We start from the raw sequence: 52,107 nt of genomic DNA, 5'->3' as shown, positions 1-52,107 counted from the left end.
TTCCCTCTTTATATAGATGGATATAGTTAGCCAATTCTGCTGGTGAATGTTTTCTATTTGAACGCATAAAAACTCCCCCTAAAGTAGTTTACTTTTTTTAGTGTCTACTTTAGGGGGAGCATACCAGATGCGGCTTCGTTTTTTCTTAAACTTATAGGAGCCCAGCCAATTCTGGTAACCAGAGTGAGATGGCGGGGACATAGGTGACGAGGAGGAGGCCAGCGAGAATGGCCCCATAGTAGCTGAGCATGTAAGGCATAACATCTGCCAGGGTCGACTTGCCGACGCGGATGGCGACGAAGAGGGTGTTGCCAACGGGTGGGGTGATATTCCCGATACAGAGGTTATAGACCATGATAATCCCGAAATGAACCGGAGACATGCCAAAGGAAGTGGCAATCGGTAAGAAGATGGGCGTGAAGATCAGGATAGCTGGGGTCACGTCCATAAAGGTCCCTGAGATCAAGAGGATGATGTTAATGATCAGCATGATGGCTAGAGGGTTCTCGGTGATGCTGAGGAGGGCACCGGCAATGGCTTGGGGAATGCCAGTGAAGGCCATTACCCAGCTGAGAATGTTCGATACCCCGATCAGGAAGACCACCATCCCGCTAGTTTCAGCACTGTCGACTAGGATCTTGTAGAGGTCTTTTAAGCCGATGGACCGGTAAACCACTACAGAAATAAAGAGGGCATAGATCACGGCAATGGCAGAGCCTTCTGTGGCGGTGAAGACGCCGGCAATGATCCCACCGATAACCACGATAATGAGGGAGAGGGGGAGGAGGGCATCTAAAGTTGCCTTGCCGAGCCGTTTCCAGTCAAAGGGGCGTTGGTCGCCAAGATAGCCTTTTTTGCGGGCCATGATGAAGGCAACGACCATACAGGCCAGGGTCCAGATCAAACCAGGCAGGTAGCCGGCCATGAAGAGGGCAGCAACTGAGGTTCCCCCAGAAACGAGGGAGTAGGTGATCAGGGCATTGGATGGGGGAATCAAGAGGCCGCTAGGAGCAGAAGCCCCGTTAGTCGCTGCAGCAAGGTTCATGTCGTAGCCTTGCTCGCGTTCGCCGTCCTGGACCATCCCGCCAACTGCCGCTGCTGCTGCTGCCGCTGAACCGGAGATAGCACCGAAGAGGGCATTGGCCCCGACATTGGTCAGGAGCAGGGAGCCTGGGATCTTACCCACGATGGCTTCCACGAAGTTTACCAGACGTTTGGCAATCCCGCCTTGGTTCATAATATTCCCTGCTAGAACGAAGAATGGAATCGCGACCAGGGTGAAGGTTGAGGTCCCCGAGAAGATCCGCTGGGCCGCTGTAATAACGGTGGTTTCTAGGGACATGGTAGGTAGGATTGCGCCAATCGCCGAAATCCCAATAGCGATGGCGATAGGGATCCCCAAGACCAAGAGGATGGCCAAGAGGGCGATCATAATAAGTAATGATTGAATAGCCATTAGTTGTCTTCCTCCTTCTTAGCAGAATCAAAAGCAGCGAGGGGCTTTTGGTAGATGTCATACATGTTAAGCACACTGTAGAGGGCAATGAAGATGCCACTCAAAGGGATCACCGCATAGAAATACCCCATCGGCAAGGGGAGGGAAGATGACATCTGCCCCATGGTGAGGGAAGTAATTTCAATTCCGCCATAGATTAAGACCACGATAGCGAAGACAAAGATCAAGGCTTCGCTGAAGAGGTTGAGGGCTTTTTGGGTCTTGGCTGAGAAACGTTCTAAGATAACCGGGATATTCATGTGTTCCCGCTTGCCGAAGACATAAGCAGCCCCGAACATGGTCACCCAGGCGAACATATAAGAGGCGAGCTCTTCGGACCAGGTCGAAGGGGCATGGAGGAGGTAGCGGGTGAAGACCTGCCAGACGGTTAAGAGGGTCATTAAACCCAAAGTTAGGGCATTGAAGACCCGCATGATCTGGTCGAGGGTGTGTCTAATTTGTTGCATCAGCTTCTGCCTCCTTATCTTCTGCTTTAACCGCCTTGGCCTTGTCTTCGATTTGTTTGTAGATTTTCTCTAGGGAAGGATTGGCCTTGAGGACTTCGTCGTGGAGGGGCATGACCGCTTCACGGAAGGGGGCAGTGTCTGGATAATTGAACTTAACGCCCATGTCTTTTTCGGCTTTTTCCTTGGCTTCTTTCACCTTTTCTTGCCAGGCCTTGTGCTGGGTATCCTGCATAATTTGGAAGCCTTGGTCGAAGATTTGCTTGTCTTCAGCTGGTAGTTCGTCAAGGAAGCGGCTGTTCACAATCACTTCATCTGGGATCATTTGGTGGAGGGTATAGGAATAATTCTTCACAATGTCGCCGTGACCGTTCTCAGTCAAAGCGAGCTCGTTATTCTCTGCTCCGTCAATAACCCCCGACTGGATCGCGGTATAGACATCCCCAAAGCCCATCGGCGTTGCCGACCCACCGAGGAGTTCCATCATGCGCACATTGGTAGGGGACTGTTGAACCCGGATCTTGAGCCCTGAGAGGTCAGACGGCTTCTCGATCGGTCCCTTGGTCACATAGAAGTTCCGTGTCCCTGCGTCTAACCAGGCCTTGGTGATGAAGCCGGATTCTTCAGTCCCATTGAAGATCGGCCCCACAATTTCGGGATCGTTCATCACGGCATGGTAGATCTCTGGGGTTTCGAAGAGATAGGGCAGGTTGAAGATCTGGAACTGTTGGTTGAAGGTCTCCAAGATCGAGTTGGAAGCCACTGTAATCTCAATAGCCCCGGTTTGGGTGAGCTGGACCATATTGGTTTGGGTACCCAGGAGCTCACTAGGGTAGATCTGGACATCATACTTGTCGCCCAACTCCTGCTCAATATATTTCTCAAAAGCTTCCATCCCAATATGGGTGGGGTGGTTGGATGACTGGTTATGGGCAATGCGGATAATCCGCTGTTTCTGTTCAGCCTGTACGTGTTCAGGCAAAACAACCATGACAAGGACGCTTAAAATACTCACAATAATAGCAAATTGGCTCAGTAAACGTCGCTTTCTCATGTCTAATCACACTCCTTCATAATAAATAGAGTCACCAGACTAGAAGCTGGTGACGCTTACAAGTTATTATACAATAAATCCCTGGTCAGGTGTTAATCGTTTTCATTAATTATTTCTAAGATTATGAGAGTTGGGGGTGATATCAACTATAAGGGGTCTTGGCTGAAATGGAAGGGGGGAGTATGGGCTTCCACTCAAAAGTAGCTGGCAATCGAAAGCTTCTTTAATGACTAGTTACCAACAGGAAAGTATGGAGGAATCTAAAAATCGAGAGGCTAGAACAAAATATCCTGCCTCTCGATGAAAACACCTATTAAAAAATAATTTTAGGACCTATCGTCTGTGCGTCCTCATACTAGTTGGGTTCGGTCTGGCAGCTTTCCTGTCACTTCACAAGTCTCCGCCGCAGTCTTGCAGACTGCTTTGGTGGCTTGCTCCAGTGAAGGAAAGCTGAGCGCCAGCCCTCACACCCTTAAGTCTTGGCAGAGGGCTTGGCAGAAGTCGGTGGTGCTGGCTTGGCCGCCTAGGTCGGGGGTGAAGTTTTCGGTGTGGCTGAGGACTCGGTCTAGGCTCTGGCGGATGTTTTGCGCGCAGTCGTCTTGGCCGATGTAGTCGAGGAGGAGGCAGGCGCTGAGGATCATGGCCGTGGGGTTGGCCCGTCCCTGGCCTGCGATGTCTGGGGCTGAGCCATGGACAGCTTCAAAGATGGCCAGGTCTTTTCCAATATTAGCCCCGGGAACCAAGCCTAGGCCTCCAATCAAGCCGGCCATGAGATCAGATAGGATGTCGCCATAGAGGTTTTCCGTGACAATGACATCGAATTGTTTAGGGTTGATGACTAATTGCATGGCCATATTGTCTACTAGGACTTCTTTGAGCGGAATGTCAGGATAGTCTTTGGCAACTTGACGGGCGGTGTCTAGGAAGAGGCCATCGCTGAGCTTCATGATATTGGCCTTGGTAACCACCGTGACATGTTGGCGCTGGTGGTTTTGGGCATAGTCGAAGGCCTGGCGGATGATTCGTTCCGAGGCTTGGCGGGTGATGATCTTAATGCTGTGCATGACATCATCGGACACCTTCTCTTCGACCCCGGCATAGAGGTCTTCGGTATTTTCCCGGAATAGGACTAAGTCGAGGTCGGGGAAGAGGGCGGGAACCTGACCCAGTGACCGAATCGGACGCAGGTTAGCATAGAGGTCATATTTCTTTCTTAAGGCCACATTAGCACTGCGGAAGCCTGTCCCGATGGGGGTGGTCATGGGGCCTTTCAGGGCGAGACCGTTCTTCTCGATACTCTGGTAGACCGCCTCTGGGATAAGCTCACCGCTTGCTTCATAAACCGCTTGGCCAGCACGTTGGACTTCCCAGTCAATGTCTGCACCAGCGGCCTCTAGGACTTGGACCGTAGCATCCGCAATCTCGGGTCCGATGCCATCGCCAGGAATTAAGCTTACGCGTGTCATATGGAATCGCTCCTTTGCTTTATTTTTAACTTTATTATGCCAGAAGCAAGAAGTGATTGCGAGCGCTTTCTTAACTTGCCCGACTGCTGGGGAGGTGATAAAATGAAGGCAATGCAATTGTTTATAAAGGGTGAGAGGATGCGCGGTTAGCTTCCTTTCACTGGAACAAGTCACCAGAGCAGTCTCACAGACTGCGGCGGAGACTTGTGAAGTGACAAGGAAGCTGCGCAACCGAACCCGACTAAAGGGTGAGAGGCTTGGCGGTTAGAAAGGGTTGACTGGAAGAAAAGCGGATAAGAACGGCTTTAGCCGGTCGTTCCACTTTTCTGAAGTCACACCCTTTCTGCCAAGCCGAACCCGACTAAAAAGGGTGAGAAAGCTAGCGGTAGAAGTAGACCTCTGGAGCAAAAGAACAGAGAAGGCTGCAAGCCTTCGACGGGCTTTTGTGAAGAGGAGCGATTTCTACTAGCTTGAACCCGACTAATTTGGAGGATATCAAATGAAAATCAAAGCAATCGAGCGGATGGTTCTCAAATTTTTACTCTTGACGGCCTTGCTCGTTTTAATTATTGTCAATTGGCAGAGTACCCTATCCATCTTTGCTACCTTGCGTGGGGTCGCCTACCCGCTAATCTTGGGTTGTGCCATCGCCTATGTGGTTAACATCCTGATGACTAAATATGAGCAATGGCTCTTCCCTAATACCGAGAAGGCTTGGTTGGATGGCTTGCGCCGGGGGCTAGCGATGGTCTTAGCCTTCTTAACCATCATCTTAGTGGTGATCTCTGTCCTGATGTTGGTGGTGCCCCAAGCGGTGAATGCAGTGACGACCTTCATCTATGCCGTTCCGTCCTTGATCCGTGATGTGGAGCGTTTCTTCTTCGACTTAGCCGACCGCTTCCCGCAAGTCCTCACCATGATCAACCGGATTGATTTCGATATTCAAAACATTACCCAGCGCGTCGGCCAGGCAGCGACGAGCTTCGCCCAATCGACCCTCCAGTCCCTGCTCGCAATGGCAGCTACTTCAGCTTCAGCAGTCATGAACTGGGTCCTCGGTCTGATGTTCTCGGTCTACTTGCTCTCGTCTAAGGAGAAGCTGGGCCGGCAGTTCCGCCACCTGGTGACGAATTATTGTACGCCCCGCCACAGTAACTTTATCTTGAATGTGGTCGGCTTGGCTCACCATAGTTTCTCCAACTTTATTGCGGGGGAAACCGTTGAAGCAGCCATTCTTGGGAGCCTGGTAGCCGCTGGTATGTGGGTGCTTCAACTGCCCTATGCAGGAATGATTGGGGCCCTAACAGCTGTCCTCGCCTTCATCCCTATCTTGGGGGCCTATGTGTCAGCTGGGATTGGCGCCTTGCTCCTCCTCACTAATTCTTTCTCCCAGATGGTGATTTTCTTAATCTTTATCGTGGTGATCCAACAGTTGGAAGGAAACCTGATCTATCCCTTCGTGGTTGGGAATTCCATCGGTTTACCGGGCCTCTGGGTCCTAGTTGCCGTGACCATCGGTGGGGGCGTAGCCGGCGTTCTCGGCATGATTCTGGGGGTTCCCCTGGCTTCCATGTTCTACCTCATGGTCCAAAAAGATATGCGCTATCGCGACCGCTTGCAGGGAACAGGAGCCAGCCAAGACAAGGCCAAGATTCCTTTCCTCGAATCACTCTATCAACCTGACTACCTGGACCAATTAGAGGATTAGTAAGTTGCTTAGCAAGTTTAACCGCTCTACTCGGAGAGCGGTTTTTATTTAAAGATAAAACTTTCTCTCAAGTGCTGGTTCTACTATTCTATCGCCTAGACTTGAAGTCAAAACAAAAGTAAATCTCCCCTCGGACCAACTTGGCTCGAGGGGAGATTCTTTTTAAGCTCTTCTTTTTTACTATTGGTGCTTAGCCAGAGACCCCATTGGATCCCATGGGGCGAGGTGGATAGGCTCTTGGTCATACTTGCCTTGCCAGTCGCTTGGTAGGTAGCGGCTAGGCAGGGTGATTTGATAGTTGTATTCATCGAACCACTTGTCGGACATGCTGAAGATGCCGTCGTCACCGACTTTCTTACCCCAGCTGTTCTCTACCTTCCAGTTGAGGGCTTGGCCGTCTGCATCCAGGTCCACGCCGACGAGGACCATGGCGTGGGTGAGGACGCTGACCCCGTAGTCTAGGCGGTCTTCCTTGCTGAGCTGGAGGCTTTCGCCGAGGGTCGCTTCATAATCGTAGAGTTCCGTGTCCATGATTCCCCACTTGTTGTAGCTGGCCTTGCCGACATCGCAACCGAACCAGACAGGGACGCCATCCTTAATCGCTGCGATGGCTGCTTCTTTGAGGACCTCGATAGGGGCATTGAGGTACTTGATCGGTTTTTCTTCGGCAATGGTTCCCAGATAGTCGACGGTGAAGGTCTTGCCGTAGGGTTTGTCCTGGGTAGGGGCATTGATCAGACTGACCATATCTTCGGTTTCGATGCCGCCATATTCTTGGAAGAAGTCTTGAGGAGTGAGGCCTTGGAGCTTATGGTAGTTGCCGTCCTTGTCGCGGTAGCTATAGTCGAAGACTTCAGGTACAGCCCCTAAGGCCTTGACGAGTAATTGGTAGACGAAGTAGAGCTGTTCATCCCGTTTAGCAGATAGGTCGTCTTGGCTTTGGCCAGCTTTAGCGGCTTGACGGAGCTCATAGGCGAATTCCCGAAGCTTATTATTGAGGCTTTCGTTGAGTTGGCGGGTGTTGGAGGAGTGGAAGGTTTCGGGCATAATTTCTTTGGGCACACTGCCGTATTTATTGAGGATGCCTGCAAACATTTCCCATTGGCCACCATCTTCTTGTGGGGCTTGGAGGAGGTGCCAGATCAAGCGGTCATTGAGCTCGCGGTCAGCGGTTTCGATGATGCTGTTGAGGAAGTAATTCGCCTTCTCTAGCTTGTCCCAGAAGAGGGTATAGTTTTGGGAGAATTCGAAGCTTTCCAGGTTGAGTTTCTCCATGACATGGACCCGGGCTGTGTTGAGGGCAGAGAACATCCAGCAGCGGCCGCTAGCTTTTTGGTCGGTAATTTTCCCCCGTTTGGTTTCGTCGGAGAAGGCGAAGGGGTGCTGGCGGCGAACTACCGCATTCAGGCTGGCTTCTTGGATGCCGACCTGGCGGATCGCATGTTGGCTGGCCCGATTGCTTGGGTCTTTGGCATATTTTTCTTTAAAAACTTGTCTCAGTTCTTGGTTAATCATTCGAATCGCTCCTTTAATTAAGATAGATCACATCTTTTATTCTAACAAAGACAGGGGCACTTGACAATTAGGCTTCCCTAAAACAAAGGAAAGCTTAACAAAATAGCGAATGCAAGTTCGCCTCATTTTTGCTAGAATAGAAGCAGACTTTTTTGCGGATGGGGGAAGTGGGATGCAAGTTATTTTTTCCTTGATATTATTACTGAGCCTAGGCTTCATGTTCTATTATTGGCAGCGGAGCCTGACTAAGCGGCGGATTACGGCCTTCACGGCACTGAATGGGGTCTTGGGACTGATTGCGACCAATGATCTCAAGGCTGCTCTAGCGACTTTTGCCGTGCTAAGTGCTATTTTCTCGGCTTTGAATATTCGACGAAACAAGCGTTGGCGGAATTTGGCGGTCATGTTGGCAGTGGTGTCGACGGTTATGCTCTTGGTCGTCTCTGCGGCTCCGACTAGTCAAAGTCTGCCAGATCGAGAGGCCCCAACTGCCTCTTCTAGGGTCCAAAGCTCGGGCCAATCAGGGGCTACAAACAAGGGGGCTTCTCGGTCAGAGTCTGGGGACGACCGCCTCCACTATCCCGAACTGCCTGCCCAAACAGAGGGAGAAAGTGGTGACCTGCCAGGCAAAGACCGGACAGCACCACCGGCTCCCCATGATCCGGAAGCTGAAGCAGGGGGTGTGGTGCCCCAGGTTCCGGCAGACCAGGCCTATGTGGCAGTCAACAGCAACATTCCTCACTTCAGCAACGAAGACATCTCTTCCACCCAGGCCTATGAGGACTATGGGCAACTGGATACTTACGGCCGGGTTACAGCGGCCAATGCCGTCCTCGGCCAGGAACTGATGCCAGATGAGGACCGGGGCGATATTTCTGCCATCCGGCCCACAGGTTGGAAGCAGGCCAAGTATCCGACCGTTGATGGGGGCTGGCTCTACAACCGCAGCCACCTGATTGGCTACCAGTTAACCGGCGAGAATGCCAATATTCGCAACCTCATGACGGGGACGCGCTATTTCAATGTGGAAGGCATGCTGCCCTTCGAGAACTATGTGGCTAATTATATTGAAGAGACGGGCAACCATGTCCGCTATCGGGTGACCCCGGTCTTCGAGGGCGAGAACATGCTGGCCTCAGGCGTTTATATGGAAGCCTTCTCGATTGAAGATAATGGGGCGGGTATTAAGTTTAATGTTTTCGTGCCCAACCGCCAACCCCAAGTCGCTATTGATTATCGTACCGGGGCCAGCCGCGGCCAGGAAGGGCCCTTAGAGACGGATGACTTGCCCTCACTTCCTAAAGAATAAAAGATTTATCAGCCATTTAAAAATCCAGATGCCATACAGAAGGGCATCTGGATTTTTTGTTAGGCGGGCTGATGAGTAGGCCTTGCTTCCTGGCTATCACCCGGATTCAGATTAGATTTTTTATGAGCCTTGCTATTTGCGCGCAATGCTTTTGAATTCAAAGTCTCACCGTCTATCTGCAGACAGGGCTTTTGAGTACAAATAAGTAACTTAAAAGCATCTAATAGCTAGCCTTCACACCCTAGTTGGGTTCGGTCTGGCAGCTTTCCTGTCACTTCACAAGTCTCCGCCGCAGTCTGGGAGACTGCTCTGGTGACTTGCTCCAGTGAAGGAAAGCTAACCGCCAGCCCTCACACCCTTATAGTCGGGTTCGCAAAGGCAGAAGCTTCTCCACTTCACACGAACGAAACGAGCAAGCAGAGCTTGCCCTTTTTCGTTCGTGCTCCAGTGGTAAGCTTCTAACCGCCAAGTCTCACACCCTTAGTTATTAATCGTTGGCTTTTGGCTATCGATTGGGATTTCTTGCTGGGTTCCTTCTTGACTAGCTCCTTCTGTTGGACTAGAGGATGCTCCAGAGGCGGATTCTGAGCTTGAAGCCCCATCGGCATTGTCTTCGACGATGGGTTGGGTTTGGCCTGATTTGACTTCTTGGCTTTCTTGGCTAGCTGCTGGCTCTTCTTCACGGCTTACCTTATTGCAGGCAACTAGGCTGACGAGGGAGAGGAGGCAGAGCCCTAATTTCAATCGATTCTTCATATCTTTAACTCCTAATTTCTTCTTTGTTTGACAGCTTCAAGCTTAGTCTATCACAGTTTTTTTCTTAAGGGGAGGGGGGAGCATATGATTTTCGGTTTTTCATACAATGATTTGTAAATCTTCAGTAAAAGAAATATCCATAAAAGAATTATTTTGCTTGTTATTTTCACTCTACTGCGGCTAATTGGGGCTGGACTTTCCTTAAACTGGTCGAAGCTAAGTTTGTTAACTTTTTTTCTTATCTCTAACTAGCGATAAGATTTACATACCGTTAGGAAAGTTAAAATAGACGCCTTAGCGGGGTTTGGCGGGCTTGGATAAAGGATGAGCTGTCCAGATGAGGCAAGCTAGCCAAGCTTAAGCGGGGGAAGTTTACACAGGGCCTTTCTGGGCATTTGAAGACTTGAAAAAGATTTCTTATACTGGAGGCGCAATGAGCTCTTGGAGGCGTGCTAGCTTGAGATCCGCTGGACAGACTGATTGTAGCCTTTCTTACAAGAAGTAAGATGTTTGCTTTTGAACTTGTCATAAAGATGATAGAATAAGAGTTAAGAACATTGAATGACATCTTGTAATCTAGAGAAGGGTGGTAAGTGCATGTTGAAGATTTACAACACCTTAACCAATCAAAAAGAAGAATTTAAAGCCATTGAAGACGGCAAAATTTCCATGTATGTCTGTGGACCAACTGTCTATAACTACATTCATATTGGCAATGCCCGCAGTGTCGTTGCCTTTGATACCATTCGTCGCTATTTCTTATACCGCGGCTATGAGGTTAACTTTGTATCCAATTTTACCGACGTTGACGATAAGATCATCAACCGGGCCAATGAAGAAGGAATCAGCGCTAAAGAGGTGGCGGATAAGTATATTGAGGCTTATTATGCCGATACCGATGCCCTAAATGTGATGCGGGCCAGCCGGAATACCCGGGTGGTAGAGACCATGGATGATATTGTTGCCTTCGTGGAGGACCTGATCGCTAAGGGCTTCGCCTATGAATTAGATGGCGACGTCTATTACCGGGCCCGACGCTTTGATCATTATGGCCGTCTCTCCGACCAGTCCATCGATGACTTGCGTGAAGGCGCCAGCGAGCGGGTGGGCATCGACTCCCAGGCCAAGAAGGAAGATAGTGTCGACTTTGCCTTGTGGAAGGCAGCTAAGCCAGGGGAACCTTCCTGGGAATCGCCTTGGGGACAGGGCCGGCCAGGCTGGCACATTGAATGCTCAGTGATGGCAACCAAGTACTTGGCAGATACCATTGATATCCACGGCGGGGGCCATGATTTGATCTTCCCCCACCATGAGAATGAGATTGCCCAGTCGGAAGCTAAGACTGGCCAGCCTTTTGCCCATTATTGGATGCACAATGGCTTTGTGACGATTGGTGATGATGGTGAGAAGATGAGTAAATCCCTAGGGAACTTCGTCTTGGCGCATGATTTAATTCAAGAAGTTGATCCTCAAGTGATCCGCTTCTTCTTATCGAGCGCCCATTACCGCAGTCCCCTTAAATTCAGCGAGTCAAGCCTTGACGATGCACGGAAGAATTTAGAACGTCTCCGGATTGCTTATCAGAATATAAACTACCGCCTCGAGGATGCGGTTGACCAGCTAGCCGATGATGATGCAGCCTTGGCCAAGCGCGACCAGTTCCAGGCGGACTTTATCCAAGCCATGGACGATGATATCAACGCCCCTAATGGCTTGACGGTGATCTATCAGTTGATGCGGGAGATCAACCTTTACTTAGAAGAGGACCAAGTTTCTAAAGTAGTTCTCGAAGCTTACCGTGACCTCTACCTTGAACTCTTGAGTATCTTCGGAGTGACTTTTGCGGAGGAGAAGGAACTCTTAGATGATGACATCCAAGCCTTGATTGAGGAACGCGACCAGGCCCGGGCCAACAAGGACTATGCCCGCAGTGATGCCATCCGTGACCAATTGAAGGCAGAAGGCATTATCTTGGACGATACGCCTCAAGGCACTCGTTGGAGAAGAAGTGAGTAGATGAAAGACCAAGCGATTAAACAACTGAGCGGCCTGCCCCTGGCCTATATGGGAGATGCGGCTTGGGAGATCTGTGTCCGCCAGATGCTTCTAGAGACCGGCTTGACCCGGCCCAAAGACCTCCACCAAGCAGCCACCCATTATGTGAGTGCGCGCGGCCAGGCTCTGGCTATGGAGGTCCTGCTAGCAGACGACCGCCTAAGCGAAGAAGAAGTCAGCATCTACAAGCGGGGGCGGAATGCTTCACCCCATACTTCTGCCAAGAATGCCAGCAAGCAGGACTACCGGGTGGCGACAGGCTTTGAAGCCTTGATGGGCTACCTGTATCTCAGCCAGTCCCAAGGCCGTTTTGAAGATTTGAGCCAGCAGTGCCTGGCCATTATAGAGGAGCGAATTGACCATGAAAGCAAGTAAAAGCCCCGACCAAGATTTTGTCATCGGCTTCCACAGCGGCATGGAGGTCCTGGAACATTCGGACCGGGATGTCAACAAGGTCTTTATCCAAAAAGGCCTCCAAGACAAGCGCCGCCAACAGATTGTCCGAGCCTGCAAGAAAGGCAAGTTGACCTTCCAAGAGGTGCCCAAGGCCAAGCTCGACCAACTGAGTGCGGGGGGCAACCACCAAGGCCTCGTTGTCGCCGTAGCGGCCTACCAATATGCCAGCTTGGATGAGCTCTTCCAGCGGGCCCAGGACTGTGGGGAGGATCCTTTCTTCCTCTTATTGGACGGGATTGAAGACCCCCATAATCTAGGCTCCATCTTGCGAACAGCGGATGCGGTCGGCTGCCACGGCGTCATTATTCCCGAACGCCGGGCAGTGGGCTTGACCCAGACCGTGGCCAAAACCTCGACGGGGGCAATCGAACACGTCCCCGTTGCTCGAGTGACCAACCTGTCCCAGTGCATCCGCCAGTTGAAGGAAGCGGGCGTCTGGGTCTTTGGGACCGATATGAAGGGCCAGAATTACTGGCAGATGGATGCCACCCTGCCCCTGGCCCTGGTCATTGGCAATGAGGGCAAGGGGATCTCACCCGGCCTGAAGAAGCACCTAGACGGGACCCTGACCATTCCTATGCGGGGCCATGTCCAGAGCCTCAATGCCAGTGTGGCTGCCGCTCTTCTCATGTACCAAGTCTACGCCAAACGTTCTTAGCCGGATAAGGAGGTCAGTGATGAAACGCAACCGATTAATTGTCGATGGCTATAATATGATTGGTTCCTGGCCTCCGCTCAAACGGCTCAAGGACCAAGACCAGATTGAGGAGGCGCGGGACCTCTTGCTCGAGCTCCTGTCGAATTATGCTGCCTACCATAATTTTGAAACTTGGGTTGTCTTCGATGCCATGTTCGTCCCTGGTCTCTCCCAGACCTATGACCAGTACAAGCTCCATGTGGTCTACACGGCTGAGAAGGAGACTGCAGATGCTTATATTGAAGCTATGATGGATGAAATGGTTGGGGTCTTGCGCAATGTGACCGTTGCGACCAGTGACTTAGCAGAACAGCGCATGGTCTTCCAGAAGGGTGCCCTGCGCAAGTCCGCTAATGAGCTCTGGCGCGACATCCAGAAGACCCAGCTGGATATTAGCCAGGGAGATGAGAACTATGACCCCAATGCCTACCAGCGGATGGTCCCCTGGTCCTACCAGCAGATGCGTGACCTGAAGTCTCTTCTAGAGGATCTCTCTAAATAACTTCTTCTGATAAGTAATCCTGCCTAAACTAGGGAGGATACGATGACTATTTGGAAGAACCGTGCCACTACCGACCATAAACTTTGCCAAGCCGCTAGCCAGGGCCAGGAGGAAGCCTTCAGCGAACTCTACTGGCACTACCGCCCCTTGATGGGTCACTTTTACCCCAAGGTGCGGGGCTATATGGATTATGATGACTTTCTCCAGGAGGCAGGGAGCCAGCTCTATGAGTGTGTCAACCGCTACCAGGCGGGTGAAGCCGGCCAAGCCAGCTTCTATACTTTTTACGCCAATTGCCTCAAGTATTTGATCTGTAATATTTACCGCCACTACCAAAGTGAGAAGCGGACCCTGCCTAAGCGCTCGGTGTCGCTGAACTGCCCCGTCTCCCACTTGGAAGACCAGCTGGCGGCCTATGCCCACATTGACCATGACCCCCAGGCCTTTTGTCTCTTTAAGGATTATCTCCAGAGCTACCAAGACTGCTTATCCCCCATGGAGCAGGCGGTTATGGGCGCTTATCTGGAAGGCTTGGACTGGGCGGCCACGAGTGACCGGCTAGGCGTCAGTGCCAAGACCTGTCGCAATGCCTTCTACCGGGCCAAGTCCAAGTTGGTCCAACTGGTCCAGGAGGGCAAAGAGCGATAGCTGACTAATCAGGTTTGACAAAAGCTGTAAAAATCGTTACTATAACCAGGTATATGAATTTAGATAGAAATGGGGCAGCAGCATGGCAACCAAAAAAATTATTCTCGCATGCTCAAAGTGTGGCGCCCGTAATTATACAGTGAAGAGCAATCCCGCCAACCGGACAGAACGACTCGAAGTCAAAAAATTCTGCCGCCACTGCAAGGGCCATACTTTGCACCAACAAACCAAGTAAGATAAGAGAGGAAGCAGAAGATGAGTTTTATCAAAGGAGTCTTTCATGAAATGCGCATGGTTGAATGGCCATCCGGCAAGCAACTCATGCGCGACACAGGAATTGTCTTAATCACCATCCTCATCGCCGCCATCTACCTCGGCGTCGTGGACGAACTAGTCACCATGCTCTTTGGCTGGTTCATTCAATTGTAATAAGGGTGAGAATAAGACCGCTATTCATAATGACGTTTCCAATAGACGTCGACCACCAGCACACCGTCAACCGGTAGGCTGGTGTTTTTATTTAGAATAAATTTTAATAGCCAAACCTAAAAGCAGAATGAAGGCTTATCGAGACGGTATGTTCAGGGCTTAGTTAAAGTGGAATAATTTGGTAAAGAAAAGAGCACATTATACTGCTTACCAATATAATGTGCTCTTAAGCATTCGAAATTTTCTAAGCGAAATGACTTTAAGTCTGATCAGAATTGTTGGATGCTTGTTCTTTAGCTTCTTGGATATCTTTTGCCCAAGCTTTATGTGAAATAAAACCTAAAAATCCACCTAAAAGCGTTGAGCCTAAAACACCTAGCGTGTCTTTAAAGCCTAAAGTAACTAATAAAATCATTGGCATAACAATGCCCATGGTTCTAGAAATTTGTTTCTTTTTCATAATTATACCTTTTAAACTGGCGATATATCTACAGGTGCATAGTGGAATTCTGTAACTCCTGGACCATGCTGGATTTTTTGAAAAGTAATATTATAATCAGAATTTACATCTAAACCACCTAGCATACTTTCTAGGGCGCCAAGAGTCGCACCTAAAGCAGCATGACCACCAGGAATTTTAGTGCTTAGGAAACCTCCTAACGCACCAATACCAATATTTTTTGCAGTATTGATTAAATTCTTATTTACTCTAACGGTGAATGTTTCTGCGGCACTTCTAAATCCACTGGCTGTATCATAAATTATATCCAGCGAATTGATAGCGTTAGGATTATAATCCTGTTGATTAGTTATATTTGAAGTGTCATATCCATTTTGGTTTAAGTAATTTACATACTCTTCTGTAGTAAATTCTATTTTTTGGGAATTGTTATTCGTCGTCATTATTTCGTCAGCATACGCTTGATTATTAAAAAGTGTAAAGGAAGCTACTGATGTCGATGTTAGCGCTAAAACTGAAGTGGCGATAATTAGTTTTTTCTTGAAATCCATATTATTCCCTCCTAATTTTAATACGACATTCCTATTTACAAATTTATGTTAACATACAGGTAAAGCGATTTCAAATAATAACCGGTAGCTATTATATCTTAAGCATATTTTGATGAAATAATTTTAGAATAGGGGAAATATGGATGGCTATTTACGGGCTGCTTGCCTTTTATTTATTGGAAGCTTTTGTCCTATATAATCAGTTTAGAACCATCAAACGGATTAGAATCAAAGAAAAATATAGCCGACCTGTAAAGCTGACTTACTATATAATCGGCCTTTGCTTTTTATTTTTCGGCCTATCGATCAGTCAATCTCTTAGTCACTTGGGCCTATTTCTTGGACTTGGACTTATCTTCTTCCTGGCGCCGCAAACGACAGGGCTGGGGGACTATGCTTATTACTATCGAGTAAAACTTGGGGGCTTTGCGGGGCTAACGGCAAAAAAGCAGTCTTATGCAGAAGTGCTGAACTATCGACTGACAAGGAAAGAGGGCTCCCTGGTGTTAGTCCTTAGCCACAAGTTCCATCGTAATGAATTGACCTTCTCGTTAGAAGACCAGGAAGCTGTTGAGAGATTGCTATTGTAACCTATAGTAAGCAAATAAAAACCATGTGCATTAAAAACTACACATGGTAGAAAATAATTGTTTAGCTAACTGAACTAGTTATAATTTTCTATAGAGGTGTGATTGTTTCTTATTTTAAACATTAAATAAACTTCTTAGCAATAAGCCTATAATTAAGCCTACGATAAAAATTAAAATGTATTGAACCATTTTATTATCTTTCATCTCATTTCACCCCATCTCAATTTTTTCACTACTAACTACAGGTTTATCTTTAACTTACCAAAAAAACAATATCTTTCAAGAGATATAGCTTTACACCTCGATAAAAAAGTTACTTTTGTTACGGTAATTTTTCAAAAATCAGAACTCAAGTCTTATATATTAAATTGTTTGCCCTAATTTGACAATTCCGAGATTATGATGTAAATATATATGTCCGTGATAACTTATGATCGGAATGTAGGTTAATTAAAGGGGGCATTTATAGAATGATAGATATTTACATTTGTATGAGTGATTCACCCGAGCTCAAACAATTCAAACATTGCATATTAGATTATATAATGATCAATAATTATGACATGCAAGTCAGTTTAGCAACAGATAACTATTCTAGACTCTTATGCCATCAAGAAGAAAATAAAAATAAGCTAACTTTATTTTTCCTAGATATTCACTCTTGCAGTCAGCATAATGGAATTGAAGTTGCTGCAAAAATAAAAGAGACCAATCCATTAGCCTCAGTAGTATTTATTAGTAGACGTAGCGACATGATGTCTATGACTTTCTTATACTCAATAGAAGCCCTAGATTTCATAGTGTATGGATCAAATTTAAATGTAGAAGAGCGAATCAGAAATGCTTTAGATTCAGTGCATAAAAAGTATAGCAATTTGAATGATAGAGTAGGGACGTATTCAATTTCTATAGACAATAAGGTTAAAGTATTTGATATTAATGAAATTATATATTTTGAAAGTTCCTCAAAAGTACATCGAATTATTTTGCACTATCAAGGTGGAAGTGTTGAATATTATGATCAATTAAAAAATATTGAACATGTAAACACCTTATTTTTTAGGTGCCATCAATCATTTATCGTGAATATCAATCAAATTAAGGAAATTGATAAGAAAAGAAAAATTATCGTATTAAATAATGGAGAAACATGTCCTGTGTCTAGTCGAAAGTTAAATGATTTATTAGCTTTATTTAAATAGTTTTACCTAATATCGAACGGAAATTACTTTTATATTATTTTTGAGCTACGATTATTACCTCTAAAACAATGAATTGTACTAGCCTCCACTATAAACTATATTTTTATTATAGAATTGTAGTTGTGATGAAACGATTTTTTGGAGGAGGACACATAATGAAAAAAAGCTTAGTAAAAAAAGCGACAGTTGGTTTATCTTTAGCTTCTATCCTACTGGCTGGTAATCTGTTGTTAGACCATACCGTTAAAGCTCAAGAAATGACAACAAATTATATTAATTATGAATTACAACAAGGGGACTATCTTTATAAAATTGGTAAGAAGTTCGGTGTCTCTGTAGATGAATTAATGCAATGGAATAACTTAAAAGCCGGTTATATGCTCCACCCTGGAGATGTTTTACGAGTTGAAACTTCTAGCGTCAGTCAACCAAATTCAACTTATACCGTCCAACAAGGAGACTATCTTTATAAGATAGCCAAAAAATTTGGGGTGACTGTTAATGATTTAAAACAATGGAATAATCTAGGGCGTATCTATATGCTCCATCCTGGGGACCAATTGCTGATCAAAGCGACACAAAGTAATAACACTTCGTCAAATTCAACATCAGGATCTTATATTCCTGAACCTCAGATGATTCCAACACATATGTCAGCCTACAGTGTGAGACCAGGTGATTCGCTTTGGGGGATTTCGAGACGCTTCGGGGTGACGCTGAATAATTTGATGCAATGGAACAATTTGTCGTCTGGTGTGATGCTTCATCCAAATGATACCCTGATGGTCAAAGTCGATGAATTGTCTTGGACGACAAATAGTGACAATACGGAAGAACTCATCTCCGTTGCCTTCAATAAGATTCAGGCGCAAAACGGCGGAAAATTTACAGCACCTAATTATACCTACACAGGGGACCGCATTGATGACAATACAGTAGAAGTTAAGATTTATGACAACCATGCGGAACGAATGACTCTAAATTCGGTCTACCAGTATAATAAGGCCACTAATCGTGTGGAGAAACAAATGCCTTAAAGCCAATAATCTTAGAGATAGATCATCTAAGCTATCCTTGTCAGGGACTTGTCGAGTAGTAGGGATAAAGTCTGATTCAGCCAGCAAAACTCTTTCACTAGATGTTTGCTGGCTTTTTTGCTATAAAATTTCACCCAATTCCTCCCCTAACTATTGTGCATTACAAGCTAGCGTGCTATACTTTACTTGTAAGCTAGTGTGCTATGCAAGATAGTGAGGTGGGATGATGAACAGCCAATTAAAGAAGGGGGTTTTGGAGATGATGGTCCTCCACCAATTGGCCCAACGCGACTGTTATGGCTATGAATTGGTCCAGGAGATTTCCAAGCATATTCAGATGAGTGAAGGGACGGTCTATCCCTTGCTTCGACGTCTGAAGAAGGAGGGGCTCTTGACGACTTATATGCAGGCGTCGGAGTCTGGTCCGGCCCGTAAGTATTATGAACTGACTGAGGCGGGAGCCCAGGCCCTCCAAGCCCAGCGTTTGGAATGGGAGACCTTTGCGGCAGAGGTTACTGCCTTTTTAGGAGGGGAGTTAAGATGAGACAAGATGAATTTTTGGACCTATTGACCTATTATTTGAGGCGGCTACCGGATTCGGTGATTGCTGACATCCGCCAAGACTATTTGGAACACTATGAGATGGGCCTGGCCCAGGGGAAGTCGGAAGAAGAAATCAGCCAAGAACTGGGTTCACCCCGGGAGATTGCTGAGGATTATCTGGATAATGAGCGGGTCTTTATTGATGAGGAAGGGGCCTTGGCCCTTCATGAGGAGAAGCAGCCGCGAAAGCTGCACTGGTTCTGGAAACTTGTCTTATTCCTCGTTGCCCTCCCCTTTATCCTGGCCTTCCTATCTGTTGTTTTCTCTCTGTTTGTGAGTGTGGTCAGTGTCTGGTTAGGGCTTATCTTGACGGCCGCTGTCTTTGGCGCTTCGGTCCTGGTCAGCGTCTTTCGTCCGGATCTCTTCAACAACGGTCCTGTCAATATTGGCTTAGTTAACGACCTGAGCCTTGTGACCAAGCTCTGTTTAGCCATTGTCTTAATCTGTCTGACCCTGCTGTTGATTTATTCCTTGTATGCAGCCATTCGTTGGGGTATCCGGGGGCTGATGAACGCCTGGTATGCCTTCCAATGGCGCCGTAAGAGAGGTGCTTACTAATGAAGAAGAGAATCTTATGGGGGATCGCCTTAACGGGTCTTATCGCCTTAGTGATTGGCACGCTGTCTTTCTTTATCAGTGACTATGACCATGTAGCTGCTGAGCTCACGCGCTTCTACCAGGAGGAGCTGACCGATAACCGCCAGACCATCTACGATGAGGACTTAAGAGAAAGCGTCAAAAGCTTGGCCGTAGAGAGCCAATCGGAAGTTAGTATCCATATCCAGCCGGCAGAAGACTACCGGGTCCAAGTTCAAGACCTGCCAGGTGCTGATGCGGCCAAGGTCAACTACGAAGGGGGTCAGTTAATCGTCCAATCCCCTACTAAGGACCGTAACTATCCGCTAGAGATTACCCTTTATGGGCCGGACTTTGCCCAGACTAAGTTGGATCTCAAGGCAGCCTATCTTGACTTAGATAGCCAGGCTAGCCTCGAGCAGTTAGCCCTGGAAGCGGACCATGCCGAAGTCGACTTGAAGGGTGACCATTCCTACCCCATGCAATTACAAGCGGGATATATTTATGGGAACTTCGATTTTGACCAGACGGATCTGGCTTTCGCTGTCCTGGAGGGTCAATTAGGGCTCAGTCTAAATGCTGGTGAGATGCACTATCTCCCAGCAGGCCAACAAGGGGAAATCCTCTATAAGTTGGGCAAGGGCGACCAGGAAGTCCAGCTTAAGGTGGATTACTCGGCTATTGATGTGACTACGGAAGATTAAGGAGGGGATCCCCCATGAAGAAGAGCATTCGACTTGCTATTTTAGGGGTGCTGACACTGGCTTTAGGCCTCTACGCTTGCCAGACTATCCAGCTCCTCCCGGTACGGCCTAGTCCTAGTCGGTCTTCTTATATTAAGATCGAGCGCGGGCCAGCAGGGCAATGGGGCCCCCGCTTCCAGATCCAGGTCTACCTGTCTAGCTTGTCAAATTCTTTTGAATTGGCGCCTTAGCTATGCTACAATAAAGGCGTTGAAAAGTTCGTCAAAAAACCTTCTCCTAGGGGGAGGTTTTTTATTCAGGTAAAATTTAGAAAAAGGAGCGCGAAATAATGGTAGAAACAGTTGAAAGTGCCAAGCAATGGTATGTCCTCCATACCTATTCAGGCTATGAGAACAAGGTAAGAGAAGACTTGGAAATGCGGATTACCTCCATGGGGATGGAAGACTATATCTTCCGCGCTGTGGTGCCAGAAACTGAGCATGTGGAAGAGACCAAGACCGGCAAGCAGAAGGTCGTTAAGGACAAGATCTTCCCAGGCTATGTCTTTGTCGAAATGATCATGTCAGATGAGGCCTGGTTCGTGGTTCGGAACACGCCGAATGTAACGGGCTTCCTGGGTTCGCACGGCCAAGGGTCTAAACCAACCCCTCTCTTAGATGACGAAGTCCACCGCCTGCTCCGTTCCCAAGGCGAAGTGGTTAAGCGGGACATCCACTTTGAAGTGGGCGAGATGGTCCGTGTGATCGACGGGGCCTTCGATGGTTTAGAAGGTCGGATTGAATCGATTGCAGAAGACCAAGAGAAGCTCAAGGTAGTGGTTGAAATGTTTGGCCGCGAAACCGTAGCTGAAGTTGAATTCGACCAAGTGGATAAATTGTAAAATGATAACAACAAAAATTGCTAGACGCTAATCAGCTATAGCGAGTAATATGCTCCCTTAGAGTAAATATATAAGCCATGTTCAATTTGTTCATGGCTTTTTCTTTTAAGCTAAATTGCATCTATGAGCATCCGTTACGCTTTGATTGTGGTCGTTAAATGTTTAGGGGATCAACACGGCTGAAGCCGTCTTGTACTTTATCCGTAAGTCGCTAAAGCTCCAACGGCTAAAGCATAGCACCGGCTCGAGCCAAGGTCTCTCGCCTAGCGAGCTTCAAAGGGCTAGTACGGCTAGCGGCCTACTATCCCTAATTCACATCGCTTGCTTGTTCATGGCTAACGACCACAATCAAAGCTTCACTCCTGCTCATATTCATGAATAGCACTTAGCTATAGAACTTGAATTAATAATAAAGAAACTATTAAATTACTTGGAAAACTTTGATCCTGTATCGACTTTATAACCTTTGATATTATCATTTTCAATATTTGCTTGAAACATCAATCTCTTAAGTGAAATCTCAAAAACACTGATATAAGTACACCTTTCTTCCTAAAAGTAGACATAATGTGCAATATTAGAAGACATAAAAATACCCCCTCAAAGTAAATTTTTCTATTTACTCTAAGGGAGCATCAAGATAGACGCTAGGAATGATTTTTGTTACACTCCCCTTCCTTGCTTAAGTGTGGAGAGGGCCTTTCTTTGCTTTTGGCAAGGGAAAATGCTATAAAGAAGAGAAAAAGGAGGTGCTATCGTGGCCCAAATGGAGCGGAAATCTTATGAGATGGAGCCACAAACTGAAGAGGACATTGTCGTCAAGCTTGGCCCACTTCGTCTTTACTTCCAGAATGTCTATACAATCATTTCACTACTCAATGATATTTTTACCGGGAGCTTGTATTTCATTGGGAGTATCTGTAATTTTTTCGGAGCGCCGGCGATTTATGGGAACACGCTTTTCTTAATTGGGGGCTTCTCCTTTGTCATGCGTCCGATTATTAAGCTCATTCATAATATCCATATCTACAACCAAGATCCCAGCAAGCGGCGGCGTGATGAAGCCAATCTCGATAAGAAGAAATTATTCCAAGTTAAGTACAGTCAAAAAGGCGACCAACAAGATGGGGACTACCTGGGGGACGCCTACAACCATGAATATTACGAAGCGGACGACCGTTAGCAGGACTAAGGTCGCTTCGTCGCTTTTAAGCAGTCAGTCACTTTTATGTGGCTGGCTGCTTTTTTATCCGGAGGTTAAATCGAAATATTTACGATTTATCTTGACAAGGGATATTTTTGCCGGTATATTTTATATCGTAATCGTTACGATTTGTATAAAAACTACGACAAAAATGACAGAGGAGGAGTTCGTGCATGTATCGAAAACGATGGGCAAGCCGTGTCTGGCTTGGCCTCTTAGCGCTTATTTTACTATTTGTCAGCGGCTGTCAGAAGCCGGCAGAAACTAAGACAGGCCAGGGGCTGCAAGTGGTGACCAGCTTTTACCCCATTTATGCTTTGACCAAGGAAGTGAGTGGGGACCTCAATGATGTCCGCATGATCCAGTCTGGAGCAGGCATCCATTCTTTTGAACCATCGGCCAATGACCTGGCAGCCATTGAAAGATCGGACCTATTTATCTACCATTCCTCGACTTTGGAGGGCTGGGCTAAGAATATCCAGGGCAAGGATGTGGTTGAGGCTTCAGCTGGCCTGGACTTACAGAAGGTGCCCGGCTTAGAAGATATGCCGACAGGTGACGGGGTGGATGAGGCCAAGCTCTACGATCCCCATTCCTGGCTCGATCCCATTCTGGCGGGCCAGGAAGCCCAAAATATTGCCAAGGCCCTGTCTGAAAGGGACCCAGCCAATCAGGCGACCTACCAGGCCAATGCCGACAAGTTCCAGGCGGAGGCGGAAGACCTAGTCAAGGCATACCAACCCAAGTTTAAGGCGGCTAAGCAGAAAACTTTTGTCACCCAGCACACGGCTTTTTCCTATTTGGCCCAACGTTTTGGCCTCAAGCAATTAGGGATTGCGGGTATTTCACCCGATGCGGAGCCGAGTCCTCAACAATTGTCGGAAATTAAGGAATTCATCGACCGCTACCAGGTAAAAACGATTTTTACGGAGGAGAAGGCCTCGCCCAAGTTGGCCCAGGTCTTGGCAGAAGAGACGGGGGCTGAGATTAAGACCCTGCGTCCCTTAGAAGCTGACCCGGAGAATGACTTGAGCTTCTTGGAGAACTTAGAAGCTGACCTGAAGACACTCTTGGAAGAATTAGAATAAGGAGATTATGAATGGAGAAACGAACACTTAAACAAGTTATCCTCGGCGCTACGACCTCTGCCCTCCTCCTTGGGGGCGCCTATTACTGGGGCTACAGCCAGGGCAACCAGACTGAAGCCAAGGATTCCAACATTGCCTATATCGATGGCCAAGCTGCCAAGACGGCGGACCACCAGGAGAAGACCCCTGACCAGGTATCGGCGGAAGAAGGGATCGATGCCGAACAAATTGTTGTGAAGATTACCGATGACGGCTATGTGACCTCCCACGGTGACCATTACCACTACTACAATGGCAAGGTCCCCTTCGATGCCATCATTAGCGAAGACTTGGTCATGAAGGATCCCAACTACCGCTTAAACAAAAAGGACATCATTAACGAGGTCAAGGATGGCTATATTATCAAGGTCGACGGCAAGTACTACCTCTACCTCAAGGACCCTAAGAAGGCGGTCAACGTCCGGACTAAGGAAGAGATTGCGGAACAGAAGAAGCTTCACCATGTCAAAGAAGACGGGGCTCAGCCGATGAGCCAGTCCACCAAGCAAGCACTAGCCCAGGCCAAGGCCCAGGGGCGCTATACCACCGATGATGGTTATGTCTTTACTGTAGGGTCGATTGTGAGCGATACAGGGGATGCCTATATCTGTGCCCATGGCGACCACTTCCACTATGTTCCCAAGGCCGACCTCTCGCCGGCTGAGCGGGCAGCAGCTGCGGCTTATCTTTCAGGGCGGCCTGCAGGTGGGCCTAGCGGCAATCAGCAAACCCAGCCTCACTTCAATGGGACTGGACCAGTCCAAGTTCAAACCATCAAGCAGATCCAGCAAGGACCAGTGTCTAGCGGCCAAGGCAGCGGCCAAGCCGGGAGCTTACAAGCGATGCTCGACCAGCTCTATGCCCAGCCTAAGAGCCAGCGCCATGTGGAAGCGGATGGTTTGATTTTTGACCCAGCCAAGGTGACCAAGAAGAATAGTTTTGGCTATGTCATGCCCCATGGTGACCACTACCATATTATCCCAGCCGACCAGCTCTCTGACTTAGAGCGCCGGGCAGCGGATGCTTATTTGAAGGCGCCAGACTTTAAGTATCAGGCGGGATCCAAGCAGCCAGCCCAGCCAAAAGAAAGTGTGGCCAAGCCGGTAGCTCCTGGCCGGGCCCTGCTTCCTAAGAAAGCAGCGCCAAGTCCTAAGCCAGCTGACCAAGCCTATACCACCGATGACGGCTATGTCTTTAAGGCCAGTGATATTATTGCTGATGAGGGCGATGTCTATGTAGTGCCCCACGGTGATCACTTCCACGCCATTCCTAAGGCCGACTTATCAGCTAAAGAATTAGCTGCGGCTAAGCGTTATTGGCAGAGTCAAGGCCAGTCGCAGCCCGTCAGTCCGGTTAAACCAGCCGAGCGTCCGCAACAGAAGCCGGATCGTCGTCCCCAAGCTCCAGCTAAGGACTTGCCAGGTTTGACGGAAGCTAAGCGACCAAGCCTGCCCACAGTAGAATCCAAGCCCCAAGCTTCCCAAGACAAACTGGAAGATCTCAGTCTCAAGGAGCTTTTGGATAAGTTGTATGTCCAACCTCAGAGCCAACGCCATGTGGAAGCGGACGGCTTAGTCTTTGATCCCGCTAAGCTGACCAAGAAGAATAGCTTTGGCTATGTCATGCCCCACGGCGACCACTACCATATTATCCCAGCTGACCAACTCTCTGATCTCGAACGGCTAGCTGCTGACCGCTACCTAGCCGAGCAAAAGGGAGCTGCTAAAGAAGAGAGCCAGCAGATCGCTCCAGCTAAAAAAGATAATCAGGAAGATGCGGCTGAGAAAGAAAGCGAACATAAAGACCCTGTAAGGGGTAAGGAGTTACCGGATTGGTGCTTGCCGCTCAGCGAGTTCAAGGGCAACCTCCAGTATGCTGACAAGGAGATTGAACCGGGCCGCTTCCGGATTCCTCACCATGACCACTACCATTATGCCGACCGCGCCTTCTTGAATGTCTGGTTTGACAATGACCAGGACAAGGTGGACTTAGCCATTAAGACCGTTCGCTTCCTGATTGCCCACCCCGAATACCGTCCAGCTGAAAAAGATGGCTGGGGGGCAGATGTCGAAGGCCAACAAGCAGCAGCCAAAGCAGACCAAGAAAAGACGGTCCGCTTCAATGGCCAAGACTACCAGGCTTTTGGCAAGGGACTCGATGGCAAGCCTTACACCACAGATGACGGCTATACCTTCTCAGCAGCTTCCATTACAGAAGTAACCAAGGATAGTGTGATTGCTAAGCACGGTGACCACTTCCATGTCTTTGAATTCGGGGAACTGGAACAGGATGAACTCCGCCAGGTGGAAGCTTGGATGAAAGAACATGGCCTTAAAGTAGAAGAAACAGCAAAAGAAAGTCCTGGCAAGTCAGATGAGACAGCCAGTGATGAGGAATTGGAAGAAGACCCACTAGCGGGTTACCACTTCCATGCCGAAGATGTGAGCTCCCGCTTTGGCCAGGGCTATATCTTCACGATCCAAGGGCAGAATGTCTATATGACCAAATATAATCCAACATCCGGCCGGCCTAAGAAGTCTTCGGAGTTGACGGCGGACCAAGTGGCGGCGGTAGAAGCTGTCCTCAGCCAGCGTCAAGCAGAAAATCAAAAGGCCTCTGCAGATAAGCCAGCAGCAGAGACAGACCAGAGACCGGACGGCCAAGACGCGGTGGATCAACAAGCAAAAGCCGGTCAAGCACCTAAGCTAGATCTCGCTGCTTCAGCTGACCAAGGCCAAGCGGAAGTGTCTCCAGCAAGTGATGAAGGGGCTGGTGCTGTCCAAGCGAGCCCGGCAGACCAAGGCAAACCGGCGCTACAAGAAGAGGGCGCAGTGCCTGCCGGTCAAGAAAATTAAATTCGCCCTTGCTTTTTGAATCGAACTATGGTTTAATATGGTATTGTGTGCAAACACAATAAGTGGGAGGAGAAATCTAACTACAACTCCATTAAACCACTCGCGAACAGAACAAGGAGGAATGTTTCGTGGCTAAGAATGTAGAAACTGTTGTTAAATTACAAATTGAAGCTGGTCAAGCAAGTCCAGCTCCTCCAGTAGGTCCTGCTTTAGGGCAAGCTGGTATTAATATCATGGGCTTCTGTAAAGAGTTCAATGCACGTACTGCCGATCAAGCAGGCTATGTTATCCCTGTTGTGATCACTGTTTACGAAGATCGCTCATTTGACTTTATTACTAAGACCCCACCTGCAGCTGTCTTACTTAAGAAAGCCGCTGGCGTGGAAAAAGGTTCTGGTGAACCTAACAAGAATAAAGTAGCAAGTGTCACTCGCGATCAAGTACGTGAAATTGCAGAAACCAAGACACCAGACTTAAATGCTGCTGATGTTGAAGCTGCTATGCGTATGGTTGAGGGTACTGCACGTTCAATGGGGATCACTGTCGAAGACTAGTCGACCCGCTGGACGAACAGAATCAATAATCAAACGCCACAACATGAAGATGTTGTGCGTGGGAGGAATATCCGTTAAAACCACATAGGAGGAAAGATAATGGCTAAAAAATCAAAAAATCAAATCGCAGCTTACGAAAAAGTTGACAAGAACAAAAAATACACTGCTGAAGAAGCAATTGAATTATTAAAAGAAGTTGACTACACCAAATTCGACGGTTCAATCGAAGTGGCTTACCGTTTAGGTATCGACACTAAGAAGAATGACCAACAAATCCGTGGCGCTATGGTATTGCCTAAGGGAACTGGTCAAACACAAACCGTTTTAGTCTTTGCCCAAGGTGAAAATGCTCGTATCGCAGAAGAAGCCGGCGCAGACTATGTTGGTGACGATGAATACATCGAAAAAATCAACGATGGTTGGTTAGACTTTGACGTCGTTGTGGCAACCCCAGATATGATGGGTAAGATTGGCCGCTTGGGTCGTGTCTTAGGGCCTAAAGGTTTAATGCCTAACCCTAAAACAGGTACCGTGACACAAGATGTTGCCAAAGCTGTTAGCGACATCAAATCAGGTCAAATCGAATACCGTGCAGATAGCGCAGGTAACGTTCACGCCTTAATCGGTAAAGTTTCATTCAACACTGAAGACTTAATTGAAAACTTCCGTGCTATCCATGAAACCATCCTACGTGAAAAACCTGCAGCAGCTAAAGGGACTTATGTGAAGAACCTTGCTGTAACATCTACTATGGGACCTGGTATCAAAGTTGATCCATCATCATTATAATCAAACTAATGATTAATGGGAGCGCTAAGTAGGGATTAACTTGCTTAGCGCTTTTTTTGTGTATAATAGAGGAGAGCTAGGGAATGGAAGAAAGAAGCCAGATCTGGGGCCTGGGCCTGGATGGGCAGGGCCGCTGCCAGCACTACCATTTGTCAGAGGATATCCTGGCCCTATATTGTTCGACCTGCAAGGCTTACTATGCCTGCTACCGCTGTCACGATGCCTTGGCTAAGCATGCCTTCACGCCTATTCGAAGTGACCAGGAGGATAGCCTGCTCTGTGGGGCCTGCCGGACGAGCTTCGACCAGGCAACTTATGAGGCTTTAGGTCGGTGTCCCTATTGCCGGGCAGCTTTCAACCCTGCTTGCCAGCGTCATGCTGGGCTTTACTTTGCTTCAAAAAGAAAAAATAATAATGGAGGAGTTAGATTTAATGAACGATAAGATTACAGCGGCGATTAACAAAAAGGTTGCCCTGGCAAATACATCGGTTTGGCAATACGGTCTTCGGGCGATCTTTGCCGGTATTTATTTGGGAATTGGATGCGGCGTGGCCTTTATGACGGCGGAACAGATCAGTGCTGTTCATCCTGACCTCGGGCGCTTTGCTTATGCCTTGCTGTTCCCTTGGTGCTTGGTGATGATCATCTTCCTGAATGGGGAATTAACCACGTCCAATATGATGTACTTCGCCAATGGCTTATACCGCAAAGTCGTTAAACCAGCAGATGCCGCTAAAGTTTTGGCCTTATGTACCTTATTTAATTTAATCGGATGTGTGGCCATTGCCTGGGTGCTGAGCCAGACCCTAGGCTTCCATGAGATTGACGCCAGCCATTATTTAATTCATTCCGTTCAAACTAAGATGGATAAGTCTTACGGCCTCATCTTCTTGGACGGCATCGTGGCCAATATGTTAGTGAATATTACGGTGATTGGGATCATGTTTATGAAGGATAATAGCGCTAAGATTCCTTATATTTTAGGGATTATCTTTATCTTTGCCTTCTACGGTTTTGAACACGTGATCGCTAACTTTGTCACTTATTCCCTTGCAGCTTTCACCTTACCTTCTGCCATTGAAGGCTTTACCTTAGACCATGTGCTCCTGCAATGGCTAGTGGCCTGGATTGGTAACTTTGTCGGCGGGGGTGTTGTGATGGGGATCGGCTACGGCTTCCTCAATAAAGGGCAAGATATCTATACCGATTAATCTAAAGCAGAAAGTCTCCTTTAGTTGAGGAGGCTTTTTCGTTTGAGCAAAATGGGAGGAATGAGCATCTTTTGTGCTTTTGGATTTATTTGTTAGAGCTGTCCGTATTAGCGAGTAAGTGGGCGGTAACTTTCAAATATTGGCTCTGTTTGCGAGTAGGGGAGTGGCAAGTTTCAAATAGCAGCCTTATTTGCGACTAGGCCAGCTAGTTACTTTCGAATGTCAGGCTCGTTTGCAAGTTGCCAATCAGGAACTCTCAAATGAATCCTTTATTAAGAACTTGATCGTCTAAAAACTTTCTTCTTCAAATTTAAGAAAACAATGAGAATCAAGGCTTCGGGTTTACCTTCATCTGGAAACAGCGTAAAATAGATCTATTGAATACTTGGAGGTTATTATGTACAAAGGTGTAATTGTAGAGGCGGTCGTTCTCGTCATCTTTGCGGTGGTTGGGCACTTTATTGGCGAGCGCCTGCCGGAGCGGGTGCGGAAGGCCTGTATGCAGATGATTGGGGTTGTGGTGCTTTACTTAGGGATTTCAGGGGCCAGTGATTCGAAGAACTTAATTGTTCTGCTCCTGAGTCTTCTCTTAGGGACCATTATCGGAGAATTTATTAATATTGAAGATGCCTTAGACCGAGGGAGCAAGGCGATCCAAGATAAAGTAGCTAGCGGGGAAGAGGCCTCGCTCTTTGCAGAAGGTTTTGTGACCGCCAGCTTGGTAATCTGCGTGGGCGCGATGACCGTTCTTGGGGCCCTCCAGTCTGGTCTCAACGGCGACCATAGCTTACTCTATACCAAGTCGGTCATTGTGGCAGTGAGCTCGCTCATTTTTGGGTCGACTTATGGCATTGGGGCAGCCTTTGCCGCCCTTTCTGTTCTAATTTATGAAGGGGGGCTAGTGACCTTGGCTGCTTGGGTGGCCCCTTATCTGACACCCGATGTCGTTGCGGAGATGTCTGGGGCAGGGTCCATTATCCTGATTGGCCTGGGTCTCAATATCCTCGATATCACCAACATCCGGGTGACCAACCAGATTCCTGCCATCTTTATGCCCATCTTCCTCCTTCCCCTGATCAATCTTTTCTAAACTTAGGCAAAAAATCTCGAAATTTCCCTTGCTTTTTCAATTTAGACATGCTATCATGCAATAGTTGAAAATAATTCAATACTTACCGAAGACAGTTAGTGGCCTAGGCCTTAATTTCTAACCGAGGGAGATCGAGATTCACCGCATTAGGTGTTAGATAGTTCTCTGTGTCTTCAGTGACATGGAGTTTTTTTATTGCCCGGCAATAGAAACTCTGATTAATCTTATGGAGGTGAAATAATTGAGCGAACAAGCAATTGCTAAGAAACAAGAAGAAGTTAACGAATTGGTTGACCGCATTAAAAACGCTAAATCAATCGTCGTTGTTGACTACTTAGGTTTAACTGTTCAAGAAGCAACTGAATTGCGTAGCCAATTACGTGCAGAAAATGTATCATTCAAAGTTATTAAAAATACGATGATGCGTCGTGCCTTAGACACTATGGGTGTTGACTACCACGAAGAAGTCTTCCAAGGCCCTACTGCCGTAGCATTTGGTGAAGATGACGCAGTTGCACCTGCACGTATCTTGAAGAACTTCTCTAAAGAAGCTGAAGCTTTAGAATTAAAAGGCGGCGTTATCGAAGGCAAAACCTTATCTAAAGAAGAAATCAGCAAGATTGCTTCCCTACCAGGTCGCGAAGGTTTACTTTCAATGCTCTTATCTGTATTGCAAGCACCTGTCCGCAACGTGGCATATGCAGTCAAAGCTGTACAAGACCAAAAAGCAGAAGAAGAAGGCGCAGCTTAATTATTTGGCTGCCTAGACCCAAACAAATTACTTAAAAAACGGAGGAATAAAAAATGGCTTTAAACATTGAACAAATCATTGCTGATTTAAAAGAATCATCAATCTTAGAATTAGCAGACTTAGTATCTGCTATTGAAGAAGAATTCGGCGTTTCTGCTGCTGCTCCTGTAGCTGCTGCAGGTGCTGGTGCTGACGCTGGCGCTGCTGAAGAAAAAACTGACTTCGACGTTGAATTAACAGACGCTGGCGCTGCTAAGATTAAAGTAATCAAAGCAGTTCGTGAAGCAACTGGTCTTGGCTTGAAAGAAGCTAAAGAATTAGTTGACGGCGCTCCAGCTGTTATTAAAGAAGGTCTTCCTAAAGAAGAAGCAGAAGCTCTTAAAGCAGCTATCGAAGAAGCTGGCGGTTCAGCAGAACTTAAATAATCGACTTCGATTAGATGAAGAGACTAGGCGAAAGCCTAGTCTTTTTTTTACAGGGTGTGAGCAAGAGCGCTTAGACTTGAATGATTGGAGGCTCATCGAATAAGGCTGACGGCAGTCAGGTGTTTCGATGAGCTGAAATCACTTCAAGTCTGCTCTTGCGAACCCGACTTTACAGGGTGCGAGGGCGCGCGTTTAGCTTCCTTTCACTGGAGCAAGTCACCAGAGCAGTCTCACAGACTGCGGCGGAGACTTGTGAAGTGACAAGGAAGCTGCGCAACCGAACCCAACTAAGGGTGTGAAGGCTAGCGGGAGAAATAGACCTCTGGAGCAAAGAGCCAGAGAAGACGAAAAGTCTTCGGCGGAACTTTGCGAAGAGGAGCTATTTCTGCTAGCCCGAACCCGACTAAACAGGGTACGAGAGGATGCGGGAGAAAGGGAGCTCTGGAGCAAAAAAAGATAAGAGCGGCTTTAGCCGGTCCTTCCTTCGACTATCTCTGGTTTAAATAATAGCTCTTTAGCAGATGACATATAAAATTAACAACAAAAACACTGCCTAGCTGTGGGGTGCCTCTATGCACCTGCTTACGCTCAGCTTCTGGCAGTGTTTTTCTTTTATGCGGTTTTATTCTTGGATGGCTTGGACGATCTCCCGGGCATAGGCTTCGACGACAGGGGCGCTGTCTGTTCCATGTTTGGCGATCAATTTGACAATGGCAGAGCCGATGATCGCGCCATCTGAAGCCTGGGACATTTCCCGGGCCTGGTCAGGGGTGGCGATCCCGAAGCCGACTGCTACGGGGATATCTGTGGCCTGGCGGATACTCTGGACAATGCTCGGGATGTCAGTTTGGATATTTTGGCGGACGCCGGTCACCCCTAGGCTGGAGACGAGGTAGAGGAAGCCTTCAGCGTCGCCGGCGATGCTTTGGATTCGCTCTTGGCTGGAAGGGGCGACCATAGAGATGAGGGTAATCCCATGTTGGTCGCAGGCTGTTTGGAAGAGGCCCTTTTCTTCATAGGGGGCATCGGGAATGATGATCCCATCGATACCCGCATCAGCAGCTTGCGCCATGAAGCGGTCGGTACCGTAAGCGAAGATGGGGTTGGCATAGGTCATAAAGACGAGCGGCGTCTCATGCTTTTGGCGGATACGACGGACAAGCTCGAAAATTTGATCGAGTTTGATGGCCTTAGATAGGGCCCTTTCGTCAGCAGCTTGGATGGTTTCCCCCTCAGCTACTGGGTCAGAGAAGGGAATTCCGAGTTCAACCAGGCTGGCCCCGGCGGCAATGAGTCCGTCGACCACTTGCTCGGTGGTAGCCAGGTCAGGGTCGCCACAGGTGATGAAGGGGATGAAGGCCTTGTTTTGGAAGGCGGCTTGGATGCGTTGGGTACTTGGCTTAGTCGTCATAGATTTCTACTCCTTTATAGCGGGCGATGGCGGCCACGTCTTTATCACCGCGGCCGGATAGGGTGATCATGACACTCTGGTCTTTGTTGAGTGTGGGGATAACTTTGAGGGCATAAGCAATCGCATGGGCACTCTCGATGGCAGGGATAATCCCTTCGAGGCGGGAGAGGTATTCGAAGGCAGCAACTGCTTCGTCATCAGTGGCAGGGACATAGTTGACCCGACCGGTGTCGTGGAAGTGGGCGTGTTCCGGCCCGATACCTGGGTAGTCGAGGCCAGCTGAGATGGAATAGACGGGAGCGATCTGTCCGTCGTCATCCTGGCAGAAGTAGGACTTCATGCCATGGAAGATGCCTTCCTTACCAGTAGCGATGGTCGCTGCAGTCCGCTCAGTATGGATGCCCTTGCCGGCTGCTTCCACACCATAGAGTTGGACGTCCTCGTCGTTGAGGAATTCGTAGAAGGAGCCGATAGCATTGGATCCACCACCGACACAGGCGAAGACCATGTCTGGCAACTTACCGGTTTGGTTGAGGAATTGTTGGCGGGCTTCCCGGCTAATCACGCGTTGGAATTCGCGGACAATGGTTGGGAAGGGATGGGGTCCCATGGTTGAACCGATACAATAATGGGAATCTTCGAAGTTGGCGCTCCAATCCTTGAGTGCCTCGTTGACCGCATCCTTCAGGGTCTGGGTCCCGCTTTCGACAGCGATGACTTGACTGCCTAATAGTTCCATCCGGTAGACGTTGAGGGCCTGGCGTTCTGTATCCTCCTTGCCCATATAGACCACGCAGTCCATATCGAGGAGGGCGGCTGCGGTGGCTGTCGCAACCCCATGTTGGCCGGCGCCTGTTTCAGCGATCAAGCGGGTCTTTCCCATAGACTTAGCCAGTAGGGCTTGGCCGAGGGCATTATTGATCTTATGGGCACCGGTATGGTTGAGGTCTTCACGTTTGAGATAGACCTTGGCGCCCCCTAAGTCTTTCGTTAAGCGGTCAGCATAGTAGAGAAGGGAGGGGCGGCCAGCATATTCTCTTAGCAGGCGCTGGTAATTATCGAGGAAGTCCTGGTCGTGGATGAAGTGGTCGAAGGCTTCTTCGAGTTCTAGGCAGGCGTTCATGAGGGTCTCTGGGACAAAGTAGCCCCCGTGTTTACCGAAATAACTTGCTTTTGTCATAGTATAGATCCTTTCATTAGTGCTTGGTTTTATTGGGCGGAGCGGACGATTTGGCAGATTTCTTTGGCCTTGTTGTAGTCTTTGTGTCCGTCTGCTCCTTCGATGCCTGAGGAGATATCGACACCATCCGCCTGGGTCGTCCGGATGGCTTCGTCCAAGTTGCTGGCCTTGAGTCCGCCAGCTAGGAAGAAGGGTTTTGTGCGGTGTTTGGCTGGGCGGCTGCTGATCAAGTCCCAGTTGAAGGATTGACCGCTGCCTCCTCGAACCTGCTTGTTGTAGGCATCGTAGAGGTAGGCATCACAGGGCAGGTCCACTTGGAAAGAAGCTTGGTCCTTAATAGCTAGGGCCTTGATGATCGGCGCTTGGCAAAGTTCTCGCAGCTTCTTGATATAGGCCCTGTCCTCGTCACCGTGGAGTTGGATGACTTGGATAATCCCTGCTTCCACATAGTCGCGAATAATTTCTGGCTCTTCGTTGACGAAGACGCCGACACAAGGAAGACTTGGATCCAGAGCTTGGCGGAGTTTTTGAGCGGTCTCTTGGTCAATCCGACGCTTGCTTTTGGCTAGGATGAAACCGACATAGTCCGGTTTGACTTCATTGCAGATAGCAACATCGTCTAGGTTTTTCAGGCCGCAAAATTTAACTTTAGTCATGGGAATCACCTCGTAATTCAGCGAGCACTTGGCCCTTGTCTTCAGCCCGCATCAAGCTCTCGCCGATGAGTAGGGCATTAACCTTGCCGGCTTCGAGCTGGGCGACTTGGTTTCGCTGGGAGACACCACTTTCGGCGATAAAAACAATCTCTTCGGGGACATGTTGGCGGAGACGTTGGGTATTGTCGAGGTCCACGGTGAAGGTCTTTAAGTCACGGTTATTGACCCCGATAATTCGTGCTCCGACGGCCTTGGCCCGTTCAATTTCTTCTAGGTCATGGCATTCCACTAAGGCATCTAGGTTGAGGCTGTGGGCGAGTTTTTGGAAGGCATCCAGGTCCTGGTCGCTGAGGATAGATACGATCAGGAGGACGGCATTGGCTCCTAGCAGTTTGGCTTCATAGATCTGATAAGCTGTGAAAATAAAATCTTTGCGTAAGATAGCTAGGCTGCTGGCTTGGCGAACGGCTTGGAGGTCTTGGTCACTGCCTTGGAAGAAGTCCGGCTCAGTCAGGACAGAGATAGCCGAGGCGCCAGCTTCCTGGTAAGACCGGGCAATGTCAGCGGGATGGTAGTCGCCTGCTATCAAACCTTTAGAAGGACTAGCCTTCTTGCACTCACAGATAAAGTGGAAGTGGTCCTTCTGGCTGAGGGTCTCATAGAAGGGGAAGGGCGCTTCCTGGCTGAGCTCGATAGCCTGGCAGGCAGCTTCTAATTCAGCTAGAGGCTTTTGGGCCATTCTACTTTGGTAACGTTCTTTGCGCTTTTGGACAATGTCATCGAGTATCATAAGCTCCTCCTTAAACTTGTTGGCTGGCTTGGATAACTTCTTCTAATTTCTTGGCGGCTTGGCCGGTTTGAATCAGTTGGCGGGCTTCTTCAATGCCATTTGCTAGGCTATAGCCATCCTTCACTAGGGCGATGGCCAGTCCAGCGTTAAGGAGGACGGTGTCAGACTTAGCGTCTTGCCGGCTTCCTTGGAGGATTTCACGGGTGATCTGGGCATTCTCTGCGGGTTCGCCACCGACCAAGTCTTCTAACTGGCAATAGTCAAAGCCATAGTCCTTGGGGTCGAAGACGAAGGAATTGATTTCCCCATCACGCAGGGTAGCGATCCGGCTAGTGGTTGCCAGTGTGATTTCGTCTAAACCGTCATCACCAGAGAAGACCATGGCCCGTTTGAGGCCGAGTTTCTTGAGGACTTGGATGAGGGGGTCGATTAAGGCGGTATCGTAGACCCCTAGCATTTGGTAATTACAGTTGGCAGGATTAGCGAGCGGGCCGAGGATATTGAAGACGGTCCGGATCCCCATCTGCCGGCGAGGGCCTGCCACATAACGCATGGCGGGGTGGTATTTCTGGCTGAAGAGGAAGGTCATACCGGTCTTCTCGAGGACACTCTCAGCTTCCTGGGCGTCCAGGTCGAGCTGGATCCCCAATTGTTCCATACAGTCGGCGCTCCCTGACTTACTGGAAGCACTGCGGTTGCCATGCTTGGTGACGGGAATACCGGCAGCGGCTATGACGAAGGCTGAAGTAGTTGAAATATTGAAGGTGTTAGCCCCGTCGCCCCCGGTTCCTACGATGTCTAAGGAGTCCGTGGGATGGTTGACTTGGGTAGCGAAGGTCCGCATGACATCAGCAAAGGCTGAAATTTCATCAATCGATTCGCCCTTGAGGCGGAGAGCCGTTAGTAGGGTGGCGATTTCGACATCGCTCACCTGGCCGCCCATGATGGCCTTCATAATCTCTTCGGACAATTGATAATCCAAGTCCTTGCCTGAAATGACGGTTTTAATGGCTGTTTTCATATTTGTTGCTGTTGTCATGGTGATTTCCTCCTATTTTGTTAAAAAACTATGCATCCAATAATTTTAGGTAAACAAAAAGACTCCTGTCCCTCCTAAGGGACAAGAGTCTGATCGATCAGTTTCCTGCGGTACCACCCAATTTGATATTTTGCCCACGCAAAAATACCCACTTTACTCACGTACTAACATACGTGCTTGGAGGTAACGGTTCAAGCTTCCGTAACTTACTAATAGCCGAGGCGTTGTAAGTTCCCTGAATGAGTCCATTCCTTCTCTTAATGCCGCGTTCTCAATTAATTGCGACTCCCTGTCCGTTAAAAAGAAGTACTACTCTCATCTAAATTTAATCTTTATTAGGATTTGTTAATATAATAACGGGTCATTTGGGCAAAGTCAAGGGGAAAAGTTAAAAAATCAAGCTTGATCGAAAAGACAGACCAGCTCGGCTAGCAAGGACTGGTCTAACGAAAGACCAAGACAGGGATCGGGGCGTGCTTGACCAAGTAGGCCGCATGACTGCCAAAGTAATCGCTGATTTGGGCATCCCCGTGGCTGCCAATAATGAGAAGGTCAGCCTGGCTAGGGCCTAGGAGGTCTTTAATAATGACCTTGGCAGGGTCACCGCCCTCTGCGACCAAACATTGAACGTCTTGTAAGCCAGCAGCCTCTGCCTGGGCCTTGTAACTTGCCACTTGGTCTCGGAAGGCCTGGCGCTTGTCTTGGACTTCCTTGGGGTCGAGCGCCTCGTAGACATTGAGCTTGCTAGCTTCGAAGACCGAAGCGATGCGGAGGGGGCAGGCCTTGTCCAAGGCGACTTGGATGGCATAGTGGAAGGCTTTTTGCGCTTCTTTGGACCCATCTACGGCAACGAGAATGCGGTTAAATGTTGTTTGAGTCATGCTTGATCATCCTTTCATTGGCGCTCGCTTGTAAGCTTTGGTGTTTGGCTTGGAGGCGTTTCTCCCCTTGGTGGATACCGGTGATGGTCCAGGTCAGTAAAGCAAGGACCAGGATAATCACTAAGTAAGCCAGCTTGTGGGCCCAACTAATGGCTAGTGGGCTTGCTTGGTCACCGAGGAAGGCTTCGAACTGTTGGGGCAGGCCGATTAAGTTAAGATAGGTCAAGCTAATAACGGACAGCCAGCCCAGTCCACTGATGAGGTAGGAATTCTTAAAGCGGCCCTTCATCTCCAGGGCATTATTGGTCATCATGAGAAGGGGGACGATGGAGAAGGGGAGGGCAAAAGCCAAGAAGACTTGGGAATTGTTCATTAAATTATTCAAAGCCGTGTGCTCTTCAACCGTCGACTGGCCCTGGGTGACCCAAACACAGATAATTACAGGGATGACTGAGAGTAGGCGGGTGACCAAGCGCCGGGCCCAGATTGGCATCCGCATGTGGATAAAGCCTTCCATGATAACCTGACCCGTGAGCGTTCCGGTAATGGTAGAATTCTGACCTGAAGCGAGGAGGGCCAGGGCAAAGAGAGTAGAAAGCAGGCCGGTCCGGGCTACGGCGGCTAGGGGTCCTGTTGCCATGGCGTCTGGCTGCGACAGGGCTTGGTAGAGGCCGAAGAAGGAGGGATCGGTTACCGTCCCACTCTTAAAGACCGCCACTCCCATGATGAGGAGCAGGGCATTAACGAAGAAGGCTAGGGTTAATTGGATGTTGGAGTCCCAGGTGGTGAAGCGGAGAGCCGATTGGATGGCTTCAGGTTTTTGATGGTCGATCTGCCGGGTCTGGGAGACCGCCGAATGGAGGTAGAGGTTGTGGGGCATGACGGTAGCTCCGATGATTCCTAAAGCCCCGGTTAGAGGGGTTTGTCCGCCAATCTCCGGCTCTCTAGCGAAACTCTGCCTGTTGGGAACGAAGCCTTGCAGGAGGGCCGCCCAGTCAGGCTTGGAGAGGGCGACTTGGTAGATAAAGATAAATAAGATAACAAAGATCAAGCAGACCACCAAAGCTTCAATCTTACGGAAGCCTACCTTGCTGAGGAGTAGGAGCAAGAGCACGTCGAAGACGGTGATGAGAACGGCTAGGAACATGGGGATATGGAAGAGGAGGTAGAGGGCGATGGCGGCCCCGATAACTTCTGCCACGTCGGTTGCCATGATGGCGAATTCGGTAATGATCCAGAGTATGAAACCCAGGGGCCGGGAAGTCCGGGCGCGAATGGCTTGGGCCAGGTCCATCTGGGTGACAATACCTAGTTTAGCGGCCATGTATTGGAGCAACATGGCGATTAAGCTGGACATGAGGATGACCGACATCAGCAGGTAGCCGAAGTTTTGCCCACCGGTGATGGAGGTGGACCAGTTTCCGGGGTCCATATAGCCCACGGCAACCAGGGCACCAGGTCCAGAATAGGCAAGCAGGGTGCGCCAAAAGCCCTTGCCTTGGGGGACGGTAATACTGCCGTTGATCTCTTCCAGGGAGGGACCGTTGGCGTGTTCAAATAAATGATGGTTGGAACTTTCTTTCGACAAAAGGAACACCGCTTTCTAGGTTAAATGATTTAGTATTCATGTATATCATACGCTCATTATTAAGCAATGCAAGAAGTATTTTTAGGTTAACCGAATTAAATGCAATAAAATTACCCACTATGCCATTATGGTCATATGAATCAAATTTCTTTAATGGACTAAAGATAAAAGTTCACTTATTCACAATCATAAGTTATAATTAAGGTAAAGAATTAAAGGAGGACACATTCATGAAAGCAATTGTTGCAAGCAAAGACCATAAAGCTGAAGTTGTTGATAAAGAGCTCCGCCCCTTAGAGTATGGGGAAGCCTTATTGGATATGGAATGCTGCGGCGTTTGTCATACCGATTTACACGTTAAAAATGCTGATTTTGGCGATGTTTCTGGGGTGGTTTTAGGCCATGAAGGGATTGGTATTGTGAAGGAAGTCGGCCCTGGCGTAACTTCCTTGAAGGTTGGCGATCGGGCCAGCGTGGCCTGGTTCTTTGAAGGCTGTGGCCACTGTGAATACTGTATTTCAGGACGGGAAACGCTTTGCCGCCAGGTTAAGAATGCTGGTTATACCGCTGATGGGGGCATGGCTGAAGAATGTATTGTCAAGGCTGATTATGCAGTTAAGGTTCCTGAAGGCTTAGGCTCAGCTGAAGCTTCTTCTATCACTTGTGCTGGGGTAACAACCTATAAAGCCCTCAAGGAATCCCAAGTTCGCCCTGGGCAGTGGCTCGTTCTCTTTGGTTTAGGCGGACTCGGTAACCTAGCCCTCCAATATGCGAAGAATGTCTTCAATATGAAGGTTGTCGCCGTTGATATTAACCCAGGCCAATTAGATTTCGCTAAGGAATTCGGGGCTGATATCTGCTTAAACCCTCAAACAGATGATGTGGAAACAATTGTACAAGAAAAAACGGGTGGCGCTCACGGAGCTGTCGTTACTGCCGTTAATAAGGCAGCCTTTGACTCGGCAGTCAATGCGGTTCGTGCGGGTGCAAGAGTCGTAGCAGTTGGTCTGCCTGTAGATACCATGGATCTGTCGATTCCTCGCTTAGTATTGGATGGCATCCAAGTCATCGGCTCTCTAGTAGGTACGCGTGAAGATTTGGCTGAAGCCTTCCAATTCGGAGCAGAAGGTAAGGTAGTCCCACAAGTTCATATGCGCCCAATGGAAGATATCAATGATATCTTTGACGAAATGGAAAAGGGCCAAATTCGTGGCCGGATGGTCATTGATCTGAAGGCTTAGCGGATAGGATATAATGAATGGAGCGTGCTCGCTAGTTAGGGGGCACGCTCTTTATTTTATAAAGCTTTTACCACTTAATAAAATTTAAAGCAATTATTTATGAAAAAATATGAGATAAGGCTCGATTTTTGTTTCATTTTCCTTTATACTATTGGTAGTGAAAAAGTTCACAAAAAATGAAAAGGTGGTATAGATATGAGAAAGGCAGAAGTATTTAAGTTTCATTTCCGTAACGGTGGCGAATGGGAAGTTTCAGCAGAACACATCGGGGATTTATGGATTAAACGTATCTCGAATAGTTTAGGACGGATCAACGGTGGCGAAATTATTGAAATTAACCCAGCAGAAAGTCTAAAAGTGGAAATCTTACCAGATGCGGATACCTTCCAATCCGATTCCATTGACCAAGGCGGTCTTGAAACGGGCATGTTTGAAACTATCACCCGCAACCGTGGCATCGAATGGTTAACGCTATCTTGGTCAGACGGTCAAGAAAGCGAAATTTACTTCCCCTTCGAGCCAGTTGATGAAGACGGCTTAGAAAATAAATACATGTCGTCAAAAGTCGGCAAAGATGGCCACCTCTATATTGTGATCGATGAAAACAAGAAGGTTTCAGACATTTATTAATAGGATAAGGAGCTCGGGGCTTTTGTCCCGGCTTTTTTCTTAGTTTATTTGTTGTCGAGGGCCAGTTAGCTGGCTCTTTTTTCTTGCTATTTATACTTATTATTAGTAAGATAAAAATGAAAAAGTGAAGGAGTTGGCTTATGGCACACCAATATTTTGATGATAATCGTGACTTAGCTCATGATCTCAAGACCTATGAGACGGAGCTTTTGGGGGATAGCTTTCGTTTTACGACGGATAGCGGCGTCTTTTCGCGCGACCGCTTAGACTTTGGCTCCCGCTTACTTCTGGAAAGTACGGCCCACTTAGATTTTCCAGAGGGGCCCTTGCTCGACCTTGGTTGTGGCTATGGGCCAGTGGGGACAGTGCTCGGCCGCTTCCATCCTGAGCGGACTATCCGCATGGTGGATATTAGTGAGCGTGCTCTAGACTTGGCCAAGCAGAATACGGCGATGAATGGGGTTCATAATGTCGCCATTGACCGGTCGTCAGCTTATGATCAAATCACAGCTGAACGGTTTGCTGCTATCTTCACTAATCCTCCCATCCGAGCAGGCAAGCAGCTGGTCCACCAATTCTTGGCGGGGGCCTATGACCAGCTCTTACCAGGCGGGGCCTTGCTGGTGGTTATCCAGAAGAAGCAAGGGGCGCCTAGTGCGAAGAAGAAGATGGAGGAGGTTTTTGGTCAAGTTGAAGAAATTGAACGCAAGAAAGGCTATTGGATTCTGTTAAGTAGGAAGTAAGGAGTGATGGAAATGTGTGCAGCAAATGAATGGATAGATAAGCAGTTGAACCATCGGACGATTCGAGAGTTCAAAGATCAAGCGGTGCCAGAGGAGATTGTTGACCAATTGGCCGAAGTCGCTATGCGGACCGCAACGAGTGAAGGCATGCAGATGGCTTCAATTATTCGGGTGAAGGATCCGGCTAAACGTCAGGCCATTGCCGAAGTGGGCAAGCAAGAGTATATCGCGCGTGCCCCTGAACTGTGGATCTTCCTCGTAGATACCTACCGCAACCAACAGATTGCTGAACGTGAAGGTCGGGAAAGTCTAGCTGCTCATCAGTTAGAACGCTTTCTTCAAGGCTATAGTGATGCTGTTTTGATGGCACAGAATGTGAATAATGCGGTCGAATCCCTGGGCATGGGAGCTGTTTTCCTTGGCAGCATCCAGAATAATATGGGGGAAATGATTGATATCTTGGACTTGCCTCCTCTGACGGCCCCTGTGCTTGGCCTCGCTTTCGGTCAGCCCAACCAGATCCCTCAGTTGAAACCGCGTATGCCTAAGGCCTTGCGCTTCTTTGAAGATACTTACCACTTACCTGAGGATGCCGAGACCCTCTTGGCAGACTATGACCAGGAAATGACGACTTATTATGACCTCCGTGATGCCAATCGCCGGGTGGATAGCTTCTTTAAACAAGCTGGCGATAAGATGGCCAACCGCCGTCCTCGCCGCGAAGCTTTAATTGATGACCTCCGCCAACAAGGCTTCAACCTAAGACGAGACCGCGACGACTAAGTGACAATCCGATCAAAAAACACCCGACCATCTACTTGATGCAAGGACTGACAGGCAGTCCATGAGATGGTGGGGTGTTTTTGTGTTTTATTTCCAATCTGGAAAGAAGTCATGGCCGATGTCCTCGGCACACTGGCGCGTGTTGAGGTTAGTGTATTGTTTGGCCATGGCCTTAGCCTTATAGCTGTAACGAGGATCATAGTAAGACCGGCAGAGGCCTTCGATCACTTGGTCAATCTGCCCTTGGTCAAAGGCTTCGATAGCATCGTCAATGCGCTGGTCAGATAGACGGCCGCGCAGACAATTGAGGCAGTTCTTGATGCTTTGGGGATCAATGTCCTCCTTGAGGTAGTCTGCTTTCAGAATTTGAACTCTGCGGTCCATAGGGGCTTCGATAAGAATTTTGTCCCCCTTTTTCATTTGGTCTTGGAGTTTCTTAGGCAGGACACAGTGCCCAATATGGGCCGACTCGCCCTCGATAAATACAGGAAGGGTATTCTTTTGTGGACAGCGGGCTTGGGCTTCTTGTAATTGCAGGAGCAAGTGAGTCTCGAAGCCTTTTTGACTGCGCGCTTGGCCCTTCAAGTCACCGAAGAGGGAGCCTTTGTGCTGGGCACAGCCCTCTAGGTCGATGACAGGATAGCCCATCTGATGGAGCTGCTTAAGAATGGCCGTCTTCCCTGTTCCAGTGAAGCCATGGAGTGTGATCGCTTGGACTTGGTCTAGGAGTTGGTCAAGTTGGTCAATGACCGCATGCCGGTAAGCCTTATAACCGCCGTCCAATTTATAAATATGGAGGCCTAGACTATAGCACAAGGCGGCTAGCGAGGAGCTGCGGTAGCCGCCCCGGGAACAATAGAGAATAGTTTGAGAGAAATCTTGGTGGCAAGATTGCAGAAAAGCAAAGTATTGGGGCAGCTTCTGGCTCATGGCATTAATCCCTACTTGCTTGGCTTGGGCAATATCACCTGATTTATAGAGATAGCCAACTTTAGCCCGACTGGCGTTGTCTAAGACAGGCAGGGAGATCGCCCCAGGGAGATGGTCCTTGGCATATTCAGCTTCCGACCGAACATCGATAAAGAGCTGTGAAGAGCTCTTTAAGCTTTCTTGGTATGTAATTGTCTCGTACATTGGCATCCCGCTTTCTATGTATTGGGCTAGTTTAAGCCTGATTGCTAAACTTGTCAATCTTTCTCAAAAAAACTTTGACAAGGGATTAAAAAGCTGCTATACTGTATCTGATATAGTTATTGGAATCTGCAGGAGTCGAAATATTGTCCGATTTCCCGCGTATTTGGTCTGAAACAAAAGATAAGGCAAAAAAGTGTCGATTCTTTTGTTATTTTTTTGTCTAAAAAACGGGTTGACCGGGCCAATTTTTATGATTCTTAATAAAATCTTAAAACTTTTACTGGCTTATTTTATAGAGAGGTGGCAATACATGTCGGGACATGATGTCAAATTTGGGAAGCACAGCGTTCGCCGGAGCTATTCGCGCATCAACGAAGTGCTGGAACTACCAGATTTAATTGAAATTCAAACAGATTCTTATAAATGGTTCTTAGAAGATGGGATTATTTCCATGTTCAAGGATATCTCACCGATTGAAGACCATGCAGGGAAGTTGGCTTTGGAGTTCGTGGATTACAAATTCCAAGAGCCTAAGTACGATGTCTCAGAATCACGCGCCCAAGATGCCAACTATGCGGCGCCAATGTATGCAAAACTGCGTCTGATCAACAAGGAATCAGGGGAAATTAAAGACCAAGAAGTCTTCTTCGGAGACTTCCCATTGATGACTGAAGCAGGGACCTTCATTGTTAACGGGTCCGAACGGGTAATTGTTTCTCAATTAGTTCGTTCACCAGGGGTTTACTTCAATGAGAAGGTCGATAAGAACGGCCGCCACTCTTTCGGAACTACGGTAATCCCTAACCGCGGGGCCTGGTTAGAAATGGAAACAGACGCTAAGGGAATCTCTTATGTGCGGATTGACCGGACACGGAAGATCCAACTCTCTGTCCTCGTTCGTGCACTCGGTTTCTCCCAAGATGAACAAATCCGCGAAATCTTTGGCTCTAGCAAGACCCTGGAAGATACCATTGAAAAAGACCTCCACAAAAATGAATCCGATACCCGGACAGAAGAGGCCTTAAAGGATATCTACGAACGCCTGCGCCCAGGTGAACCAAAGACAGCTGAATCCTCAAGAAACTTGCTGGTATCACGCTTCTTTGATCCACATCGTTACGACCTCGCACCAGTTGGCCGTTACAAGATCAATAAGAAGTTAGACTTGAAGCACCGCTTGGCAGGTCAAGTCTTAGCTGAAAATATTGTTGACCCTGAAACAGGTGAAATCCTCCTAGCTAAGGATACGGAACTTAGTCGGGACTTGATGGAAGAACTCGCTGAGGCCCTCGACCAAGGTGCGAATACTGTTGAAATTTACCCTAATGACCAAGCTGTTGTGCCAGAACCCGTACGCCTACAAGTAGTGAAGGTTTATGCACCAAATGATCCAGACCGCATCATCAATGTGATCGGTAACGCGAATCCAGCTGATGACGTGAAGGCTCTAACGGTAGCGGATATCATGGCTTCGCTCAGCTACTTCCTGAACCTTTACGAAGGCTTGGGCAAGACAGATGATATCGACCACTTGGGTAACCGCCGGATCCGTTCAGTAGGTGAACTCTTACAGAACCAATTCCGGATTGGGCTCTCACGGATGGAGCGCGTGGTTCGGGAACGGATGTCCACCCAAGATGTGGATACGGTGACCCCTCAACAATTAGTGAATATCCGTCCAGTAGTTGCTGCAATCAAGGAATTCTTTGGTTCTTCCCAGCTGTCACAGTTCATGGACCAAAACAACCCCCTATCTGAGTTGACCCACAAACGCCGTCTCTCAGCCTTAGGGCCAGGTGGTTTGACCCGGGACCGGGCCGGTTACGAAGTTCGGGACGTTCACTATTCTCACTACGGCCGGATGTGTCCAATCGAAACGCCTGAAGGTCCAAACATTGGGCTGATCAACTCTCTGGCGACTTATGCCAAGATTAACGAATACGGTTTTATCGAAACCCCTTATCGTCGGGTGAGCTGGGATACCCACAAGGTCACTGACCGGATTGACTACCTGACTGCTGATGAAGAAGATAATTACATCATCGCCCAAGGGAACTCGGAATTAAACGAAGACGGTTCTTTTGCTGCAGATAAGGTAATGGCCCGTTACGTGGAAGAGAATATCGAAGTAAGTCCTGAACAAGTGGACTACATGGACGTGTCACCTAAGCAGGTTGTCGCCGTTGCAACAGCATGTATTCCTTTCTTGGAAAACGATGACTCCAACCGTGCCTTGATGGGGGCCAACATGCAGCGGCAAGCTGTGCCATTGCTCCAACCTAACTCCCCATTAATCGGGACAGGTATGGAATACAAGGCAGCCCACGACTCAGGGACCGCTGTGATTGCGAAGGCATCCGGGACCGTTGAGTTCGTTGATGCCCGCGAAGTGCGTGTACGTCGTGAGGATGGCGCCCTTGATAAGTACGGTTTAATCAAGTACCACCGGTCAAACGGTTCGACCTGCTACAACCAAAAACCGTTAGTTCGTACAGGTGAAGAAGTAGAAGTTGGAGACATCCTAGCTGATGGGCCATCCATGCAGAATGGGGAATTGGCACTCGGCCAAAACCCACTGATTGCCTTCATGACCTGGGATGGTTACAACTATGAAGATGCGGTTATCCTTTCTGAACGTTTGGTGAAGGATGACGTTTATACCTCTATCCATATTGATGAATTAGAATCTGAAGCCCGTGATACCAAACTCGGGCCAGAAGAAATTACTCGCGAAATCCCTAATGTTGGGGAAGACGCCTTGAAGAACCTTGACGACCGCGGCATTGTTTATATCGGGGCAGAAGTTAAAGATGGGGATATCTTAGTTGGTAAGGTAACGCCTAAAGGAGTAACCGAACTCTCCCCTGAAGAACACTTGCTCCACGCCATCTTCGGTGAAAAAGCGCGTGAAGTCCGTGACACCTCACTCCGCGTACCACACGGTGGCGGCGGTATCGTTAATGATGTCAAGATCTTCCTGCGCGAAAACGGCGATGAATTAAAACCAGGCGTCAGCATGTTAGTTCGTGTTTATATTGTCCAAAAACGGAAGATCCAAGTCGGCGATAAGATGGCTGGTCGTCACGGGAACAAGGGGGTTGTTTCCCTCGTCCTCCCAATGGAAGACATGCCATATATGCCAGATGGGACACCAGTAGATATCATGCTGAACCCACTGGGGGTACCTTCCCGGATGAATATCGGACAGGTATTGGAGCTCCACCTCGGAATGGCCGCCCGCAATATGGGCATTAAGATCGCCACCCCCGTATTCGATGGGGCCGTGGACGAAGACATTTGGTCAGCAGTAGAAGAAGCTGGTATGGCTTCAGATGCGAAGACCGTCCTCTATGATGGCCGGACTGGTGAACCTTTCGACAACCGTGTCTCTGTCGGCGTGATGTACTATCTGAAACTGTCTCACATGGTTGATGACAAGCTCCACGCGCGTTCAATTGGCCCTTACTCCTTAGTTACCCAACAACCATTGGGTGGTAAGGCACAGTTCGGGGGACAACGTTTCGGTGAAATGGAAGTTTGGGCACTCGAAGCTTATGGGGCAGCCTATACCCTCCAAGAAATCTTGACTTACAAGTCAGATGACGTCACCGGCCGGGTGCAAACCTACGAATCCATTGTGAAGGGTGAACCTATTCCTCGCCCAGGTGTTCCAGAATCCTTCCGCGTACTCGTCAAAGAACTACAGTCACTCGGCCTAGATATCCAAGTGCTCGACGCCGATGACAATGAAATTGACCTTCGCGACATGGATGAAGATACCAACAATTTCAACCGCAACGACGACAAAAAAGAGAACAAAGAAACAAACGAAGACGCTAGTGAAAATAAAGAAGACAAAACAAACAACGAAGAAATCACAGCCAAAGAAGCAGAATAATAGGGTGTGAGGGAGCGCGGTAGAAGTGGACCTCTTCACAAAGAGACAGAGAAGACTGAAAGTCTTCGGCGGCTCTTTGTGAAGAGGAGCTATTTCTGCTAGCCTGAGCCTAACTAAAGGGTGTGAGCAGGTGCATTTAGCTCTAGCACTCCAACTGTGAATTTCGTTCTTAATGACAAGGTAGGCCTGTTGGAAGCAAGTACAGCAGGCGAGAGGCAATTATAAAGGGAGGTTGGCCCCTTGGTCGATGTTAATAAATTTGAAAGTATGAAGATCGGTTTAGCATCTCCTGATAAAATTCGTTCCTGGTCTTACGGTGAAGTGAAGAAACCAGAAACGATCAATTATCGGACGCTGAAACCTGAAAAAGACGGTCTTTTCTGCGAACGTATCTTTGGCCCTTCTAAGGACTGGGAATGTTCATGTGGGAAGTACAAACGCATCCGCTATGCGGGTGTCGTTTGTGACCGTTGTGGGGTGGAAGTCACCCGCTCTAAAGTTCGCCGGGAACGGATGGGCCATATCGAATTGGCAACACCTGTTACCCATATTTGGTATTTCAAAGGCATCCCTAGCCGGATGGGTCTCCTGTTAGACATGAGCCCTCGCGCCCTTGAAGAAGTGATTTACTTTGCTTCTTATGTGGTGACAGATGCTGGCGATACAGCCTTGGAATACAAGCAACTTCTATCAGAAAAAGAATTCCGTGAATACAAGGCAGAATACGGCAATCGTTTCCAAGCTGGCATGGGAGCAGAAGCAATCAAGACACTTCTTGGCCAAGTTAACTTGGACAAGGAATGTGCTGAGTTGAAAGAAGTCCTAACGAGTGCACGGGGGCAAAAACGGACCCGGGCTATCCGTCGCTTGGATATCTTAGAAGCCTTCCGTAAGTCAGGCAATGATCCGGAATGGATGGTTATGGATGTTATTCCTGTTATTCCACCAGAACTCCGCCCCATGGTGCAACTGGATGGGGGACGTTTCGCGACCTCTGACTTAAACGACCTTTACCGCCGAGTAATTAACCGGAACAATCGTTTGAAACGCTTATTAGACTTGAATGCACCGAATATTATCGTTCAGAATGAAAAACGGATGCTCCAAGAAGCTGTGGATGCCTTGGTGGACAATGGTCGCCGTGGCCGTCCTGTAACGGGAGCTGGGAACCGTCCACTGAAGTCTCTTTCTCATATGTTAAAAGGGAAGCAAGGGCGTTTCCGTCAAAACTTGCTGGGTAAACGTGTCGACTACTCCGGCCGTTCCGTTATTGCTATCGGGCCATCGCTCAAGATGTACCAATGTGGTCTGCCTAAAGAAATGGCCTTGGAACTCTTCAAGCCTTTCTTAATGCGTGAACTCGTTGGCCGTGAAATTGCTGCCAACGTGAAGCATGCGAAACGGATGATCGAACACCAAGATGACAAAGTTTGGGATGTTCTAGAAGAAATCATCAAAGAACACCCTGTTCTCTTGAACCGGGCACCTACCCTCCACCGCCTAGGGATCCAGGCCTTTGAACCTGTCCTGGTCGAAGGTAAAGCCATTCGTCTCCACCCCTTAGCTTGTGAAGCTTATAATGCGGACTTTGATGGGGACCAAATGGCGGTCCACTTACCACTCGGTGAAGAAGCTCAAGCAGAAGCTCGGATCCTAATGTTAGCGGCTACCCATATCTTGAACCCTAAAGACGGGCAACCAGTGGTTACGCCATCCCAGGATATGGTGCTAGGGAACTACTACCTCACCATGGAATCAGCTGGTGCGATCGGCGAAGGCATGGCGATTTCTTCCGTAGAAGAAGCTATGACAGCTTACAAGAGTGGCGATGTGGAATTACATACCCGCGTGGTCATTGACACCAACTCCTTACCAGGCAAGAACTGGACGGAAGACCAACAAGGTAAGTTGATTCGGACAACCATCGGGAAGCTTTTCTTCAACCAAATTATTCCAGATGGCTTTAACTACTTGAACGAACCAACCCAAGAAAACTTGAATGACAGCTTGCCAGACAAGTACTTCTTGGAAGCTGGGGATGACGTTGAAGAAACCATCCAACGGGCTGAATTGGTGCCACCATTCAAGAAGGGTTACTTAGAAAGCATCATCGCGCGTGTCTTCAAACAATTCAAGGTTACTGAAACCCAAATGATGCTTGACCGCTTGAAGGATCTTGGTTTTGAATTCTCAACCAAGTCAGGGATTACAGTAGGTATCTCAGATATTACCGTCTTAGATACTAAGAACGACCTGGTAGAAGAAGGCCACAAGCGCGTGGATAACATCACCAAGCAATACCGTCGTGGTTTGATCACAGATGATGAACGTTATGAACAAGTTATTACAACTTGGAACAAGGTCAAAGATGAAATCGAAAACCGTCTGAAGAACTCCCTATCAGCCGAAAACCCATTCTTCATTATGATGGACTCTGGGGCCCGGGGTAATATCTCTAACTTTACCCAGTTAGCGGGGATGCGCGGTCTGATGGCTGGGCCTAACGGTAAGATTATCGAACTGCCTGTAACGTCTAACTTCCGGGAAGGCTTGTCCGTTCAAGAGATGTTTATCTCCACGCACGGTGCCCGTAAAGGGATGACTGATACGGCGCTGAAGACAGCCGACTCGGGTTACCTCACTCGTCGTCTGGTCGATGTGGCCCAAGATGTGATCATCAAAGAAAGCAACTGCCACACGGACCGCGGCCTGCGTGTATCTGCCATTCGTGAAGGTAATGAAATGATTGAAAGCTTGGAAGAACGCCTCACTGGTCGCTACCTTCAAAAAGAAGTGCGCCATCCAGAAACAGGCGAAGTCCTTGCCCACCATGACCAATTGATCTCAGAAGAAGTTGCTAAGAAGATTGTCGAAGCTGGGGTTGAAGAAGTGACTATCCGTTCCGTCTTCACCTGCAACACCCCATATGGTGTCTGCAAGCACTGCTACGGCTCTGACTTAGCAACGAATAGCGAAGTTGAAGTCGGCGAAGCTGTCGGTACGATCGCTGCCCAATCCATCGGTGAGCCTGGTACCCAGTTAACCATGCGGACCTTCCACACGGGCGGGGTTGCCGGTGACGACATCACCCAAGGTCTCCCTCGTGTTCAAGAAATCGTGGAAGCACGCCATCCGAAAGGGCGCGCTGTAATTACTGAAGTTACCGGTGTAGTAACGGACATCAACCAAAATGAAGCGACCCGTGAAAAGACGGTCAACGTCAAAGGGGTAACGGATGAACGGGAATACCTTGTTCCTTACACTGCCCGTATGCTCGTTGAAGTGGGTGACACCATCAAACGGGGCGACCGGCTCACAGAAGGGTCAATCGATCCGAAAGAACTGCTCCACATCACGGACTCCCTCACCGTTCAAACTTACATGTTAAGTGAGATCCAACGGGTTTACCGGATGCAAGGGGTAGACATCAACGACAAGCACGTGGAAGTGATGCTCCGTCAAATGCTCCGTAAAGTACGGGTCCTCGATCCAGGCGCAACAGACCTCTTGCCAGGTAAGCTGATGGATCTTGAAGACTTCAGCAAGGAAAATGCGGAAGCCATTAAGACAGGCTCTATTCCAGCCACTGCCCAACCTGTCCTACTCGGGATTACCAAGGCAGCCCTGGAAACGAACAGCTTCTTATCTGCAGCTTCCTTCCAGGAAACAACCAAGGTCCTTACCGATGCTTCAATTCGCGGCAAGCGGGATAACCTGCTCGGCCTGAAAGAGAATGTCATTATCGGTAAGATCATCCCAGCAGGTACCGGGATGGCACGCTACCGTTACATGGAACCTAAGAAATTGGGTGAAGTGCCAACAACGGAAGAATATGTGACCAATGAAGATGGTGAACAGGTGATTGTTGAACACCCTGTTGAACCTGAAAACTATGTCGGGAACCCATAAAAATTGTGGATGCACTTCCCTTAATTTAAAAGAGAGTGTGACAAAAGTCGGTTAGCCCTGAATCACTGGAGCGAACTATGAAAGAACCTTGTCAAAGGTTCTTCCATAGTTCGTGAAGTGGATGTCAGGGCTGACTTTTGGAGCACGTTTTTAAAGAATAGTTCGTATTCTATAAAGAGGCCGGGACTTTTGTCCCAGCCTTTTTCTTTTAGAGGAAGATGAGCTGGATGATGACTCCCAGGCTGATAAAGGGGACAAAGGGGAGGGCGCCTTGCTTGTCGTGCCTGCTAAGGAAGAAATATAGCAGGGCCAGGGCGGAACTGAGCAAGATAATCTCTAGGCTGGCCGAGAGACCATAAGCCAGGCAGAGCATGCTGAAGAGCTTGATATCTGCCCCACCAAGCCCCTCCTTGATGACTTGGTTGAGGGCATAGAGGGCGAGGCCAAGAATCAAAGCTTGAAGCCAGCGGTCAATTTGCCAGGTCTCCTCACGAAAGAGACAGATAAGGAAGAGCAGGACTTGGAAACGGTCAGGGACCATGCCTGCCGTGAGGTCTGTGGCTGTCATAAGGGTGAGGACAGCCAGAATGGCCAAGTCACTATAGGCCCCTTGGAAGACCAAATAGGAGGCGGCACAGGCGAATAGGACCTCAATGAGGGGGTAATAGAGGGGGACAGGGGCTTGGCAGGCCTGGCACCTCCCGCGACAGAGCAGGTAGCCTAGGACGGGGCAGAGGGCCCAATAAGGCAGCTTCCTCTGGCAATGGTCGCATTGGGACCGTCCCCAAATAATGGCGCCTGAGTGAATCGTACGGTAGGCCCAGAGCATCAAAAAGGATGCCAGGCAGGCGAGAGCAAAGAATAAATAGATGTGATAAAGTATGATCATGGTCATTAACCTCCTTACTTATATATAAACGAAAAAGCGCCAAATGGTATGCTCCCCCTAAAGTAGACACTAAAAAAAGTAAACTACTTTAGGGGGAGTTTTTATGCGTTCAAATAGAAAACATTCACCAGCAGAATTGGCTAACTATATCCATCTATATAAAGAGGGAAT

General features: G+C 48.4%; 50 protein-coding genes and 1 other annotated feature. Of the genes, 33 read left to right on the top strand and 17 right to left on the bottom strand.

Going from position 1 to position 52,107, the window contains the following annotated elements; all coding sequences use genetic code 11:
• Positions 1-151 precede the first annotated feature (151 nt).
• The 4 genes from F6I03_RS09315 to F6I03_RS09300 form a co-directional block, all read right to left on the bottom strand.
• The gene (locus F6I03_RS09315; RefSeq protein ID WP_070430626.1) at positions 152-1,456 is read right to left on the bottom strand and encodes a TRAP transporter large permease; all 1,305 of its coding nucleotides are present in this window, start codon (positions 1,454-1,456) and stop codon (positions 152-154) included.
• Complete coding sequence (locus tag F6I03_RS09310; protein WP_070430625.1) at positions 1,456-1,962, bottom strand: TRAP transporter small permease; 507 nt, start codon at positions 1,960-1,962, stop codon at positions 1,456-1,458. The genes F6I03_RS09315 and F6I03_RS09310 overlap by 1 nt, the downstream gene beginning before the upstream one ends.
• On the bottom strand, positions 1,949-3,013 hold the full coding sequence (locus F6I03_RS09305) for a TRAP transporter substrate-binding protein (protein WP_070430624.1): 1,065 nt from the start codon (positions 3,011-3,013) through the stop codon (positions 1,949-1,951). The genes F6I03_RS09310 and F6I03_RS09305 overlap by 14 nt, the downstream gene beginning before the upstream one ends.
• A 464-nt stretch (positions 3,014-3,477) precedes the next feature.
• A complete protein-coding gene (locus tag F6I03_RS09300; RefSeq protein ID WP_070626065.1) occupies positions 3,478-4,479 on the bottom strand; it encodes an isocitrate/isopropylmalate dehydrogenase family protein in 1,002 nt (333 codons plus the stop codon).
• A 499-nt stretch (positions 4,480-4,978) separates the two neighbouring features.
• Between F6I03_RS09300 and F6I03_RS09295 the strand changes: the two genes are divergently transcribed.
• Complete coding sequence (locus F6I03_RS09295) at positions 4,979-6,187, top strand: AI-2E family transporter (protein WP_070430622.1); 1,209 nt, start codon at positions 4,979-4,981, stop codon at positions 6,185-6,187.
• Positions 6,188-6,367: 180 nt separating this feature from the next.
• On the opposite strand, the gene F6I03_RS09290 is transcribed toward F6I03_RS09295, so the two are convergent.
• The gene (locus tag F6I03_RS09290; RefSeq protein WP_070430621.1) at positions 6,368-7,702 is read right to left on the bottom strand and encodes an aminopeptidase C; all 1,335 of its coding nucleotides are present in this window, start codon (positions 7,700-7,702) and stop codon (positions 6,368-6,370) included.
• 172 nt (positions 7,703-7,874) lie between these two features.
• Here F6I03_RS09290 and F6I03_RS09285 point away from each other — a divergent pair, with 172 nt between their 5' ends.
• The gene (locus tag F6I03_RS09285; protein WP_210383782.1) at positions 7,875-9,011 is read left to right on the top strand and encodes a DNA/RNA non-specific endonuclease; all 1,137 of its coding nucleotides are present in this window, start codon (positions 7,875-7,877) and stop codon (positions 9,009-9,011) included.
• Between the two features lie 480 nt (positions 9,012-9,491).
• Here the strand turns inward: F6I03_RS09285 and F6I03_RS09280 are convergent, their stop codons facing one another.
• Entirely contained in the window at positions 9,492-9,767 is a 276-nt protein-coding gene (locus F6I03_RS09280) for a hypothetical protein (RefSeq protein WP_070430619.1), read from the bottom strand.
• Between the two features lie 597 nt (positions 9,768-10,364).
• Between F6I03_RS09280 and cysS the strand changes: the two genes are divergently transcribed.
• From cysS to secE, 7 genes are all read left to right on the top strand, one after another.
• Positions 10,365-11,783 carry a cysteine--tRNA ligase gene (gene cysS, locus F6I03_RS09275; protein WP_070430618.1) on the top strand — a complete coding sequence of 473 codons (1,419 nt, stop codon included), beginning with the start codon at positions 10,365-10,367 and terminating at the stop codon, positions 11,781-11,783.
• Complete coding sequence (locus F6I03_RS09270) at positions 11,784-12,197, top strand: Mini-ribonuclease 3 (RefSeq protein WP_070430617.1); 414 nt, start codon at positions 11,784-11,786, stop codon at positions 12,195-12,197. It begins immediately after the preceding gene.
• A complete protein-coding gene (gene rlmB / locus F6I03_RS09265) occupies positions 12,184-12,936 on the top strand; it encodes a 23S rRNA (guanosine(2251)-2'-O)-methyltransferase RlmB (RefSeq protein ID WP_070430616.1) in 753 nt (250 codons plus the stop codon). Before F6I03_RS09270 ends, rlmB begins: the two co-directional genes overlap by 14 nt.
• Before the next feature lie 19 nt (positions 12,937-12,955).
• Complete coding sequence (locus F6I03_RS09260; RefSeq protein WP_070430615.1) at positions 12,956-13,477, top strand: NYN domain-containing protein; 522 nt, start codon at positions 12,956-12,958, stop codon at positions 13,475-13,477.
• A gap of 42 nt (positions 13,478-13,519) precedes the next feature.
• Positions 13,520-14,125, top strand: coding sequence for an RNA polymerase sigma factor (locus F6I03_RS09255; protein ID WP_070430614.1), 606 nt, complete (start codon positions 13,520-13,522; stop codon positions 14,123-14,125).
• A gap of 82 nt (positions 14,126-14,207) precedes the next feature.
• Positions 14,208-14,360, top strand: coding sequence for a 50S ribosomal protein L33 (rpmG, locus tag F6I03_RS09250; RefSeq protein WP_083290531.1), 153 nt, complete (start codon positions 14,208-14,210; stop codon positions 14,358-14,360).
• A gap of 20 nt (positions 14,361-14,380) precedes the next feature.
• Positions 14,381-14,554, top strand: a complete 174-nt coding sequence (secE, locus tag F6I03_RS09245; protein WP_067973991.1) for a preprotein translocase subunit SecE — start codon at positions 14,381-14,383, stop codon at positions 14,552-14,554.
• A 259-nt stretch (positions 14,555-14,813) separates the two neighbouring features.
• On the opposite strand, the gene F6I03_RS09240 is transcribed toward secE, so the two are convergent.
• Together F6I03_RS09240 and F6I03_RS09235 are read right to left on the bottom strand one after the other, a co-directional pair.
• On the bottom strand, positions 14,814-15,014 hold the full coding sequence (locus F6I03_RS09240; RefSeq protein ID WP_070430613.1) for a hypothetical protein: 201 nt from the start codon (positions 15,012-15,014) through the stop codon (positions 14,814-14,816).
• An 11-nt stretch (positions 15,015-15,025) separates the two neighbouring features.
• A complete protein-coding gene (locus tag F6I03_RS09235) occupies positions 15,026-15,565 on the bottom strand; it encodes a hypothetical protein (RefSeq protein ID WP_070430612.1) in 540 nt (179 codons plus the stop codon).
• 143 nt (positions 15,566-15,708) lie between these two features.
• Between F6I03_RS09235 and F6I03_RS09230 the strand changes: the two genes are divergently transcribed.
• The 18 genes from F6I03_RS09230 to rplL all read left to right on the top strand — a co-directional run bounded on the left by F6I03_RS09230 (position 15,709) and on the right by rplL (position 31,164).
• A complete protein-coding gene (locus tag F6I03_RS09230; RefSeq protein ID WP_070430611.1) occupies positions 15,709-16,155 on the top strand; it encodes a hypothetical protein in 447 nt (148 codons plus the stop codon).
• 470 nt (positions 16,156-16,625) lie between these two features.
• Positions 16,626-17,357 (top strand): LytR/AlgR family response regulator transcription factor, encoded by a 732-nt coding sequence (locus F6I03_RS09225; protein ID WP_070430610.1) that lies wholly within the window; start codon positions 16,626-16,628, stop codon positions 17,355-17,357.
• A gap of 155 nt (positions 17,358-17,512) precedes the next feature.
• Entirely contained in the window at positions 17,513-18,394 is an 882-nt protein-coding gene (locus F6I03_RS09220; RefSeq protein ID WP_070430609.1) for a LysM peptidoglycan-binding domain-containing protein, read from the top strand.
• 226 nt (positions 18,395-18,620) lie between these two features.
• A complete protein-coding gene (locus tag F6I03_RS09215; protein ID WP_070430608.1) occupies positions 18,621-18,938 on the top strand; it encodes a PadR family transcriptional regulator in 318 nt (105 codons plus the stop codon).
• A complete protein-coding gene (locus F6I03_RS09210; protein WP_070430607.1) occupies positions 18,935-19,555 on the top strand; it encodes a DUF1700 domain-containing protein in 621 nt (206 codons plus the stop codon). Before F6I03_RS09215 ends, F6I03_RS09210 begins: the two co-directional genes overlap by 4 nt.
• Positions 19,555-20,277, top strand: a complete 723-nt coding sequence (locus F6I03_RS09205) for a hypothetical protein (RefSeq protein WP_070430606.1) — start codon at positions 19,555-19,557, stop codon at positions 20,275-20,277. The genes F6I03_RS09210 and F6I03_RS09205 overlap by 1 nt, the downstream gene beginning before the upstream one ends.
• A gap of 14 nt (positions 20,278-20,291) precedes the next feature.
• Positions 20,292-20,507 (top strand): hypothetical protein, encoded by a 216-nt coding sequence (locus F6I03_RS09200; RefSeq protein ID WP_070430605.1) that lies wholly within the window; start codon positions 20,292-20,294, stop codon positions 20,505-20,507.
• A 98-nt stretch (positions 20,508-20,605) separates the two neighbouring features.
• Positions 20,606-21,157 (top strand): transcription termination/antitermination protein NusG, encoded by a 552-nt coding sequence (nusG, locus tag F6I03_RS09195; protein ID WP_070430604.1) that lies wholly within the window; start codon positions 20,606-20,608, stop codon positions 21,155-21,157.
• Positions 21,158-21,923: 766 nt separating this feature from the next.
• Positions 21,924-22,340, top strand: coding sequence for a YrhK family protein (locus F6I03_RS09190; RefSeq protein WP_224788518.1), 417 nt, complete (start codon positions 21,924-21,926; stop codon positions 22,338-22,340).
• 194 nt (positions 22,341-22,534) lie between these two features.
• Positions 22,535-23,449: a metal ABC transporter solute-binding protein, Zn/Mn family gene (locus F6I03_RS09185; RefSeq protein WP_070430602.1), complete on the top strand. Its 915-nt coding sequence runs from the start codon at positions 22,535-22,537 to the stop codon at positions 23,447-23,449.
• Between the two features lie 11 nt (positions 23,450-23,460).
• Positions 23,461-26,343 (top strand): pneumococcal-type histidine triad protein, encoded by a 2,883-nt coding sequence (locus F6I03_RS09965; RefSeq protein ID WP_070430601.1) that lies wholly within the window; start codon positions 23,461-23,463, stop codon positions 26,341-26,343.
• Positions 26,344-26,471: 128 nt separating this feature from the next.
• Complete coding sequence (rplK, locus tag F6I03_RS09175; RefSeq protein ID WP_067974040.1) at positions 26,472-26,897, top strand: 50S ribosomal protein L11; 426 nt, start codon at positions 26,472-26,474, stop codon at positions 26,895-26,897.
• A 99-nt stretch (positions 26,898-26,996) separates the two neighbouring features.
• On the top strand, positions 26,997-27,686 hold the full coding sequence (gene rplA, locus F6I03_RS09170; protein WP_070430600.1) for a 50S ribosomal protein L1: 690 nt from the start codon (positions 26,997-26,999) through the stop codon (positions 27,684-27,686).
• 83 nt (positions 27,687-27,769) lie between these two features.
• A complete protein-coding gene (locus F6I03_RS09165; protein WP_070430599.1) occupies positions 27,770-28,129 on the top strand; it encodes a CHY zinc finger protein in 360 nt (119 codons plus the stop codon).
• Positions 28,119-28,898, top strand: a complete 780-nt coding sequence (locus F6I03_RS09160; protein ID WP_168160464.1) for a formate/nitrite transporter family protein — start codon at positions 28,119-28,121, stop codon at positions 28,896-28,898. The genes F6I03_RS09165 and F6I03_RS09160 overlap by 11 nt, the downstream gene beginning before the upstream one ends.
• Positions 28,899-29,295: 397 nt before the next feature.
• Positions 29,296-29,988, top strand: coding sequence for a DUF554 domain-containing protein (locus F6I03_RS09155; protein ID WP_070430598.1), 693 nt, complete (start codon positions 29,296-29,298; stop codon positions 29,986-29,988).
• A 67-nt stretch (positions 29,989-30,055) separates the two neighbouring features.
• Positions 30,056-30,191, top strand: a sequence feature (ribosomal protein L10 leader region).
• Positions 30,192-30,229: 38 nt separating this feature from the next.
• A complete protein-coding gene (rplJ, locus tag F6I03_RS09150) occupies positions 30,230-30,739 on the top strand; it encodes a 50S ribosomal protein L10 (RefSeq protein WP_070430597.1) in 510 nt (169 codons plus the stop codon).
• Between the two features lie 53 nt (positions 30,740-30,792).
• Complete coding sequence (gene rplL / locus F6I03_RS09145) at positions 30,793-31,164, top strand: 50S ribosomal protein L7/L12 (protein ID WP_067974059.1); 372 nt, start codon at positions 30,793-30,795, stop codon at positions 31,162-31,164.
• A 622-nt stretch (positions 31,165-31,786) separates the two neighbouring features.
• Here rplL and trpA read toward each other — a convergent pair.
• The 7 genes from trpA to F6I03_RS09110 all read right to left on the bottom strand — a co-directional run bounded on the left by trpA (position 31,787) and on the right by F6I03_RS09110 (position 38,709).
• Positions 31,787-32,575, bottom strand: coding sequence for a tryptophan synthase subunit alpha (trpA, locus tag F6I03_RS09140; protein WP_070430641.1), 789 nt, complete (start codon positions 32,573-32,575; stop codon positions 31,787-31,789).
• Complete coding sequence (trpB, locus tag F6I03_RS09135) at positions 32,565-33,755, bottom strand: tryptophan synthase subunit beta (RefSeq protein ID WP_070430642.1); 1,191 nt, start codon at positions 33,753-33,755, stop codon at positions 32,565-32,567. Before trpB ends, trpA begins: the two co-directional genes overlap by 11 nt.
• Before the next feature lie 29 nt (positions 33,756-33,784).
• A complete protein-coding gene (locus tag F6I03_RS09130; protein WP_070430643.1) occupies positions 33,785-34,411 on the bottom strand; it encodes a phosphoribosylanthranilate isomerase in 627 nt (208 codons plus the stop codon).
• A complete protein-coding gene (trpC, locus tag F6I03_RS09125) occupies positions 34,404-35,201 on the bottom strand; it encodes an indole-3-glycerol phosphate synthase TrpC (RefSeq protein WP_070430644.1) in 798 nt (265 codons plus the stop codon). Before trpC ends, F6I03_RS09130 begins: the two co-directional genes overlap by 8 nt.
• A 10-nt stretch (positions 35,202-35,211) precedes the next feature.
• Positions 35,212-36,240, bottom strand: coding sequence for an anthranilate phosphoribosyltransferase (trpD, locus tag F6I03_RS09120; RefSeq protein WP_224788517.1), 1,029 nt, complete (start codon positions 36,238-36,240; stop codon positions 35,212-35,214).
• A gap of 443 nt (positions 36,241-36,683) precedes the next feature.
• Positions 36,684-37,121, bottom strand: coding sequence for a universal stress protein (locus F6I03_RS09115; protein WP_070430645.1), 438 nt, complete (start codon positions 37,119-37,121; stop codon positions 36,684-36,686).
• Positions 37,102-38,709, bottom strand: coding sequence for an Nramp family divalent metal transporter (locus F6I03_RS09110; RefSeq protein WP_070430646.1), 1,608 nt, complete (start codon positions 38,707-38,709; stop codon positions 37,102-37,104). The genes F6I03_RS09115 and F6I03_RS09110 overlap by 20 nt, the downstream gene beginning before the upstream one ends.
• Positions 38,710-38,939: 230 nt before the next feature.
• Here F6I03_RS09110 and adhP point away from each other — a divergent pair, with 230 nt between their 5' ends.
• The 4 genes from adhP (at position 38,940) to F6I03_RS09090 (ending at position 42,106) form a co-directional block, all read left to right on the top strand.
• Positions 38,940-39,950, top strand: a complete 1,011-nt coding sequence (gene adhP / locus F6I03_RS09105; protein ID WP_070430647.1) for an alcohol dehydrogenase AdhP — start codon at positions 38,940-38,942, stop codon at positions 39,948-39,950.
• Positions 39,951-40,145: 195 nt separating this feature from the next.
• Positions 40,146-40,580, top strand: coding sequence for a hypothetical protein (locus F6I03_RS09100; RefSeq protein WP_070430648.1), 435 nt, complete (start codon positions 40,146-40,148; stop codon positions 40,578-40,580).
• A gap of 140 nt (positions 40,581-40,720) precedes the next feature.
• A complete protein-coding gene (locus F6I03_RS09095; protein WP_070430649.1) occupies positions 40,721-41,323 on the top strand; it encodes a class I SAM-dependent methyltransferase in 603 nt (200 codons plus the stop codon).
• 12 nt (positions 41,324-41,335) lie between these two features.
• Positions 41,336-42,106 (top strand): NADPH-dependent oxidoreductase, encoded by a 771-nt coding sequence (locus F6I03_RS09090; protein WP_150983112.1) that lies wholly within the window; start codon positions 41,336-41,338, stop codon positions 42,104-42,106.
• An 87-nt stretch (positions 42,107-42,193) separates the two neighbouring features.
• Here F6I03_RS09090 and mnmH read toward each other — a convergent pair whose 3' ends face one another.
• Positions 42,194-43,240 (bottom strand): tRNA 2-selenouridine(34) synthase MnmH, encoded by a 1,047-nt coding sequence (gene mnmH, locus F6I03_RS09085; RefSeq protein ID WP_070430651.1) that lies wholly within the window; start codon positions 43,238-43,240, stop codon positions 42,194-42,196.
• A 310-nt stretch (positions 43,241-43,550) separates the two neighbouring features.
• Between mnmH and rpoB the strand changes: the two genes are divergently transcribed.
• Positions 43,551-47,138 carry a DNA-directed RNA polymerase subunit beta gene (rpoB, locus tag F6I03_RS09080; protein ID WP_070430652.1) on the top strand — a complete coding sequence of 1,196 codons (3,588 nt, stop codon included), beginning with the start codon at positions 43,551-43,553 and terminating at the stop codon, positions 47,136-47,138.
• Positions 47,139-47,378: 240 nt separating this feature from the next.
• The gene (gene rpoC / locus F6I03_RS09075) at positions 47,379-51,047 is read left to right on the top strand and encodes a DNA-directed RNA polymerase subunit beta' (RefSeq protein ID WP_070430653.1); all 3,669 of its coding nucleotides are present in this window, start codon (positions 47,379-47,381) and stop codon (positions 51,045-51,047) included.
• 208 nt (positions 51,048-51,255) lie between these two features.
• On the opposite strand, the gene F6I03_RS09070 is transcribed toward rpoC, so the two are convergent.
• A complete protein-coding gene (locus F6I03_RS09070; protein WP_070430654.1) occupies positions 51,256-51,936 on the bottom strand; it encodes a prepilin peptidase in 681 nt (226 codons plus the stop codon).
• Positions 51,937-52,107 lie beyond the last annotated feature (171 nt).

The organism is Aerococcus sanguinicola (assembly GCF_008726925.1).
Taxonomy (GTDB): domain Bacteria; phylum Bacillota; class Bacilli; order Lactobacillales; family Aerococcaceae; genus Aerococcus.
Note: the sequence above shows the minus strand (reverse complement) of the source record. Positions and strands in the feature narration are given on the sequence as shown.

Bases quoted from the DNA above. Each gene is read 5' to 3' on its own strand.
- F6I03_RS09315 (WP_070430626.1), bottom strand. From the start codon at position 1,456: ATGGCTATTCAATCATTACTTATTATGATCGCCCTCTTGGCCATCCTC.
- F6I03_RS09310 (WP_070430625.1), bottom strand. From the start codon at position 1,962: ATGCAACAAATTAGACACACCCTCGACCAGATCATGCGGGTCTTCAAT.
- F6I03_RS09305 (WP_070430624.1), bottom strand. From the start codon at position 3,013: ATGAGAAAGCGACGTTTACTGAGCCAATTTGCTATTATTGTGAGTATT.
- F6I03_RS09300 (WP_070626065.1), bottom strand. From the start codon at position 4,479: ATGACACGCGTAAGCTTAATTCCTGGCGATGGCATCGGACCCGAGATT.
- F6I03_RS09295 (WP_070430622.1), top strand. From the start codon at position 4,979: ATGAAAATCAAAGCAATCGAGCGGATGGTTCTCAAATTTTTACTCTTG.
- F6I03_RS09290 (WP_070430621.1), bottom strand. From the start codon at position 7,702: ATGATTAACCAAGAACTGAGACAAGTTTTTAAAGAAAAATATGCCAAA.
- F6I03_RS09285 (WP_210383782.1), top strand. From the start codon at position 7,875: ATGCAAGTTATTTTTTCCTTGATATTATTACTGAGCCTAGGCTTCATG.
- F6I03_RS09280 (WP_070430619.1), bottom strand. From the start codon at position 9,767: ATGAAGAATCGATTGAAATTAGGGCTCTGCCTCCTCTCCCTCGTCAGC.
- cysS (WP_070430618.1), top strand. From the start codon at position 10,365: ATGTTGAAGATTTACAACACCTTAACCAATCAAAAAGAAGAATTTAAA.
- F6I03_RS09270 (WP_070430617.1), top strand. From the start codon at position 11,784: ATGAAAGACCAAGCGATTAAACAACTGAGCGGCCTGCCCCTGGCCTAT.
- rlmB (WP_070430616.1), top strand. From the start codon at position 12,184: ATGAAAGCAAGTAAAAGCCCCGACCAAGATTTTGTCATCGGCTTCCAC.
- F6I03_RS09260 (WP_070430615.1), top strand. From the start codon at position 12,956: ATGAAACGCAACCGATTAATTGTCGATGGCTATAATATGATTGGTTCC.
- F6I03_RS09255 (WP_070430614.1), top strand. From the start codon at position 13,520: ATGACTATTTGGAAGAACCGTGCCACTACCGACCATAAACTTTGCCAA.
- rpmG (WP_083290531.1), top strand. From the start codon at position 14,208: ATGGCAACCAAAAAAATTATTCTCGCATGCTCAAAGTGTGGCGCCCGT.
- secE (WP_067973991.1), top strand. From the start codon at position 14,381: ATGAGTTTTATCAAAGGAGTCTTTCATGAAATGCGCATGGTTGAATGG.
- F6I03_RS09240 (WP_070430613.1), bottom strand. From the start codon at position 15,014: ATGAAAAAGAAACAAATTTCTAGAACCATGGGCATTGTTATGCCAATG.
- F6I03_RS09235 (WP_070430612.1), bottom strand. From the start codon at position 15,565: ATGGATTTCAAGAAAAAACTAATTATCGCCACTTCAGTTTTAGCGCTA.
- F6I03_RS09230 (WP_070430611.1), top strand. From the start codon at position 15,709: ATGGCTATTTACGGGCTGCTTGCCTTTTATTTATTGGAAGCTTTTGTC.
- F6I03_RS09225 (WP_070430610.1), top strand. From the start codon at position 16,626: ATGATAGATATTTACATTTGTATGAGTGATTCACCCGAGCTCAAACAA.
- F6I03_RS09220 (WP_070430609.1), top strand. From the start codon at position 17,513: ATGAAAAAAAGCTTAGTAAAAAAAGCGACAGTTGGTTTATCTTTAGCT.
- F6I03_RS09215 (WP_070430608.1), top strand. From the start codon at position 18,621: ATGAACAGCCAATTAAAGAAGGGGGTTTTGGAGATGATGGTCCTCCAC.
- F6I03_RS09210 (WP_070430607.1), top strand. From the start codon at position 18,935: ATGAGACAAGATGAATTTTTGGACCTATTGACCTATTATTTGAGGCGG.
- F6I03_RS09205 (WP_070430606.1), top strand. From the start codon at position 19,555: ATGAAGAAGAGAATCTTATGGGGGATCGCCTTAACGGGTCTTATCGCC.
- F6I03_RS09200 (WP_070430605.1), top strand. From the start codon at position 20,292: ATGAAGAAGAGCATTCGACTTGCTATTTTAGGGGTGCTGACACTGGCT.
- nusG (WP_070430604.1), top strand. From the start codon at position 20,606: ATGGTAGAAACAGTTGAAAGTGCCAAGCAATGGTATGTCCTCCATACC.
- F6I03_RS09190 (WP_224788518.1), top strand. From the start codon at position 21,924: ATGGAGCGGAAATCTTATGAGATGGAGCCACAAACTGAAGAGGACATT.
- F6I03_RS09185 (WP_070430602.1), top strand. From the start codon at position 22,535: ATGTATCGAAAACGATGGGCAAGCCGTGTCTGGCTTGGCCTCTTAGCG.
- F6I03_RS09965 (WP_070430601.1), top strand. From the start codon at position 23,461: ATGGAGAAACGAACACTTAAACAAGTTATCCTCGGCGCTACGACCTCT.
- rplA (WP_070430600.1), top strand. From the start codon at position 26,997: ATGGCTAAAAAATCAAAAAATCAAATCGCAGCTTACGAAAAAGTTGAC.
- F6I03_RS09165 (WP_070430599.1), top strand. From the start codon at position 27,770: ATGGAAGAAAGAAGCCAGATCTGGGGCCTGGGCCTGGATGGGCAGGGC.
- F6I03_RS09160 (WP_168160464.1), top strand. From the start codon at position 28,119: ATGAACGATAAGATTACAGCGGCGATTAACAAAAAGGTTGCCCTGGCA.
- F6I03_RS09155 (WP_070430598.1), top strand. From the start codon at position 29,296: ATGTACAAAGGTGTAATTGTAGAGGCGGTCGTTCTCGTCATCTTTGCG.
- rplL (WP_067974059.1), top strand. From the start codon at position 30,793: ATGGCTTTAAACATTGAACAAATCATTGCTGATTTAAAAGAATCATCA.
- trpA (WP_070430641.1), bottom strand. From the start codon at position 32,575: ATGACGACTAAGCCAAGTACCCAACGCATCCAAGCCGCCTTCCAAAAC.
- trpB (WP_070430642.1), bottom strand. From the start codon at position 33,755: ATGACAAAAGCAAGTTATTTCGGTAAACACGGGGGCTACTTTGTCCCA.
- F6I03_RS09130 (WP_070430643.1), bottom strand. From the start codon at position 34,411: ATGACTAAAGTTAAATTTTGCGGCCTGAAAAACCTAGACGATGTTGCT.
- trpC (WP_070430644.1), bottom strand. From the start codon at position 35,201: ATGATACTCGATGACATTGTCCAAAAGCGCAAAGAACGTTACCAAAGT.
- trpD (WP_224788517.1), bottom strand. From the start codon at position 36,240: ATGACAACAGCAACAAATATGAAAACAGCCATTAAAACCGTCATTTCA.
- F6I03_RS09115 (WP_070430645.1), bottom strand. From the start codon at position 37,121: ATGACTCAAACAACATTTAACCGCATTCTCGTTGCCGTAGATGGGTCC.
- adhP (WP_070430647.1), top strand. From the start codon at position 38,940: ATGAAAGCAATTGTTGCAAGCAAAGACCATAAAGCTGAAGTTGTTGAT.
- F6I03_RS09100 (WP_070430648.1), top strand. From the start codon at position 40,146: ATGAGAAAGGCAGAAGTATTTAAGTTTCATTTCCGTAACGGTGGCGAA.
- F6I03_RS09095 (WP_070430649.1), top strand. From the start codon at position 40,721: ATGGCACACCAATATTTTGATGATAATCGTGACTTAGCTCATGATCTC.
- F6I03_RS09090 (WP_150983112.1), top strand. From the start codon at position 41,336: ATGTGTGCAGCAAATGAATGGATAGATAAGCAGTTGAACCATCGGACG.
- mnmH (WP_070430651.1), bottom strand. From the start codon at position 43,240: ATGTACGAGACAATTACATACCAAGAAAGCTTAAAGAGCTCTTCACAG.
- rpoB (WP_070430652.1), top strand. From the start codon at position 43,551: ATGTCGGGACATGATGTCAAATTTGGGAAGCACAGCGTTCGCCGGAGC.
- F6I03_RS09070 (WP_070430654.1), bottom strand. From the start codon at position 51,936: ATGATCATACTTTATCACATCTATTTATTCTTTGCTCTCGCCTGCCTG.